At 73.1% G+C, this 56248-nt stretch carries 54 protein-coding genes and 1 pseudogene (1 of these 55 only partly in view); 40 read left to right on the top strand and 15 right to left on the bottom strand.

Going from position 1 to position 56248, the window contains the following annotated elements; translation table 11 throughout:
- Positions 1–439, bottom strand: partial view of a hypothetical protein gene (locus ACIQMJ_RS21195; protein WP_499762715.1) — the 5' portion only. It extends 131 nt beyond the left edge of the window; 439 of the gene's 570 nt are visible here — the first part of the coding sequence; its start codon is at positions 437–439; the stop codon falls past the left edge of the window.
- 113 nt (positions 440–552) lie between these two features.
- On the opposite strand from ACIQMJ_RS21195, the gene ACIQMJ_RS21190 reads away from it, so the two are divergent.
- The 7 genes and pseudogenes from ACIQMJ_RS21190 (at position 553) to ACIQMJ_RS21160 (ending at position 6354) form a co-directional block, all read left to right on the top strand.
- Positions 553–987, top strand: a complete 435-nt coding sequence (locus tag ACIQMJ_RS21190; protein ID WP_499762714.1) for an Hsp20/alpha crystallin family protein — start codon at positions 553–555, stop codon at positions 985–987.
- A 283-nt stretch (positions 988–1270) separates the two neighbouring features.
- A pseudogene (locus tag ACIQMJ_RS21185) lies at positions 1271–1579 on the top strand (DUF6886 family protein).
- An 81-nt stretch (positions 1580–1660) separates the two neighbouring features.
- A complete protein-coding gene (locus ACIQMJ_RS21180; protein ID WP_499762713.1) occupies positions 1661–2302 on the top strand; it encodes an HAD family hydrolase in 642 nt (213 codons plus the stop codon).
- A complete protein-coding gene (locus ACIQMJ_RS21175) occupies positions 2299–3306 on the top strand; it encodes a phosphotransferase family protein (protein WP_499762712.1) in 1008 nt (335 codons plus the stop codon). Before ACIQMJ_RS21180 ends, ACIQMJ_RS21175 begins: the two co-directional genes overlap by 4 nt.
- Entirely contained in the window at positions 3306–4517 is a 1212-nt protein-coding gene (locus ACIQMJ_RS21170; RefSeq protein WP_499762711.1) for an acyl-CoA dehydrogenase family protein, read from the top strand. The genes ACIQMJ_RS21175 and ACIQMJ_RS21170 overlap by 1 nt, the downstream gene beginning before the upstream one ends.
- A 4-nt stretch (positions 4518–4521) precedes the next feature.
- Positions 4522–4875 (top strand): winged helix-turn-helix transcriptional regulator, encoded by a 354-nt coding sequence (locus ACIQMJ_RS21165; RefSeq protein WP_499762710.1) that lies wholly within the window; start codon positions 4522–4524, stop codon positions 4873–4875.
- A 654-nt stretch (positions 4876–5529) separates the two neighbouring features.
- Positions 5530–6354, top strand: coding sequence for an SDR family NAD(P)-dependent oxidoreductase (locus ACIQMJ_RS21160; RefSeq protein ID WP_499762709.1), 825 nt, complete (start codon positions 5530–5532; stop codon positions 6352–6354).
- Here the strand turns inward: ACIQMJ_RS21160 and nikE are convergent.
- Genes nikE through ACIQMJ_RS21140 form a run of 4 tightly spaced genes read right to left on the bottom strand, consistent with a single transcriptional unit; the run spans position 6309 to position 11474 of the window.
- The gene (nikE, locus tag ACIQMJ_RS21155) at positions 6309–7898 is read right to left on the bottom strand and encodes a nickel ABC transporter ATP-binding protein NikE (protein ID WP_499762708.1); all 1590 of its coding nucleotides are present in this window, start codon (positions 7896–7898) and stop codon (positions 6309–6311) included. The genes ACIQMJ_RS21160 and nikE overlap by 46 nt on opposite strands.
- A complete protein-coding gene (locus ACIQMJ_RS21150; RefSeq protein ID WP_499762707.1) occupies positions 7895–8779 on the bottom strand; it encodes an ABC transporter permease in 885 nt (294 codons plus the stop codon). Before ACIQMJ_RS21150 ends, nikE begins: the two co-directional genes overlap by 4 nt.
- Entirely contained in the window at positions 8776–9732 is a 957-nt protein-coding gene (locus ACIQMJ_RS21145; protein ID WP_499762706.1) for an ABC transporter permease, read from the bottom strand. Before ACIQMJ_RS21145 ends, ACIQMJ_RS21150 begins: the two co-directional genes overlap by 4 nt.
- Entirely contained in the window at positions 9729–11474 is a 1746-nt protein-coding gene (locus ACIQMJ_RS21140; RefSeq protein WP_499763064.1) for an ABC transporter substrate-binding protein, read from the bottom strand. Before ACIQMJ_RS21140 ends, ACIQMJ_RS21145 begins: the two co-directional genes overlap by 4 nt.
- A gap of 130 nt (positions 11475–11604) precedes the next feature.
- Between ACIQMJ_RS21140 and ACIQMJ_RS21135 the strand changes: the two genes are divergently transcribed.
- The 4 genes from ACIQMJ_RS21135 (at position 11605) to ACIQMJ_RS21120 (ending at position 15322) form a co-directional block, all read left to right on the top strand.
- Entirely contained in the window at positions 11605–12432 is an 828-nt protein-coding gene (locus ACIQMJ_RS21135; RefSeq protein WP_499762705.1) for a M55 family metallopeptidase, read from the top strand.
- Positions 12425–13711, top strand: a complete 1287-nt coding sequence (locus tag ACIQMJ_RS21130; protein ID WP_499762704.1) for a M20/M25/M40 family metallo-hydrolase — start codon at positions 12425–12427, stop codon at positions 13709–13711. The genes ACIQMJ_RS21135 and ACIQMJ_RS21130 overlap by 8 nt, the downstream gene beginning before the upstream one ends.
- Positions 13712–13835: 124 nt before the next feature.
- The gene (locus tag ACIQMJ_RS21125) at positions 13836–14459 is read left to right on the top strand and encodes a hypothetical protein (RefSeq protein WP_499762703.1); all 624 of its coding nucleotides are present in this window, start codon (positions 13836–13838) and stop codon (positions 14457–14459) included.
- On the top strand, positions 14456–15322 hold the full coding sequence (locus ACIQMJ_RS21120; protein WP_499762702.1) for a hypothetical protein: 867 nt from the start codon (positions 14456–14458) through the stop codon (positions 15320–15322). Before ACIQMJ_RS21125 ends, ACIQMJ_RS21120 begins: the two co-directional genes overlap by 4 nt.
- Here the strand turns inward: ACIQMJ_RS21120 and ACIQMJ_RS21115 are convergent.
- The 4 genes from ACIQMJ_RS21115 to ACIQMJ_RS21100 form a co-directional block, all read right to left on the bottom strand.
- Positions 15303–15731, bottom strand: coding sequence for a MarR family winged helix-turn-helix transcriptional regulator (locus tag ACIQMJ_RS21115; protein ID WP_499762701.1), 429 nt, complete (start codon positions 15729–15731; stop codon positions 15303–15305). The two genes, ACIQMJ_RS21120 and ACIQMJ_RS21115, sit on opposite strands and share 20 nt — an antisense overlap.
- A 203-nt stretch (positions 15732–15934) precedes the next feature.
- A complete protein-coding gene (locus ACIQMJ_RS21110; RefSeq protein ID WP_499762700.1) occupies positions 15935–16288 on the bottom strand; it encodes a hypothetical protein in 354 nt (117 codons plus the stop codon).
- A gap of 80 nt (positions 16289–16368) precedes the next feature.
- The gene (locus tag ACIQMJ_RS21105) at positions 16369–16728 is read right to left on the bottom strand and encodes a hypothetical protein (protein ID WP_499762699.1); all 360 of its coding nucleotides are present in this window, start codon (positions 16726–16728) and stop codon (positions 16369–16371) included.
- Positions 16729–17016: 288 nt separating this feature from the next.
- Positions 17017–17859, bottom strand: coding sequence for a helix-turn-helix domain-containing protein (locus ACIQMJ_RS21100; RefSeq protein ID WP_499762698.1), 843 nt, complete (start codon positions 17857–17859; stop codon positions 17017–17019).
- Between the two features lie 75 nt (positions 17860–17934).
- On the opposite strand from ACIQMJ_RS21100, the gene glyA reads away from it, so the two are divergent.
- The 5 genes from glyA to ACIQMJ_RS21075 all read left to right on the top strand — a co-directional run bounded on the left by glyA (position 17935) and on the right by ACIQMJ_RS21075 (position 22607).
- Positions 17935–19254, top strand: a complete 1320-nt coding sequence (gene glyA / locus ACIQMJ_RS21095; protein ID WP_499762697.1) for a serine hydroxymethyltransferase — start codon at positions 17935–17937, stop codon at positions 19252–19254.
- A 106-nt stretch (positions 19255–19360) separates the two neighbouring features.
- The gene (locus ACIQMJ_RS21090) at positions 19361–20416 is read left to right on the top strand and encodes a winged helix DNA-binding domain-containing protein (RefSeq protein ID WP_499762696.1); all 1056 of its coding nucleotides are present in this window, start codon (positions 19361–19363) and stop codon (positions 20414–20416) included.
- A gap of 30 nt (positions 20417–20446) precedes the next feature.
- A complete protein-coding gene (locus ACIQMJ_RS21085) occupies positions 20447–20968 on the top strand; it encodes a TetR/AcrR family transcriptional regulator (protein WP_499762695.1) in 522 nt (173 codons plus the stop codon).
- Positions 20965–22092 carry an FAD-dependent monooxygenase gene (locus ACIQMJ_RS21080; RefSeq protein ID WP_499762694.1) on the top strand — a complete coding sequence of 376 codons (1128 nt, stop codon included), beginning with the start codon at positions 20965–20967 and terminating at the stop codon, positions 22090–22092. Before ACIQMJ_RS21085 ends, ACIQMJ_RS21080 begins: the two co-directional genes overlap by 4 nt.
- Before the next feature lie 41 nt (positions 22093–22133).
- Positions 22134–22607, top strand: coding sequence for a hypothetical protein (locus ACIQMJ_RS21075; RefSeq protein ID WP_499762693.1), 474 nt, complete (start codon positions 22134–22136; stop codon positions 22605–22607).
- Here the strand turns inward: ACIQMJ_RS21075 and ACIQMJ_RS21070 are convergent.
- Both ACIQMJ_RS21070 and ACIQMJ_RS21065 read right to left on the bottom strand, forming a co-directional pair.
- Positions 22597–23763, bottom strand: a complete 1167-nt coding sequence (locus tag ACIQMJ_RS21070) for a hypothetical protein (RefSeq protein ID WP_499762692.1) — start codon at positions 23761–23763, stop codon at positions 22597–22599. The two genes, ACIQMJ_RS21075 and ACIQMJ_RS21070, sit on opposite strands and share 11 nt — an antisense overlap.
- Before the next feature lie 467 nt (positions 23764–24230).
- A complete protein-coding gene (locus ACIQMJ_RS21065; RefSeq protein ID WP_499762691.1) occupies positions 24231–24866 on the bottom strand; it encodes a TetR/AcrR family transcriptional regulator in 636 nt (211 codons plus the stop codon).
- Between the two features lie 106 nt (positions 24867–24972).
- Here ACIQMJ_RS21065 and ACIQMJ_RS21060 point away from each other — a divergent pair, with 106 nt between their 5' ends.
- The 23 genes from ACIQMJ_RS21060 (at position 24973) to ACIQMJ_RS20950 (ending at position 48834) form a co-directional block, all read left to right on the top strand.
- Positions 24973–25755 carry an SDR family NAD(P)-dependent oxidoreductase gene (locus ACIQMJ_RS21060; RefSeq protein WP_499762690.1) on the top strand — a complete coding sequence of 261 codons (783 nt, stop codon included), beginning with the start codon at positions 24973–24975 and terminating at the stop codon, positions 25753–25755.
- A 216-nt stretch (positions 25756–25971) separates the two neighbouring features.
- On the top strand, positions 25972–26100 hold the full coding sequence (locus tag ACIQMJ_RS21055) for a hypothetical protein (protein ID WP_499762689.1): 129 nt from the start codon (positions 25972–25974) through the stop codon (positions 26098–26100).
- 33 nt (positions 26101–26133) lie between these two features.
- On the top strand, positions 26134–26790 hold the full coding sequence (locus tag ACIQMJ_RS21050) for a maleylpyruvate isomerase N-terminal domain-containing protein (RefSeq protein WP_499762688.1): 657 nt from the start codon (positions 26134–26136) through the stop codon (positions 26788–26790).
- A gap of 68 nt (positions 26791–26858) precedes the next feature.
- Positions 26859–27308, top strand: a complete 450-nt coding sequence (locus ACIQMJ_RS21045) for a GNAT family N-acetyltransferase (protein ID WP_499762687.1) — start codon at positions 26859–26861, stop codon at positions 27306–27308.
- A 95-nt stretch (positions 27309–27403) separates the two neighbouring features.
- On the top strand, positions 27404–30043 hold the full coding sequence (locus ACIQMJ_RS21040) for an ATP-binding protein (protein ID WP_499762686.1): 2640 nt from the start codon (positions 27404–27406) through the stop codon (positions 30041–30043).
- A 144-nt stretch (positions 30044–30187) separates the two neighbouring features.
- Positions 30188–30709: a hypothetical protein gene (locus ACIQMJ_RS21035; RefSeq protein WP_499762685.1), complete on the top strand. Its 522-nt coding sequence runs from the start codon at positions 30188–30190 to the stop codon at positions 30707–30709.
- Between the two features lie 106 nt (positions 30710–30815).
- On the top strand, positions 30816–31904 hold the full coding sequence (locus ACIQMJ_RS21030; RefSeq protein ID WP_499762684.1) for an epoxide hydrolase family protein: 1089 nt from the start codon (positions 30816–30818) through the stop codon (positions 31902–31904).
- Complete coding sequence (locus ACIQMJ_RS21025; RefSeq protein WP_499762683.1) at positions 31901–32989, top strand: winged helix DNA-binding domain-containing protein; 1089 nt, start codon at positions 31901–31903, stop codon at positions 32987–32989. Before ACIQMJ_RS21030 ends, ACIQMJ_RS21025 begins: the two co-directional genes overlap by 4 nt.
- A 46-nt stretch (positions 32990–33035) precedes the next feature.
- The gene (locus tag ACIQMJ_RS21020; RefSeq protein WP_499762682.1) at positions 33036–33476 is read left to right on the top strand and encodes a MarR family winged helix-turn-helix transcriptional regulator; all 441 of its coding nucleotides are present in this window, start codon (positions 33036–33038) and stop codon (positions 33474–33476) included.
- Between the two features lie 8 nt (positions 33477–33484).
- Complete coding sequence (locus tag ACIQMJ_RS21015) at positions 33485–34447, top strand: zinc-binding dehydrogenase (protein WP_499763063.1); 963 nt, start codon at positions 33485–33487, stop codon at positions 34445–34447.
- A gap of 95 nt (positions 34448–34542) precedes the next feature.
- Positions 34543–34899: a YciI family protein gene (locus ACIQMJ_RS21010; protein WP_499762681.1), complete on the top strand. Its 357-nt coding sequence runs from the start codon at positions 34543–34545 to the stop codon at positions 34897–34899.
- Between the two features lies 1 nt (position 34900).
- Positions 34901–36124 carry an RNA polymerase sigma factor gene (locus ACIQMJ_RS21005; protein ID WP_499762680.1) on the top strand — a complete coding sequence of 408 codons (1224 nt, stop codon included), beginning with the start codon at positions 34901–34903 and terminating at the stop codon, positions 36122–36124.
- A gap of 176 nt (positions 36125–36300) precedes the next feature.
- Positions 36301–37722, top strand: a complete 1422-nt coding sequence (gene rox / locus ACIQMJ_RS21000; protein WP_499762679.1) for a rifampin monooxygenase — start codon at positions 36301–36303, stop codon at positions 37720–37722.
- 471 nt (positions 37723–38193) lie between these two features.
- Positions 38194–38724, top strand: a complete 531-nt coding sequence (locus ACIQMJ_RS20995) for an antibiotic biosynthesis monooxygenase family protein (protein WP_499762678.1) — start codon at positions 38194–38196, stop codon at positions 38722–38724.
- Positions 38725–38734: 10 nt separating this feature from the next.
- Positions 38735–39310, top strand: a complete 576-nt coding sequence (locus ACIQMJ_RS20990; RefSeq protein WP_499762677.1) for a pyridoxamine 5'-phosphate oxidase family protein — start codon at positions 38735–38737, stop codon at positions 39308–39310.
- A gap of 108 nt (positions 39311–39418) precedes the next feature.
- On the top strand, positions 39419–39922 hold the full coding sequence (ybiA, locus tag ACIQMJ_RS20985) for a riboflavin biosynthesis intermediates N-glycosidase (protein ID WP_499762676.1): 504 nt from the start codon (positions 39419–39421) through the stop codon (positions 39920–39922).
- Positions 39923–40056: 134 nt separating this feature from the next.
- Entirely contained in the window at positions 40057–41340 is a 1284-nt protein-coding gene (locus tag ACIQMJ_RS20980) for a GlnX family signal transduction membrane protein (protein ID WP_499762675.1), read from the top strand.
- The gene (locus ACIQMJ_RS20975) at positions 41337–42299 is read left to right on the top strand and encodes a glutamate ABC transporter substrate-binding protein (RefSeq protein WP_499762674.1); all 963 of its coding nucleotides are present in this window, start codon (positions 41337–41339) and stop codon (positions 42297–42299) included. The genes ACIQMJ_RS20980 and ACIQMJ_RS20975 overlap by 4 nt, the downstream gene beginning before the upstream one ends.
- A gap of 1 nt (position 42300) precedes the next feature.
- Positions 42301–43359, top strand: coding sequence for a hypothetical protein (locus tag ACIQMJ_RS20970; RefSeq protein WP_499762673.1), 1059 nt, complete (start codon positions 42301–42303; stop codon positions 43357–43359).
- The gene (locus ACIQMJ_RS20965; protein ID WP_499762672.1) at positions 43356–45911 is read left to right on the top strand and encodes a serine/threonine-protein kinase; all 2556 of its coding nucleotides are present in this window, start codon (positions 43356–43358) and stop codon (positions 45909–45911) included. Before ACIQMJ_RS20970 ends, ACIQMJ_RS20965 begins: the two co-directional genes overlap by 4 nt.
- 3 nt (positions 45912–45914) lie before the next feature.
- Positions 45915–46883: a protein phosphatase 2C domain-containing protein gene (locus tag ACIQMJ_RS20960; protein ID WP_499762671.1), complete on the top strand. Its 969-nt coding sequence runs from the start codon at positions 45915–45917 to the stop codon at positions 46881–46883.
- The gene (locus tag ACIQMJ_RS20955; protein WP_499762670.1) at positions 46873–48165 is read left to right on the top strand and encodes a vWA domain-containing protein; all 1293 of its coding nucleotides are present in this window, start codon (positions 46873–46875) and stop codon (positions 48163–48165) included. Before ACIQMJ_RS20960 ends, ACIQMJ_RS20955 begins: the two co-directional genes overlap by 11 nt.
- Before the next feature lie 3 nt (positions 48166–48168).
- Positions 48169–48834 carry an FHA domain-containing protein gene (locus tag ACIQMJ_RS20950; protein ID WP_499762669.1) on the top strand — a complete coding sequence of 222 codons (666 nt, stop codon included), beginning with the start codon at positions 48169–48171 and terminating at the stop codon, positions 48832–48834.
- A gap of 51 nt (positions 48835–48885) precedes the next feature.
- Here ACIQMJ_RS20950 and ACIQMJ_RS20945 read toward each other — a convergent pair whose 3' ends face one another.
- Positions 48886–49617 carry an alpha/beta hydrolase gene (locus tag ACIQMJ_RS20945; protein ID WP_499762668.1) on the bottom strand — a complete coding sequence of 244 codons (732 nt, stop codon included), beginning with the start codon at positions 49615–49617 and terminating at the stop codon, positions 48886–48888.
- Positions 49618–50154: 537 nt separating this feature from the next.
- On the opposite strand from ACIQMJ_RS20945, the gene ACIQMJ_RS20940 reads away from it, so the two are divergent.
- Complete coding sequence (locus ACIQMJ_RS20940; protein WP_499762667.1) at positions 50155–50640, top strand: MarR family winged helix-turn-helix transcriptional regulator; 486 nt, start codon at positions 50155–50157, stop codon at positions 50638–50640.
- 28 nt (positions 50641–50668) lie between these two features.
- Here ACIQMJ_RS20940 and hrpA read toward each other — a convergent pair whose 3' ends face one another.
- Genes hrpA through ACIQMJ_RS20925 form a run of 3 tightly spaced genes read right to left on the bottom strand, consistent with a single transcriptional unit; the run spans position 50669 to position 56222 of the window.
- Entirely contained in the window at positions 50669–54571 is a 3903-nt protein-coding gene (gene hrpA, locus ACIQMJ_RS20935; protein WP_499762666.1) for an ATP-dependent RNA helicase HrpA, read from the bottom strand.
- A 41-nt stretch (positions 54572–54612) separates the two neighbouring features.
- Entirely contained in the window at positions 54613–55428 is an 816-nt protein-coding gene (locus tag ACIQMJ_RS20930; RefSeq protein ID WP_499762665.1) for a thioesterase family protein, read from the bottom strand.
- A gap of 35 nt (positions 55429–55463) precedes the next feature.
- Positions 55464–56222, bottom strand: coding sequence for an isocitrate lyase/PEP mutase family protein (locus tag ACIQMJ_RS20925; protein WP_499762664.1), 759 nt, complete (start codon positions 56220–56222; stop codon positions 55464–55466).
- Between the last annotated feature and the right edge of the window lie 26 nt (positions 56223–56248).

Genomic DNA, 56248 nt, shown 5'->3' with positions numbered 1-56248 from the left:
CCGCCGTCAACGGCTCCAGCAACGCCACCGCGTCGTCCTGCGCCAGCGCCTCGCGCACCACGACGTCCATCCGCCCCACCTGGCCCGCCAGGCTGCGCAACGACCCGGCGTTGTCGCGCGCCCACTGCGACACCGCGCGGTCGGCGGCCCGCCTGTCCCGTTCGGCCCGCACGCGACCCTCGGCCGTCGCGCCCAGTTCCGACGGGCGCAGCCGCAGGTACCGACGCTCCGCCGCCTGTCTGCTGGCCACACCCAGCGCGGGCGCCAACTCGGCCCAGCTCGTGCCCAGCTCCCGCGCTGCGGCGATCAGCTGCGGTTCCCACCCGGCCAGCTCGTCGCGCAACCGCCGGAGCAGGACCAGCGCGGACAGCACCTGACCCGGGCTGAGGTCTTCCCCCGTCGCCGCCGCTCGGACGGTCTCGTAATCTCCGATCGCCATGGCGTCAACCTACCGACGACATCGGGGGTTGTCAACGAAATGACGACGTGCTACAACTGTGTCGGCAGCGCAAACACCAGCGCATTGACCACACAGACCAGGAGGTGTTCCCGATGTTGATGCGCACGGACCCGTTCCGGGAGCTGGACCGGCTGGCGCAGCAGTTCTTCACCGGACCGGGCACCTGGTCGCGGCCCACGCCCATGCCGATGGACGCCTACCGCACCGGGGACGAGTTCGTGGTGGAGTTCGACCTGCCCGGCGTCACGCCAGACGCGATCGACCTCGACGTGGAGCGCAACGTGCTCACCGTGAAGGCCGAGCGGCGCCCCAACCGCACCGACGACGTCGAGATGCAGCTGTCCGAGCGGCCGCTGGGCGTGTTCTCGCGCCAGCTGTTCCTCGGCGACTCGCTCGACGCCGACCGGATCAAGGCCGACTACGACTCCGGCGTGCTGACGCTGCGCATCCCGATCGCGGAGAAGGCCAAGCCGCGCAAGATCACCATCGGCCAGACCGACGGCGCACGGAAGGAGATCAACGCCTGACCGTCCACCGCCGTCGGATACCGGATGTGCGCCGGGTCTACGGCAGGTAGGCCCGACGCACGTCATCCGACAACCACGACCACATCCGACCGGCAGCGCTCCTGCGGCGCGTCCGCCCGCACCGCGACCAGTGCCGGAGCAGTGCTGCACTTCTCCGAAGACCCGACGACCACCCGGTTCCGCCCGCACGTCGCCGCCACGCCCTCAACCCGGGGCCTGCGTGTGAGCCGTGGACCACGCACGTGCACCCGACTGCCGGTTCCCGCGCCAGTGCCCGCGTCCGATGGCCTGGGACGAACCCGCGATCACCGCCGAGGACCGCGCGTGACCGGGCGCGCACCGGGTGCACGCGATCGAGTTCGGCCCGCTGCGCCGGATGCAGACGGCGCGCCTGTACGCCACCGGTTCGACGCCGGGCCACCCGCTCGGCCCTCCCGAGCCTGTCGGCGACCTGCCGGCGTTGCACGAGGACGCCCGCATCGAACTGCGGCTGAGGGCCACCCTCCGGCCGTTCTGGCGGCGGGTCACCACGAGCACCCTGGGGTTCAGCGGACTCCGCCCGCGCAACGCCCTGGCCGCCGAACCGGCCTGACGAACCTGGACTGGCCCCTCCGACAGGCCGTCCCGAGCGGGAAGGGTTGCCTACATACCGACCGGTCGGTACCCTCGCGACGTGGACGAACGGCGCATCGAAGCGGTGGTGCTGGACTGGGGTGGCGTGCTGACGGTCTCCGTGCCCGCCTTCATCGACGACTGGCTGACCTCGGAGAACATCGACCGGGACCGCTACGGCCGGACCATGCGGACCTGGATGGGCCGGGACGCGGTCCCCGACAACCCGGTGGCCCGGCTCGAGACCGGCGAGCTCACGACCGACGAGTTCGAAGCGCTCCTGGCTGCCGAGTTGATCACCCTCGACGGCCGCGAGGTCGCCTCGAAAGGTCTGCTGCGCCGCATGTTCGGCAGCGCGCACCCCGACCCGAAGATGGTCGACCTGGTCCGCGAACTGCGCGCCGACGGCCTGCGGACCGTGCTGCTGTCCAACAGCTGGGGCGAGGGCTACCCCGAAGAGCTGCTGCTGGAGCTGTTCGACACGATCGTGATCAGCGGCCGGATCGGCCTGCGCAAACCCGACCCGCGCATCTTCGAGCACACCCTCGACCGGATCGGCCTGCCCGCCCACCGGTGCGTGTTCTTCGACGACGCGCCCGTCAACGTCGAAGCGGCGCAGGCGGTCGGCCTGCACGCCCACCGGCACACCGACGCCGACACGACCCGTGCGGTGATCGCCCAGCTCAGGGGAGTTGCCGCATGACCGAACTGCCCGGCCTGGACCTCGACCGGCTCGCCGCCCACCTGGGCACCGGGCCGTTGACCGGCGAACTCATCCCCGGCGGCCGGTCCAACCTGACCTACCGCGTCACCGACGGCGACCAGCGCTGGGTGCTGCGCCGCCCGCCGCTGGGCCACGTGCTGGCCACCGCGCACGACATGGCCCGCGAGCACCGCGTGATCAAAGCGCTGGCCGACACCGCCGTGCCCGTGCCGCGGGTCGAGCTGCTGTGCGAGGACACCGACGTCATCGGCGCGCCGTTCTACCTGATGGAAGAGGTTCCGGGCGTGGCGCTGCGGCACCGCGACCAGTGCCCGTGGCTGACCCCGGACAAGGCCCGAGCCCTGTCCGAACGGCTGGTCGACGTGCTCGCCGACCTGCACGCCGTCGACCCGAAGGACGTCGGACTGGCCGACTTCGGCCGACCGGACGGATTCCTCAAGCGCCAGGTCGCCCGCTGGGGCAAGCAGCTCGACGCCTCCCGCAGCCGCGACCTGCCCGGCATCGACGAGCTGCGCGACCGGCTCGCCGACAGCGTCCCCGACTCGGCCCGCGCCACGATCGTGCACGGCGACTACCGGCTGGACAACGTCCTGGTCACCGAGGACCCGCTGGACATCAGCGCGGTCCTGGACTGGGAGATGGCCACCCTGGGCGACCCGCTGGCCGACGTCGGCCTGCTGTGCGTGTACTGGAACGGCATCGGCGCGCGCGAGGACGACCCGATCACCGGCACCGTGCCCACGCTGCCCGGGTTCACCGGCACCGACGAGCTGGTGCGCCGCTACGCCGAGCGCAGCGGCGCCGACACCAGCGGCCTGGCCTGGTACACGGCGTTCGCGTACTTCAAGCTCGCCGTGATCCTCGAAGGCATCCACTTCCGCTTCACCCACGGCAAGACCGTGGGCGCGGGGTTCGACCAGATCGGCCACCTCACCCTGCCGCTGGTCCGGCAGGGACTCGCCGCGACCTCAGGGGAGCACTGATGGACTTCGCCTACGACGCCAAGATTGAGGAACTGCGCGAGAAGCTGCTGCGGTTCATGGACGAGTTCGTCTACCCCGCCGAACCGGTCGCCGAGCAGCAGCTGCGCGACGCCGAGGACCCTTGGGCCCGGCCCGCGGTGCTGGAGGAGCTCAAGGTCGAGGCCCGCAGGCAGGGCCTGTGGAACCTGTTCCTGCCCGACCCCGAGCACGGCGGCGGGTTGACGAACCTGCAGTACGCGCCGCTGGCCGAGATCACCGGCCGCAGCCCGCACCTGGCCCCCGAGGCGCTCAACTGCGCCGCGCCGGACACCGGGAACATGGAGGTGCTGGCGATGTTCGGCACCGAGCAGCAGAAGAAGCAGTGGCTGCGGCCCCTGCTGGACGGCGAGATCCGGTCCGCGTTCTGCATGACCGAACCCGACGTCGCGTCCTCCGACGCCACCAACATCGCCACCAGCATCGTCCGCGACGGCGACGAGTACGTCATCAACGGCACCAAGTGGTGGTCCTCGGGCGCGATGAACCCCAACTGCGCGATCTTCATCGTGATGGGCAAGACCGACCCCGACGCCGAACGCCACCGCCAGCAGGCCATGATCCTGGTGCCGCGCGACACGCCGGGCGTGCACGTCAAGCGCGGCATGCACGTCTTCGGCTACACCGACGCCTCGCACGGCGGGCACGCCGAGATCGTCTTCGACAACGTGCGCGTGCCCGCGGACAACCTCATCGCCGGCGAGGGCGAGGGCTTCGCGATCGCCCAAGCCCGCCTCGGCCCCGGCCGCATCCACCACTGCATGCGGCTGATCGGCATCGCCGAACGCGCCCTGGAGCTGATGTGCCGCCGTGCGATCTCGCGGGTCGCGTTCGGTCAGCCGATCGCGCGCCAGGGTGTCGTGCAGGAGTGGATCGCCGAGTCGCGGGTGCGCATCGAGCAGGCCCGACTGCTGGTGCTCAAGACCGCGTGGCTGATGGACACCGTCGGCAACAAGGGCGCGCACACCGAGATCCAGGCCATCAAGATCGGCACGCCGCTCATGGCGGAGTGGGTGCTGGACAAGGCGATCCAGGCGCACGGCGCCGGCGGCGTGAGCCAGGACTTCCCGCTGGCCGAGCTGTGGGCCTCGGCGCGCACCCTGCGCCTGGCCGACGGCCCCGACGAGGTCCACCGGATGTCGTTGGCGAAGCGGGAGCTCAAGCGGTATCTGTGACCGGGTGAGCGACTACGACGTGTTCCTCGCCGACTGCCCCGCCCGCACGACCCTGGAGGTCGTCGGGCACACCTGGTCGGTCGTGGTCGTCGTCGCCCTCGGCAACGGACCGCTGCGGTACGGGGAACTGCTGGACCGGATCGGCGGCATCAGCAACAAGATGCTCACCCAAACCCTGGCCAGACTGCGCACCAACGGCCTCCTGACCAGCGACGACGGCCGCCACACCCTGACCGACCTGGGCCACTCGCTCCTCACCCCGGTCCGCGCCCTGGCCGCGTGGGCCGAGGAGCACACGGGCGACCTCCTCGACGCCCGCCACGCCGCCGCCAACCCCACCTCAGGCCCCCGCACCTGACCCCGCCGAACTCGCCCCCACCCCGCAGCCCGACGCGCCCCAGCCAGCCACATCCCAGCCCACCCGCATCCCAACCCGCCGGCCCGGCTCACCACCTGACCCACCGCACCAGCCGCACCATCTCACCCAGGCCGACCCGCTCGACACCCCCCCGCACCGCACCGGGCTCGGATGGGCTGGTGGGGTGCCTATGCCTACCCAGCCCAGCCCGGCCTCGACGCAGCCCGCCGGGTCAGGCTCGCGTCGAGGGCAAGCCGGTGCTGGTTCAAGGCGATCCGGCGTCACGTCCAAGCGGCAGCGCTCGGCCGCATCGCGCGCTGTCCGCTGTCCGGACGGGCTGTACCGCGCGGGACGCGGGAGAGCCCAGTGCGCTGTGAGCCTGTGGACCCAGGGCGAGTGTCCTGCTTGGTCCGTCCGCGGCCAGTGGCCAGCGTTGCGCGACATGGGTGGGCCGGGAGTCGGCCTGCGAGGGGCGGGGGTTGGTTGCCGGCCTCGTTGTTTCAACCGACGTTCGGCCGCAATGATAACGGCGTGATCTTTGATTGCCGGAGGCAGGATCACCCGATCGGGGAGCCGAACGTCGGCAAAGGCGCAGCTCAACAGTGGAGTATACGAGGAACCGATCGGTTCCTGGGGGCGCACGATCATGTCCGCATGACCCGCATCTCCGTCGTCACCGGCGCGAACCAGGGCCTGGGTTTCGCCCTCGCCGAAGGTCTCGCGCACCGCGCCGCCCCCACCGACGTCGTCTACCTCACCGGCCGGGACGCCGGACGCGTGGCCGACGCCGCCGCCGCGATCGGGCACGACGCCATCCGCACCGCCGTGCTGGACGTCAGCGACGCGCGAGCCGTCACCGCCTTCGCCGACGACCTGCGCGAACGCCACGGCGGGGTGGACGTGGTGCTCTCCAACGCCGCCGCACGGCTCACCCCCGGCGCGTCGTGGGGCGAGCAGGTCGGCCCGTTCGTCGACACCAACAACCTCGGCACCTCCCACGTCCTCCGCGCCTTCACGCCCCTGCTGCGTCCCGGCGGCGCGCTGCTGGTCGTGGCCAGCTCCTTCGGCACCCTGCGCCAACTCCCCCGCCACCTGCACGAGCTCTTCGCGCCCGACGGCTCGCTGGACGACGTCGACGCCGCGGTGCTGGCCTGGCGCGACGCCGTGCTCGACGGCACCGCCGCCGACCGGGGCTGGCCGGACTGGATCAACATCCCGTCCAAGGTGGGCCAGGTCGCGGCCGTGCGCGCGGTGGCCGCGCGGCGCCGGGAGGCCGACGCGGCGACCGGCACGCTGATCGCCGCCGTCTGCCCCGGCCTGGTCGACACCGACGCCTCACGCCCGTGGTTCTCCGACATGAGCGGCGCGGCCAGTCCGGTGGAGGCGGCGGAGCCGCTGCTCGACCTGGCGCTGGGCGCGCGCCACCCCGAGCACTACGGCGAACTCGTCCAGTTCGGGCGGGTGCTGCGCTGGTCGTGAGGCACGGCCGCGAGCAGGGTGCGCGTGTAGTCGTGCCGCGGTGACAGCAGGACCTGTTCCACCGTGCCCTGCTCGACCAGCTCGCCCCGGTACATCACGGCGACCCGGTCGGCGATCGTCCACGCCAACCCCAGGTCGTGGGTGATCACCAGCGCGGCCAGGCCCAGTTCGCGGCGCAGCCGCAGCAGCAGCGCCAGGATCTCGCCGCGCACCGACGCGTCCAGCGACGCCACCGGCTCGTCCGCCACCAGCAGCCGCGGCCCCAGCGCCAACGCGCCCGCGATCACCACGCGTTGGCGCTGACCGCCGGACAGCTCGTGCGGCAACGACGGGAAGAACAGCTCCGGCGGGCGCAGCTCGGCCTGCGACAGCGCCTCGGCGACCCGCGCGGACTCGTCGCCCTCGACCCGGTGGATCCGCAGACCCTCCGCGACCGCCTCGTACACCGAGTGCCGCGGGTTCAGCGCGCTCGTCGGGTCCTGCAGCACCAGCTGCACCTGCCGCCGGTAGGCGCGCAGACCGGCCGCCGACCGGGGGAGCTCGACGCCCTCGAACAGCACCCGGCCCGCGTTCGGCTTCTGCAGGCCGAGCACGGTGCGCGCCAACGTGGTCTTGCCCGAGCCGGACTGCCCGACCAGGGCGACGATCTCCCCGGCCCGCACCTCCAGGTCCACCCCGGCCACGGCCTCCGTCGCGCCGAACGACACCCGCACGCCTTCCGCGCGCAGCAGCACCGGCCCGTCCGGGGCGACCTCCGACGGTGTCACGTGCCGTGACGCGGGATCGCCCACGATCGGGAACGCCGCCGCCAACGCCTGCGTGTGCGGGTGGGTCGGCGACGTGATCACCCCCCGCGCCGGGCCCTCCTCGACCACCTGCCCGTGCCGCATCACGGCCAGCCGGTCGCACGTCGAGGCCAGCACCGACAGGTCGTGGCTGATCATCACCAGCCCGATGTCCCGCTCGGACACCAGCCGCTTCAGCACGGCAAGCACCTGGGCCTGCACCACGACGTCCAGCGCCGTGGTCGGCTCGTCGGCGATCACCAGGCGCGGCTCGCACGCCAACGCCATCGCGATCATCACCCGCTGCTTCTGCCCGCCCGACAGCTCGTGCGGGTAGGCCCGGGCCGCGCGGGCGGGCAGCTCGACCTGCTCCAGCAGCTCCGACACCGACCCGGTGACGCCGTGCAGCCGCATCGGCTCGGCGATCTGCTCGCCCACCCGGTGCACCGGGTTCAACGCGTGCATCGCGCCCTGGAACACCACCGACGCCGCCGCCCACCGCACCGCCCGCAGCCGACCCCAGGTCATGCCCTGCACGTCCTCGCCGTCGAGCAGCACCTGGCCCTCGACGCGGGCGGTGCGGGGCAGCAGCCGCAGCACCGACATGGCCACGGTCGACTTGCCGCACCCCGACTCCCCGGCCAGCCCCAGCGTCTGCCCGGCCTCCAGGCCCAGCGACACCGATCGCACGGCCGTCACCTCGCCGCGCGCGGTCCGGTAGTGCACGCTCAGGTCACGCAGCTCCAGCAGGCCGCTCACCGCTCCCCCTTCAACCGCGGGTTGAGCACCGTCTCCAGGGCCCGCCCGCACAGCGTGAACGCCAGCACCACGCACACCACGCCCAACCCGGGCGGGATGAGGAACCACCAGGCCCGCTGCGACACCGCGCCGTGCATGTTCGCCGCGTGCAGCAGCGACCCCCACGACACGCGCGTCGGGTCGCCCAACCCCAGGAACGACAGGGTCGACTCCGACACGATCGCGCTGGCCACGGTCAACGTCGTGTTCACGAACACCAGCGGCAGCACCGCGGGCAGGACGTGCCTGCCGATCACGTGCCCGTGTCCGCCACCCAGCGCCCGCGCCCGCTCGATGAACGGGCGCGCCTCCACCGCGAGCGTCTGCGCGCGCACCAGCCGCGCCGTGGCGGGCCACGACGTCACCCCGATCGCCAGCACGATCGTGCCCAGCCCGCGCGGCAGCACGGTCGACAGCGCGATGGCCAGCACCAACGACGGCAGCACCAGGAAGAAGTCGGTGAACCGCATGAGCACCGCCGACACCCACCCGCCGAAGTGCGCCGCCGAGATCCCGACCACGGTACCGATCAGCACCGACAACACCGTGGCCGCGAGTCCCACCACCAGCGAGATCCGGGTGCCCCACCACGTCAGCAGCAGCACCGAGCGCCCGTTGTGGTCGGTGCCCAGCCAGTGCGACGCCGACGGCGGCTCCCACGGCCGCGCGGTCGCCCGCGTCACGTCCAGCCCGGACGCGTCGGTCACCCACGGCGCCAGCACGGCGAGCAGCGCGATCACCGCCAACCCGATCAGCCCTGCCAGTCCGCCGCGCTGGGAGGCGAACTCCCGCCACGTGGCCCGCGCCGCGGCCCGCCGCCGCTGCCACACGATCGCCGTCACGCCGCACGCACCCTCGGGTCCAGGACCCGGTACAGCAGGTCCGCGAACACGTTCATGGTGATCACCGCTCCCGCCAGCACGACGAACGTGCCCTGGAGCAGCGGCAGGTCCGGCCCGGTCAGCGCCTCGTAGGTCAGCAGCCCCAAGCCGGGCCAGGAGAACACCGTCTCCACCGTGATCGCGCCCGACACCACCAGCCCCAGGTGCAGGAACACCAGCGTCACGGTCGGCAGCAGCGCGTTGGGCACGGCGTGCCGCCGCCGCACCAGGTCGTCGCGCAGCCCCTTGGCCCGCGCGGTGGTCAGGTAGTCCGCGTGCATCTCCTCCAGCAGCGACGACCGCATCACCAGCAGGTACTGCGCGTAGACCACGGCGATCATGGTCAGGCACGGCAGCACCATGTGGTGCGCGACGTCCAGCGACTGCGACAGGAAGTCCGGTGGCGTGTCCGGGTAGCGCATGCCGCCGCTGGGGAACAGGTCGCCGGTGGCCAGCGACAGCAGCATGCCCAGCCAGAACGTCGGCATCGCCCACTGGGCCAGCGCCAGGCCGGTGGAGATCCGGTCCGACCGCGACCCGCGCCGCCAGGCGCCCCGGATGCCCAGCCACAGGCCGATCACCACGGCCAGCACCGTGGACGTGCCGGTGAGCAGCACGGTCGGCCACAGCCGTTCGCCGATCAGCTCCAGCACGGGCCTGCTGTAGACGTAGGACGTGCCGAAGTCGCCGCGCACGGCCGCGGCCAGGTAGTCCACGAACTGCTCGGTCAACGGCTTGTCCACGCCCAGCCGGGCGCGCAGCTCGGCGAGCTGGTCGCCGGTAACCGGGCGGCCCCGCGTCATCGCGACCACGGGGTCACCCGGGATGACCCGGAACAGCAGGAACCCCAGCGCCACCACGAACAGCAGGCTGACCAGCGCGCCGCCGACCTTGCCCGCCAGGTGCCGGATCACTCGCGGTCCTCCGCGCGCAGCCCGCGCCGCCGACCCAGCAGCCACACCGCGCCGACCAGCACGATCACCGCGCCGCCCACCACGCCGAGCACGAGCCCGGTGTTGGAACCGGCCGACTCGCCGGCCGACGCGACCGGCGTCGCGCCGTAGTACCCCCACACGCCGTTCTGCGCCATGATCACGCCGCCCGGGTCGGGCTGCACGGGGAACGAGGCGAACTTGTCGCTGCGGTAAGCCTCCAGGGCGTTGTCGTAGCCCAGGACCACGGCCGGTACCTGGTCGTAGAACCGCTGCTGCATCCTGCGCACGAGCTCGCGCCGCTTGGTCGGGTCGAACTCGGCGCGCTGCTGCGCGTAGAGGGCGTCGTACTCGGCGTCGCAGAAGAACGTGTCGGTGGTGCCGCCCTTGCCGTCGGCGTTGGGCCGCTGGCCGCAGGTGTGCAGCGACAGGATGAAGTCCGGGTCGGGGTTGGTGCCCCAGCCGGAGAACTGCAGGTCGAACGTGCCGGCCGTGCCGGACTCGTTGAGCTGGTTGTCCGACACGATCTGCACGTCCACCACGATGCCCAGGTCGGCCAGCGACCGCTTGACGAACTCGGCGGTCTGCTCGTCGTAGGCGCGGCTGGCGTGCCCGAGCAGCCGCAGCTCCATGCGCCTGCCCTCGGGCGAGACGCGGATGCCGTCCGCGCCGCGCGCGTAGCCCGCCCGGTCCAGCTCGGCGTTGGCCGCGGCCGGGTCGTAGGGGCGCACCGACTCGGGCTCGAGGTGGTAGTCGGCGAACACCGGCGGGATCGGGCCGGTGCCGCGCTGCGCGTAGCCGCCGTTGACCTTGGCGATGATCGCGTCCAGGTCCAGCGACTGGGCGATGGCCCGGCGCACCACGACGTCCTTCAACGCCGGGTGCCCGTCGCCGATCGGCTCGCCGGTGCGCGTCGCCGCACCCGAGTTGATCACGATCTCGTTGAAGCGGCGGCCCTGCGCCTGGTTGCGCGTGATGCCTTCCTTGTCCTTGAGGGAGTCGAACTGCGCCGGCCCCATCCGGTTGACCAGGTCGACCTCGCCCTTGCCCAGCGCCTGCACCGCGGCGTCGGAGGTCTTGTAGTAGGTGAACGTCAGCTCGTCGTACTTGGGCGCGCCCCGCCAGTAGTCCTTGTTGGCCTTGAACCGGATGAACTCGTTGGCCCGGTACTCGGTCAGGATGAACGGCCCGCTGCCGACCACGGGCGTCTGGTCGTTGCGGTACTCGCCGATGTCGGTGACCTTCGACCACACGTGCTCGGGCACGATCGGCACGTCCAGCGCGAGCATGGTCGCCTGCGGCTGCTTGGTCTTGATCACCAGCGTGCGGTCGTCGGTCGCGGTGACGGACTCGAAGTCGGCGGTGAAGCTGCCGTTGGCGGTGGCGGCGACCTCGTCGCGCATCATGAGGTCGTAGGTGAACGCCGCGTCCTTGGCGGTGATGGGCTGCCCGTCGGACCACTTCTTGCCCTCCGGCACGTGGAAGGTCCACGTCAGCCGGTCCTCGGAGGACTCCCAGCGGTCGGCCAGGCCCTCCACCGGGCGCTGGTCCTTGACGTCGTAGGCGGTCAGGTAGTCGTACATCAGCCTGCCGACCTCGGTGCCCGCCTGGAAGACCGACAGGAACGGGTTGAGCGAATCCACCTGCTGGGTGATCGCCACCCGCAGTGTCACCGCCTGTTGCGCCGGCGCCGGTGTGGGCGCGAGCAATACCACCAGTGCCATCGCCGCCGTGACCGCGCCGAATCGTGGGATACCCACAGTGACCGCCTCCCGCCCGTGAGTGGAAGTCAAGAAGTAACCACTACGTTGTGGCGCGCGTCAAGAACCGACATCGGCTCGGTACGGTGAACGCATGCGGATCTTGATCTCGGCGGACATGGAGGGGGCGACCGGCGTCACGTGGACCGCCGACGTCGTCCCGCAGACCGAGCAGTGGCAGCGGTTCCGACGGCTGTTCACCGTCGACGTCAACGCCTGCGTCGCGGGCCTGCGCGCGGGCGGCGCCACCGACGTGCTCGTCAACGAGGCGCACTCCTCCCAGCGCAACCTCCTGCTCGAAGACCTCGACCCGGGCGCGCGGCTGCTCACCGGGCGGCACAAGCCGCTGTCGATGATGCAGGGCGTCGACTCCGGTGTGGACGGCGTGGTGTTCCTCGGCTACCACGCGGGCGCGGGCCAGGAGGGCGTCCTCGCCCACACCTACCTGGAGAACTCCGTCACCGGCGTGTGGCTCGACGGCGTCCCCGCGAGCGAGGGCAGGCTCAACGCCGCGCTGGCCGCCGAGCACGGCGTGCCCGTGCTGCTGGTGACCGGCGACGACAAGGCGTGCGACGACGCCCGCGACTACGCGCCCGAGGCCGCGCTCGCCGTCGTCAAGGAGTGCGTGAGCCGCTACGCCGCCGTCTGCGCGCCACCGCAGGTGACCTCCGAGCTGATCACCGCGGCCGCCCGGACCGGCATGGGCCGCGCCGGGCGGGGGTCGGGCGCGGTCGCGCCGCACCGCGTCGAGGTGGAGTTCGACGCCACCCACCTGGCCGCCGCCGCGGCCGTGGTACCCACGGTGGAGCAGGTCGGCCCGCGCCGGGTCGGGTTCGACGCCGCGTCCATGACGCTGGCGATGCAGGCGTTCAAGGTCGTCACGGCGATCGCGGCGGGAGCGGTGGAGGGCATCTATGGCTGAGGACGTCGTCGACCTGTGCGCCGCGCTGCTGCGCTTCGACACCACCAACCACGGCGGCGGCGAGTCCGCGGGCGAACGCGAGGCCGCCGAGTTCGTCGCCGCGCACCTGGACGCCGTCGGCGTGCCGGCCACCCTGCTCGAACCCGCGCCCCGCCGCGGCAACGTCCTGGCCCGCGTGCCCGGCACCGAGCCCGACCTGCCCGCGCTGCTCGTGCAGGCGCACCTGGACGTGGTGCCCGCCGACGCCGCCGAGTGGAGCGTGCCGCCGTTCGCCGGGATCGAGCGCGACGGCTACCTGTGGGGCCGCGGCGCGGTCGACATGAAGGACATGATCGCCATGGTGCTTGCCGTGCTCGGCACCTGGTCCCGCGAGGGGCGACGACCGCGCCGCGACATCGTGCTGGCGTTCGTCGCCGACGAGGAGGACCGCGGCGAGCACGGCGCGCACTGGCTGGTCGACCACCACGCCGACTTCTTCACCGGCTGCGCCACCGCCATCGGCGAGTCCGGCGGCTACTCCTACCCCGTCGGCGACCGGCGCGTCTACCCCGTCGGCACCGCCGAGCGCGGCACCTCCCACCTTCGGCTCACCGCCACCGGCCGGGCCGGGCACGGCTCGCGCCGCAACGACGACAACGCCGTGGTGAAGCTGCTCGCCGCGCTGGGCCGCGTCAGCGCCGTCGAGCACCCCGTGCGGCTGACCCCGACCGTGCGGGCGTTCATCGAACGGGTCGGCGACGCGCTGCACGTGCCGGTCGACCTGGACGACGTTGACGCCACCATCGCCCGGTTCGGCCCGGCCGCCCGCCTGGTGGAGAACACGATCCGCAACAGCGCCACGCCCACCGTGCTCAAAGCCGGCTACAAGGTGAACGTGATCCCCGGCAGCGCCACCGCCGAGCTGGACGTGCGCACCCTGCCCGGCGCCGTGGACGAACTGCTGGCCTCGATCGACGCCGCGCTCGGCCCGGACGTGCGCCGCGAGTTCATCGCCGACGAGCCGCCCGTCCAGGCCCCGATCGACTCGCCCTGGTTCGACGCCATGGCCGCCGCGCTGCGCGCCGAGGACCCCGACGCCGTGGTCGTGCCCTACTGCATGGGCGGCGGCACGGACGCCAAGGCGTTCAGCCGGCTGGGCATCGACTGCTACGGCTTCGCGCCGCTGTCCCTGCCACCCGGCTACGACTACCGCGCCATGCCCCACGGCGTGGACGAGCGCGTGCCCGTGGACGGGCTCCGCTTCGGCGTCCGCGTGCTCGACCGCTTCCTCTCCTCGTGACGCCTCACCCGATCGGGTATTCCGGCCCGCGTATCCCCACCCCGCCCACCAGGCTCCTAGCTCGGGGAGTGATGGTGAAGGGAGCCGGCTCATGTGGGCGCACATCACCAGAGGAGCAGTCGCGGTGGCGGTCGTCGTGGGCGTCGCCTCGTGCGAGAGCGGGGCGTTCGACCACCCGGGCGGCGACGCCGACCCGACGACCACCAGCCGTCCGACCGGGACGGGCCACCACGACACCACCGGCGGGGGAACGGGCAACGGCGGGACTCGGTACGGCTGGTTCCTCCCCGAGGGACCGGATTCGCCGAGCTTCCCCGAGGACGACGTCTACCGGACGCTGAGGACCGGCGACTGCGACGGGGCCCAGTCGACCCTGGACGCCGAGTGGCGCTCGATGACGAGCCCGCGCAACGTCCTGCTCTACCAGGCCGCGGTGCACCTGTGCCGGGGCGGGGAGTCGGCCGGGCGCGCGGTGTCCGAGCGGGCCTCGCGGTACGGCTGGGAGGTCGACCGCGGCGCCGACGGCAGCGGCGAGGTCGACTGCGCGACCTACCAGGCCGTGCGCAGCTACCTGGAGCAACGGGCGCCCGACACCGTCACCTGCGTCGAGGGGCGGCCACCGGACTGGCCCGACGACACCCATCGGGCCGACCCGCGCACCGACACCACCGCAACGACCACCACCCGCACGACGACGGCGACAACCACCGGCAGGACAACCACCACGACCGCCGCGCCGGCGTCATGACCTGCCGGGACGCCCCCGACGAGGACCGACCGGACGCGGTGCAGCGGGTCGGCGAGGCGTTGGCCAACGTCACCGTGCTCACCGGCCTGCTGGTCTACTTCGGCTGGCGGCGCAGCGACGTGCAGGCCCGCGAGCTGGGCATCGACAGCGCCGTGCTGGGCATGTCCACCACGGACTACGTGCTGCGCAGCGTCGGACCGGTGTTCCTGCTGCTGGCCGTGGTGGTGGGGATCGCCCTGGTCTGCCGGTGGCTGGAACCCCGCGTGCGCGCGGCGAGCGCCGGGCCCGGCCGGTACGCACGGGTCCTGCCGGCGGCGTTGTCGCCGGCCTGGCTGATCCTGCCCGCCCTGACCGTGGCGCTCGGCCTGCTGTTCCCCGTCACCAGCTTCTACGCCTTCCCGCTCGCGGTCGGCGGCGGGATCGTGCTGTCCCTGTACGCGAGCCGCCTGCGCCGCCCCGACGTCCACCCGACGTGGACCAGGGTGCTCACCTTCGCGGTCGTGTCGCTGTCGCTGTTCTGGTCGGCGGGCAACTACGCCGAGGTCCGGGGCGTCGAACTGGCCCGCCGGTACGCCGCGGACGTGCACGGCCAGACCGCCGTCGTCGTCTACGCCCGCGAACGCCTGCACATCACCGCGCCCGGCGCCTGCGAGGAGCCCCTGGCCGCCGACGGCTCCCGCTACCGGTTCCGCTACCTGGGCCTGCGCCTGTTCGCCAAGGTCGGGGCCGAGTACTTCCTGATCTCCGACGGCTGGACCCGCGACCGCGGCACCGTGGTCGTGCTCGCCGACGACGACGACATCCGCGTCGAACTGGGCCGCCACCCGCCGACCTGCCCGGCCGCTACCGGCCCGGGTCGGTGATCTCGCGCAGCCTGGCCAGCGCGTCCAGCAGCGCAGCCATCCGCGGCCTGCCCAGGTGCGCGGTCCACTCGCGCTCCACCTCGGCGACCGCGGCCAGGCACACCGTGATCGCCGCGCGGCCCCGTCCGGCGACCCGGATCAGCCGGGCCCGCGCGTCGGTCGGGTCCGGGCCGCGCTCCACGTACCCGGCGCGTTCGAGCTGGTCGACCAGGAAACCGGCGGTCTGCTTGGTGATCCGCGCGGCCTCCGCCAGCTCCGTCAGCCGCGACCCGTCGCGGTCGATCCGGTGGAACACCCGGGCCTGTGCGGGCGTCACGTCGTCGAACCCCGCCGCCGCCAGGGCGGCGAACACCCGGTTCTCCAACTCGCGGTGCGGCAGGTACAGCAGCAGGCCGAGGTCGTCGGGCACGTCACTCCTTGACATCGGTCAGAGAAGTTGATCACCCTAGCGTGTTCAGCCTGCCGAGTGACTTCGGTGGCCGAAGCCGGTGTGCGTCACCGAAGTCCCCGGCCCGGGAGCTGCGGTCCCGGTGGGATCGGCACGGGTTCCGCGCGGGTGCCGACCCCACCAGGACCTCGTCACGCCTTCCGGCGCGTCACCCGGTCAGTGCCTCACACCTGCACGCACGGTCGGCCGAGCAGGTGGCCTCCGGACCAACCGTCCGCGCACACCCACGTGCCATTGTTGTACGCGCGGTTGATCTCCTGCCGGAATTCGCGCACATCGCCGGGGCTCCACCAGCTGTCACCCGCGACGTAGATGTTGAGGTGCGCCGGTGCGCCGTCGTTCGTCGACGCCGTGGCGTTCTTGACGGTGTACCCGACGATGTCGGCCGCGATGCAGATCGCACCGTCGCACGCGCTTCTGATGGAGGCTTGCGCGGGTGCGCTGCCGATGACGCTCAACGTGCCCGCGACCGCCAGCGCGGAGAACCCGGCGGCGGCGTTCTCGAGGAACTTGTCCATAAATACCTCTCAATGATTCGAATGGTGATGGAAATCCGACCGATCTTCACGGGGAAGGTTTCCGGTCGGTGACAGGTCGATCAGTTGCCGACCTTCACGCACGGCCGGCCGATGAGGTGCCCGTTGATCCAGCCGTCCGCGCAGACCCAGGTGCCGAAGTCGTAGGCGCGGTTGATCTCCTGGCGGAACTCGCGCACGTTGCCGGGGCTCCACCAGCTGTCACCCGCGACGTAGATGTTGAGGTGCGCCGGTGCGCCGTCGTTCGTCGACGCCGTGGCGTTCTTGACGGTGTTGCCGACGATGTCCGCGGCGAGGCATATCGCTCCGTCGCAGGCGCTCTTGACGTATGCCTGCGCGGGCGCGCTGCCGATGACCCCGAGCGTGCCCGAGACCGCCAGTGCGGCGAACACCGCGGAGATGGTCTTGAAGATTCTGCGCACGGTCCTGCCTCCTTCTCCGAAGTATGGTGTGTGAACAGATCCGGCCGGTTCGGCGACGAGTTCTCCGGCCGAACGGATCCACACGTTAGCGGCCGACGTGGACGCCGGCTACGGAATAGGCGGGAATCAATTGCGTCGGCGGGCACCCGGCGCCCGCCGACGCAATTCCCGCGTCGATGACCCGTCGACCGGAAACACCCGCGCCCTCGCGGACGACCTCATGCGCGAATGCTGTGCCGGCGTGTCCCGCCGCCAAGACGAATCACGCCTCGACCAGCGCCGTCGGCCTCAAGGACGCCGCGCCAGCCGGACGAGCTTGAGCGCCAGGTGCAGCTCCAGCCGCGCGCCGCCGTCCGACAGGTCCCGGCCGGTCAGCTCCGCGATCCGGCCCAGCCGGTAGTACAGGCTGGTGCGGTGCAGGTGCAGCCGTTGCGCGGCCACCCGCACCTCGCAGCCGCAGTCCAGGTACACCTCCAACGTGCGCAGCAGCACGTCGGACAACCCGGCCAGCACCTCGTCCGGCGCCGCGCCGAGCAGCAGCCGGTACGCGCCCAGGTCCGACCACCGCACCCGGTCGGGCAACCCCGGGTCCAGCCTCGCCAGCTCCGCCGCCGCCAACGCCTGCTGGTAGGCCGCGCCCGTCCGGTCCGGCGGGTGCGGGTCGCTCACCCCGACGTGCCCCGGCAGGTCCGGCAGGGCGTCACCGGCGGGCACCGTGCGCACCACCCGCGGCTCCAGCGCCACCACCACCCGCACCGGCGTCCGCTCACCCGCGGGCACCTGCGCCGCCAACGCCGCCAACCGCTCACCCAGGTCCAGCTCCGGCACGTCGCCGAGCACCCACAGGTAGCCGACCAGCGCCCCGTTGTGCCGCAACGGGAACCCGACCCGCTGCTGGAACCCCAGCGCCGCGTTCGCCGGCACCCGCACCGGGCCCGCCGCGGCCGCGATGCCATGCTGCTCCTGCCACGCGGCGACGTCCGCCGGCACCCGCCGGGTCAGGATCGCCCGCACCCGCGCCGGGTCCACGTCGTCGGTCTGGGCGCTGTGCGCGACCACCCGGCCCGCCACGTCGTCCACCGACACGCCGCGGCCCAGCACCCGGGACAGCTCGTCCAGCAGCTCCTGCATTCCGACAACTGTAGGAACAACTCCAGTCCCCGGACGGTCGCCCCGCCCTCCGCCCACGCCCTAGCGTGCTCGGTCGTGACCAACAGCAGGATCGCACCCTGGGCCTCGCCGCGAGCGCAACGCCGGCTCGCCGACGTCGAAGCCTCCGTCTCCGCCGACCTGACCGCCGCCGGCGTCGCGGCCACTGTCAGCAAGGCGCTCGATGCGCACGCCACCCAGGTCGACGACGACGGGATCGTGCTCTACGCGGGCACCAACGTGCTCAGCCCCGCCGCCGCGGCGGCCCTGCGGGCGTCGGTCTCGAGCCGGCCGAGCATGGGCTGGCCCGGCGAGAAGTACCAGGTCGGCCTCGACCACCTGGACACCCTCGAAGTCCTCGCGCCGATGCTCGTCGCCTCCCTCATGGAAGGCCGGTTCGCCGAGGTCCGGCTGCAGAGCGCCACCCTGGCCAACCTCGCCGTCTACACCGCGTTCGCCCGCGCCGGCGACAAGATCGCGGTGCTGCCCGAGTCCGCCGGCGGCCACGCCAGCCACCACGCCCAGGGCGTGCCCGCGATCCGCGGTCTCACCGTGGTGGACCTGCCGTACCTGCCCGACGAGCTCGACCTCGACTACGACAAGCTGCCCGGCTTCCTGAAGGTGCACCGGCCCCGGATCGTGGTGATCGGCGCGAGCCTCATGCTGTTCCCGCACGACGTCGCCGCCGTGCGCGCCGCGGCCGACGAGGTCGGCGCGATCCTCCTCTACGACGCCTCCCACATGGCCGGGCTCGTGGCCGGCAAGGAGTTCCAGCGGCCGCTGCACGAGGGCGCGCACCTGATGACGTTCTCCACCTACAAGTCGTTCGGCGGCCCGTCCGGCGGCTGCGTCGTCACCCGCGACCCCGAACTGGCCGAACGCGTCTCGACCGTCGCCTACCCCGGCATGCTCGCCAACTACGACGCCGGACGCCTGGGCGCGCTCGCCGTCACCGCCGCCGAACTGGCCGAACGCGGACCCGACTACGCGCGGGCGTGCATCGCCAACGCCCAGGCGCTCGGCAGCGCGCTGGCCGACAACGGGTTCGACGTCGCCCGCCACGACGGCGTGTTCACCCGCTCCCACCACCTCGCGGTCGACGCCCTCACCCTCGGCGGCGGCGACGCGGCGGCCGTGCTCCTCGGCGAGGCCGGCGTCTACCTCAGCGGCATCGGCCTGCCGTGGCAGCGCATCGACGAAGGGCTGCGCGGCCTGCGCATCGGCACCCAGGAGATCACCCGCCGCGGTTTCACGCCCGAGCACCAACCCGCCGTCGCCGCCCTCATGCGCCGCGCCCTCATCGACCGCGAACCACCCGAACGCGTCCGCGCCGACGCCGTCGCCCTGCGCCGGGAGGTCAACGCCACCGCCGGCTGAGACGTTCGACCGTGGATGCGGGACACCGGTGGACCCGGCGGTATCGCGGTGACGGCGACCGGCATAGAGGACAGGAGTTGTCCGCGATACCGCCTACGGTGACGGGGTGACCGAAACGCTGACCACCCGTGCGTTGAACCGGGCGACCCTGCACCGCCAGTTCCTGCTGCACCGGGTCGACCGGACCGCTTGCGACGTGGTGGAACACCTGGTCGGGATGCAGGCGCAGGAACCGTTCTCGCCCTACTACGGCCTGTGGTCGCGCATCCGGTCGTTCCGGCCCGACGAGCTGGCCTCGCTGCTGCTGGACCGGCGCGTGGTGCGGGCGTCGCTGCACCGCGCCACGATCCACCTGGTCACCGCCGCCGACCACGGCCGGTTCGAACCGCTGCTGCGACCGTTCCTGCACCGCCGGTTCGCGTCCTCGCCGTTCGGGTTCGTGATGGACGGCCTGGACGTCGACGAGGTCACCGAGGCCGTCACCGCGCTGCTGGACGAGCCCCGCACCCGGCGCGAGGTCGGCGACCTGCTCGCCGCGCGCCGGCCCGGCCGCGACCCCAACGCCCTGGGCTCCGCGGGCACCTTCCTGGTGCCGACCGTGCAGGTCACGCCCCGTGCGGTCTGGGGGCGGTCCGGGGCGGCGAAGTGGACGACCGCCGCCCGCTGGCTCGGCCCCGCCGGACCCGCCGCGTCGGCGGAGGAGTTCGTGCGCCGCTACCTGGCCGCGTTCGGTCCCGCGTCGGTCAAGGACGTGCAGACGTGGGCGGGCATGAGCCGGCTCAAGCCCGTGGTCGAGGCGATGGACCTGCGCGTGTTCACCGACGAACGCGGCCGGACGCTGTACGACCTGCCCGACGCGCCGCTGCCCGACCCCGACACGCCCGCCCCGGCGCGGTTCCTGCCCGAGTTCGACAACGTGCTGCTCGGCCACGACGACCGCACCCGCGTCATCTCCGACGAGGACTACCGGCGCGGGATCATCATCGGCGGTAAGCCGACGCTGCTGGTCGACGGCTTCGTGCACGGCACGTGGAAGATCGCCGACAACGGGCTCGACATCGACGTGTTCCGACCGCTGACCCGTGCGCAGCAGGCCGACGTGGAGGCCGAAGGCACCCGGTTGTTGCAGTTCGCGGGCGTCGAGGGAGAGGTCCGGCTCTAGATTTGGACGATCGTCCAGTACGATCGTCCAATGACGGTTCGCCACCGGCTGCTGCAGGCGGCCACGGAACTCATCGCGGAGAAGGGCTGGGGCGCGGTCAGCACCCGGATGCTCGCCGACCGCGCCGGCGTCGGCTCCGGCGTTGTGCACTACCACTTCGACTCCACCCAAGCCGTGCTGGTGCAGGCCGCAGTCGGCGCGCTGCGCACTGCGGTGGACGGCCTCGGCTCCGTGCTGGACCAGGCCGACACACCGGCGGACGCCTTGGCGCTGCTGCTCGGCGCGCTGGACGGGCACGGCGGGCAGGAGCTGTTCACCGAGACGTTCCTCGCCGCCACCCGCAACGACGAGCTGCGGCACGCCGTGGGCGAGGTGCTGGCCGAGTTCCGCCGCACGCTCGCGGAGTGGCTGGCGTCCCGGGGCGTGCCGACCCCGGTCGACACGGCCGCCGTGCTGGCCGCCGCCGTGGACGGCGTGCTGCTGCACCGCGCCCTGTCGCCCGACCTGTCCGCGGCCGTCGTCGTGCCCGTGCTGGGACGGGTGCTGCGGTGAAGGTGCTGATCAGCGGTGCGGGGATCGCCGGGCTGGCGCTGGCCCACCGGCTCGGGACGCTCGGGCACGAGGTCGTCGTGCTGGAGCGGGCCGACGGGCCGCGCACCAGCGGCTACATGATCGACTTCTTCGGGCCGGGCTACGACGCGGCCGAGCGGATGGGCGTGCTGCCGCGCCTGCTGGAGCTGGGCTACCGGGTCGACGAGGCCGCCTACGTCGACTCACGTGGACGGCGGGTCGCGGGGCTGCGGTTCGGCCGGCTGGCCCGCGCGGTGGGCGGGCGGCTGGTGAGCGTCATGCGGCCCGACATCGAGCGCGCGTTCCGCGAAGACCTGCCCGCCGGCGTGGAGCTGCGGTTCGGCGCTCGCGTCGTCGGCGTCGAGGACGGCCCGACCGCCGTTCACGTGCGGCTGGCCGACGGCACGACGGCGTCCGGTGACCTGCTCGTCGGCGCGGACGGCGTGCACTCCGCGGTGCGCCGGCTCGTGTTCGGCGAAGGGCACGTGCGGTACCTGGGTTTCCACACCGCGGCGTTCACGTTCGACGACCCGTCGGTCCACGCGCTGGTGGCCGACCGGTTCTGCGTCACCGACACCACCGGCCGCCAGGTCGGGTTCTACGGGTTGCGCGACGGGCGGGTGGCGGCGTTCACCGTGCACCGGACACCGTCACCGGACCTGCCCGCCGACCCGCGCGCGGAGGTCGTGCGGGCGTACGGGTCGCTGGGGTGGGTGGTGCCGCGGGCGTTGGCGCGGATCCCGGAGGAGATCTACTACGACCAGGTCGCCCAGGTGGAGCTGCCGCGGTGGTCGTCCGGGCGGGTGGTGCTGGTGGGTGACGCGTGCGGCGCGGTGTCGTTGCTGGCCGGGCAGGGCGCGTCGCTCGGCATCGGGGGCGCGTACGTGCTGGCCGGCCACCTGGACGACCTGGCCTCGTACGAACGCGCGTGGCGGCCCGTGGTGCTGGAGAAGCAGCGGGTGGCACGGTCGGGTGCGCGCTGGTTCCTGCCCGAGTCGCCGTGGCGGCTGCGAGCGCGGCGGGTGGCGATGAGGCTGTCGACCCTGCCCGGCGTCGACCGCGTGGTGGCCACGAGCCTGGTCGGCAAACCGGTCATGCTCGGCTGAATCCGCGGAAAAGCCCGCGGACCCGGCCCTACGATCACGACATGACGGACACGCCGCAGACCGCACGCGAGGTGTCGCGGACCAGTGGGCGGTCCGCGGTGGGGGCGAAGGTCGTCGGCGTGCTGTCCGCCTTGGCCGCAGCCGGTATCGCCCTGTACGGGGTCGTGGTGAGCGGCTCGTGGTGGCTGTCGGTGATCATCGGTGTGTGCGGTGCGGTGGCGGTTCTCGTCGTGGCGGGCATGACCGTCGCCATTGCCCACGACGCCGGGAAGACCGCCGCGCTGGAAACCGCGGGGACGCGTGTCGAAGCGGACGTCGTCGCGGCCGAACGGGTCGAGGGCGCGGACGAGGTGGTCTACGAGATCGTGCTGCGCATCCCGGTGCCCGACGGCGTCACCTTCGACGTCGAGCACCGGTGCACCCACTACGCCTGCGCCGCCGCCACCCGGCGGTCCGCGACCACACGACCGGTGATCGTGGACCCGACGACCCGAGCCTGGGCCGTCATCCACTGACCTCGGGACGCCGCGGGCCCGCCGCTCGCACCGCGTCCAACTCCGCTTGCAGCCGGTCGAGCTGGCTTTCCGCGCGTTCGGCGCGGACCTGGGTCTGGGCGCGGGCCTGCTCCAGGGCGTCGAGGCGTTCGCGGGCGGCGCGTTCGACCTGGTCGAGCTGGCCGCGGTGGGTGTCGCGCTGGTCGGTCAGCTCGGCTCGGGCACGGTCGAGTTCGGCGCGGGCGTCCTGGGCCGACTGCTCGGCGCGTTCGGCCTTGACCCGCGCCTCGTGCGCGGCGTTCGCTTCGGCGCGGACGGCGGCCTGTGCCTGCTCGACGCTCGCCTTGGCCTCGGCGACGGCCTGTTCGACTCGGGCCCGTGCTTCGGCCTGCGCGCGTTCGACCTGCGCCTGCGCGTCCTGCCGAGCCTGGTCGACCTGGGCCTGGGCGTCCGCGCGGACCTGCTCGACCTCGCGCACGGCCTGCCGCCGGGCTTGTTCGGCGTGGGCGACGGCATCGGTCTTCGCCTGCTCCACCTGGGCCTGCGCCTCGCGCCGGATCTGTTCCACGGCCGCCGCGGCCTCCACCCGGATGGCGGAGGTCTCCTGTTCGGCCCGCAGGACGGCGGCGTCGGCCTCGGCCCGTGCGGCGTCACGCTGTTCGTAGGCGGAGGCGGCGTCGAGCTCGGCCTGTTCGGCGGCACGCACCGCGTCCTCGGTCGTCGCTTCGGCGGCCTGCCTCGCCTGCTCGGCGTCCCGCCGCCGCCGTTCCGCCTTCGCGACCGCCGCCTCCGCCTCGGCGACCCGCCGCGCCGCCTCGGCCTCGACCGCCTGCACCTGGCTCTCGGCCACGCTCGGGTCGGCGATCGCGGACAGCTCCGCCACGGCCCCGGTCAGCGTGGTCGACAGCTGTTCCGCCAACACTCGGAACCGCTCCAACAACTCTTCAGCCCTGATCTTGCCCGCAGTCATCCCCTGCGGGCCTTTCGTCACGGTGACGACCTCCTGCTCTCCCTCCGCCGCCTGCGCCAACCGCTGCCGCTCCCGCCACGCCCGCCACCGGGTGTGTTCCGGCAGGTCGCAGTACTCGGCCGGCCGTCCCGGCCCGCCGCCTCGAATCACCGGTCGCGTGCAGCCGGGGTAGTTGCAGGTCAACGCGGAGGTCTCGCTCGTCGTCACGACAATATCGTAGCAGAATAGCGTTATCACAAACGTTATTGGGCACAACGCAACGCTACGAACCGGGGCGATCCTCACTTCCGATAAGTGAACCTTATCGGAAGTGAGCTTGGCGGTCGGTTCGCCGCGGGTATACGTGTGACGCGCAGCGGAACTGTCAGCGCTGAGCTGGGCATACGCAGCAACATGTCAAAGCGTGCGCACGCCGGATGTCAGTGACCGATCCGGTCGATGTGAGCGTGGCGCTACGTCGGCCGCAGTTCGACCCGCCCCCCTGGCCTGGACTGGGCACAGCGGTGCTGCGATCTGTAACGGCGTTGTGGTAGGTGAAGGTCGTTAGCCACGCCGTGCTGCGCCGCCGCCCGCCGAGCACGAGCGGCAGGAGGTCTTCCCCGAGGCTGCTTCACGCATTCCCGATGGGCGGCCGTTGGCCCGCTGGCCAACGTTCAAGCACGGCACCTGCCGCTTCAGCTGGTGGTGTTCGCGACGCCGTATCTGGCTTCCATCATCAGTACGGCCTCGTCCACGACGTGTGCCATCGACGCGTCGTCGGGAGACCAGTTCATGAGCAGCATCCGAGGCCAGAAGACGTAGTTGGAGATCATCCCGAGGAACTGGGTCGCTGCCAGCTCCGTGTCGTCCAGCTTCGCCGTTCCCAGGGCGTTCTCGGTGTCGAGATAGCGGCGCACCGAGTCGAAGTAGGGCATCTTGCCGCGCTCGAAGTGGGCCTCGCCCAACTCGGGGAAGCGCGGCAGCTCGGCGATGACGATGCGGAACAGAGCGGCCATGCCGGGCCGGGCGAGGAGGGCGACGTACCGGCGGCCGATAGCCGTCAGGCCCGTCCGCAGGTCGCCCGTCGGTGGGCGGAGGTCGCCTTCGTCCTCGAGCTTCCAGGACTCCGTCACGATCGCGTCGAACAGCGCCGCCTTGGTCGGGAACTGCTTGAACAGGGTCGCCTTCGACACCCCGGCCACCTCGGCGACCTTGGCCAGTGACGTGCCGGCGTACCCGGCATCGAGGAACAGGCGGGTGGCGGCGTCGATGATGGCTGCCCGCTTCTGCTCGGCGACGCGCCGGTGATAGGTCGAGGGCTCCGTCGTCATGGACGCCATCCTACACGAGACGAGTTACTTGACTCACCATCCGCCGTGACCGTAGTCTGATGGCGAGGTGAGTCACTCGACTCACCAAATCAGGGAGGACCGCGTCATGGGACGCTTCGACAAGCAGACCGTTCTCGTCACCGGCGGCACCGGCGGGCAGGGCGCCAGCCACGTCCGGGCCTATCACCAGGAGGGAGCGAACGTCGTCATCGCCGCGCTCTCCGACGGGCCGGGCGCAGAACTCGCCGCCGAACTCGGCGAGCGGGCGCTGTTCGTCCGCCTGGACGTCACCGACGAGGACGCCTGGGTCGCGGCGGTCACCGAGACCGAACGCCATTTCGGGCCGATCGCGGTGCTGGTCAACAACGCCGGCGTCCAGAACCCCGCGGCACCGATCGAGGCCGTCGAGCGGCTGGTCTGGGACCGCATTCTCGACGTCAACCTCACCGGCACGTTCCTCGGCATCAAGGCCGTGACCCCGTCACTGCGCCGCAACAGCGGCGGAGTGATCGTCAACATCGCCTCCACGATGGCCCACGTCGGCACCGCGCTCTACGCGCCCTACGTCGCCAGCAAGTGGGCGCTGCGCGGGCTCACCAGGACCGCCGCGCTCGAGCTGGGCCGGGACGGCATCCGGGTCAACTCCATCCACCCCGGCGTCATCTCCACCCCGTTGATCAACGAGCCGATCGCGGGCCGGCCGCCCATCGCCGACTTCTACTCGCCCGAGCCGTACGCCATCCCGCGGTTGGGAACCCCGGCCGACATCACCGCCCTGCTCCTCTACGTCACCTCGGCCGACGCCTCATTCGTCACGGGCTCGGAGTTCGTCGCGGACGGCGGACTCCTGCTCGGCCCCGCCCTGCAACCCGACACGACGGCGGCATGACTGCATCACCAGTCGCCCTGAGCGCCCGTCGCCTCGCCGACGCCAAGGTGAGTCGATACACCCGTCCGTCATCACCCTGAGCGCAGCGAGGGGCCGGGGAAGTTCGAATCATCTCCGGCGGTGTCGGGTCCTGTCCGCGCCCGTGCTGCGTCGAGTGCCCTATGTTCAGGACCTCCAGAATCCGCCTCCATCTGCCCGGCGAGGCAACCTCTGGACGTGGCCTTCCTGTACGTGCCCAGGATCGGTGATCCGCTGCGGTCGGCAGCACTGCAGTCGTTGCAGGCCGGTCGCGATAGCAGGATCACGCCGAATCGTTCACCGACACTCCTGATGCGCAACGGCTGACACTTTCGGTGCGAGTCGCACTACGGTGCCGATGTGGATCTCTTCTCACGCACGTGGACGGCGTTGCGGGAAGTGGTGGCCGGGTTGGCGGACGAGGACTTCGCGCGGCCGTCGGGGTGTGCCGGCTGGCTCGTGCGGGACCTGGTGTGCCACCTCGTCATCGACGCACAGGACGTGCTGATCACCTTGGTGACGCCGGCCGACGGCGAGCCGACCCGGGACGCGATCACCTACTGGACCGTCACCTCGACACCACCGACCGGTGAGGACCCGTTGGACGCGTTGACCGTCCGGCTGGCCGCCGCCTACGGGGAGCCGTGGCTGCTGAAGTTCCACCTCGACGACGTCGGTTCGGCGGCGGGTCGGGCCGCGGAGCTCGCCGACCGCGCGGCCCGCGTCGGCACGCGCGACGAGGTGCTCACCGCGGGCGACTACCTGTCCGCGTACGTCATCGAGTGGACGTTGCACCACCTCGACCTCGTCGCGCACCTCCCCCACGCGCCCCGGCCGCCCGCCGAAGGGCTCGCCGGAGCCCGCGCCATGCTGGAGCGGATCGCGGGCACGGCGTTCCCGGCGTCGTTCTCCGACGCGGACGCGTTGCTGGTCGGCACCGGGCGGCGCGCCCCCACGGACGCGGAGGTGGCCGAGTTGGGTGGGCTGGCCTCGCGTTTGCCGTTCGTGCTGGGCTGATCGGGCGAGTTCCGCCGGTGATCGGCCTGGGTAACCGGCGGATCACCCCGTGGGAAAGGATGGCCCGCATGATCGTTCCCCTGGACCTCTCCGACGACGAGACGGTGACGGCCGTGCACCGGATCGCGCGGTTGTCGTACGCGGTCGAGTCGGAGTTGATCGGCAGCACGGCGATGCCCGGGCTGCACGAGTCGGTCGACGACATCCGGGCGCTGCCGCTGCGGTGGCTCGGCGGGTACGTCGACAACGACCTCGTGGCGTTCGTCGGCTTCGCGAAGGTCGACGGCGTGCTGGACATCGACCGGCTGTGCGTGGCGCCGAGCCACTTCCGGCTCGGGTTCGCCAGACGCCTGGTGGAGCAGGTGCTGGCCGAGGGTGGGCCGGCGATCGTGTCGACGGGTGCGGCGAACGCGCCCGCCATCGCGTTGTACGAGGGCCTGGGGTTCCGGTTGGTGGACACGGTGGTGGTGGAGGGCGGGCTGCGGATCGCCCAGTTCGGCCATCCGGGGTTGATCTAGCGGAGTCGTCGCCCGCCGGGGTCCGGGTCCTGGCAGGTTGAGGGAATGCCTGTGTTCGGTGGCCTCGACGGGGGCGCGGTGGTACGGGTGGCCGCGTGACGGGGCGCGGTGAACCGCCGACGCCCGACGGGGCCACCACGGTGGAGCAGCTGACCGAGCGGTTGCGGTCGCTCCAGGCGTGGTCGGGGATGTCGTACCGGACGATCCACCGCGAGGTGACCCGCGACCGCGAGGCGCGTGGCGTGCCCGAACACCCCGTGCTGAACACGGTCTACCGCTGCTTCCAGCCCGGTCGGACGCGCCTGGACGTCGACTTGGTCGTGGACATCGCGCGGTTGCTGCTGGGCGGTGCGGACGATGTCGAGCCGTGGCGGCACGCGTGCCAACTCGTCGCCGGACTGGCGGGCGCGGCGGCGATCGTCAGCGTGGCGGATTCCTGGCCGGACGACCCTGGAGCCTTCACCGGCCGGCAGGAGGACCTGCGCCGGATCCTCGAACCCGACGACGCCCGCGGCTGGATCATTTCCGGGATGCCCGGCGTGGGGAAGACGTGCTTGGCCGTGCACGCGGGTCACCTGCTGGCGGCCGAGGGGCGTTTCGCCGAGGTGCGGCTGGCCGTCGACCTGCGGGGCTACGACCCCGCTCGCCCGCCCGCCGACCCGAACGCCGTGCTGGACGGCTTCCTGCGCAAGCTCGGCGTGCCCGGTGAGCAGATCCAGCACCTCGGCCTGACCGGTCGGGCCGGCAGGTTCCGCGAGCTGCTGGCGGGTCGCGGCGCGCTGGTCCTGCTCGACAACGCCGCCTCCGCCGAGCAGGTGCGTCCCCTGCTGCCCGCCGACCCCGGCTCGTTCGTGCTGATCACGAGCCGTCGACGGCTGCACGACCTGCCCTCGGTGCGTCCCCTGTTCGTCGACGTGCTGCCCGGCGACGAGGCGGTCGACCTGTTGCGGCGGGCGGTCGGGGACGTCGTGGACGCCGAGCCGGGTGTCGCGGCCGAGATCGCCGCGCTCGTGGGTCACCTGCCGCTGGCCTTGAGCCTGGTGGCGGGTCGGATGCGGGCCGAGCCGGACTGGGCGTTGACCGACCACCTCGAACGGCTGCGCCACTACCGGCGCAGCCTGCGCCTGGACTCGGGGGTGGAGCCGGCGATCAGCCTGTCCTACCGCGACCTCGTTCCCGCGCGGCAGCGCGCGTTCCGGCTCCTCGCCCTGCACCCCGGCGCCGACTTCGCCCTGCCTGCCGCCGCCGCGCTCACCGGCGTCGACCAGGCGCAGGCCGGGGACGACCTGGACCACCTCGTCGCCACGAGCCTGCTCCAGCAGCCCGAGCCGGACCGCTACCGCTTCCACGACCTCATCCGCACCTACGCGAGCGGTCGCGCGCACGACGACGACCCCGCCGGCGCGCGCCGTGCCGCATCGGCCCGGTTGGCCGAGCACTACCTGCACACCACGGCCCTGGCCGTGGACCTGATCTACCCCCACGAGCGGGAGCGACGGCCGCAGCTCCCCCGGCCGGGGACGCCCGAGCCGCTGGCCGACGCGGACGCCGCCCGCGCCTGGTTGGACGCCGAACGGGCCAACCTCCTCGCCGTGGCCACCCACCCGGACCTGGACGGCGCGCTGCTCGCCGGGATCCTGCACCGGTTCCTGGCGGTCACCGGCCGCCACGCCGACGCGCGGGTGCTGCACGAGCACGTCATCGCCCGCGCGCGGCAGCGCGGTGACGTCGCCGCCGAGGCGCACGCCCTGCTGGACCTGGGCGAGATCGACGTGCGGACCGCGCAGTACGACCTGGCGATCGACCACGTGCAGCACGCGGTGGCGCTGCCGGACGGGCTCGTCGGACCGATCCCCGCGGCACGGGCGTTGCGGTACCTCGCCATGGCCAACCAGTTCGCCGGCCGTTACGAGCGGGCGACCGACCACTTGGAGCACGCCGTCGAGGTGAGCCGGGAGGCCGGTGACCGGACGGGTGAGGCCAGCGCGTTGGGCAACCTCGGTGTCGTGCTCCAGCTCCGCGGCCGCTACGAGGAGGCCGCCGCGCACCACCGGCGGGCGATGGCGGTGTTCGAGGCGATCGGCGCGGTGGAGGACACGGCGCGGGCGGTGAACCACCTCGGCACCCTGCACCGGCTCGCGGGCCGGTACGAGGAGGCGGGCGAACACCACCGGCGGGCGTTGGCACTGTTCACCGAGGTGCGGGCGCTCGAAGGTCTGGCGTCCGCGCACGACCACCTGGGTGTCACCGAACGGCTCACCGGCCGGTACGGGCAGGCGCTGGAGCATCACCGGGAGGCTCTGGAGTTGTCCCGGCGGATCGGTGACCCGGACGACGAGGCCCGGGCGTTGGACAACCTCGGTGACCTGTACCTGGTGACGGGGCGGCACGACCTGGCCGTGGAGCACCACGACCTCGCCCTGCGCCGGTACCGCGATCTCGGTGATCCGGGCGGGCAGGCCAAGTCGCTCAACGGGTTGGGCGAGGTCGCCCGCGCCACCGGTGACCTCCGGGCCGCGTTGGCCGCGCACGCCGAGGCGCACACGCACGCGAGCAAGATCGGCCACCAGCACGAACAAGCCCGCGCGTGCGCCGGTCTTGCCCGTGCCCACCAGGACATGGGTGACGCCGAGCGTGCGCGTGAGCAGTGGCGGCAGGCGCTGGCGCGGTACGACGAGCTGGGTGTGCCGGAGGGCGACGAGGTCCGCGCCCGCCTGTCCGCGCTCGGGGGCTGACCCCCGTTCGACATCGTTCGGGAATCGCCGCGGGCCACCGCGCCGGGGCAGGCTCGGCAGCGGGCCGACCAGGCCCCGGTCGGCGCGGATCTGGCCGAAGGCGCGCGGTGTCCCGATCCGGGGACACCCGGAGAGGATGCAGGCATGGGGCGATCACAGGCACGTGCGGTGGTGGTGTCGCTGGCACTCGTCGGCGCACTGCTGGGGAGTTTGTTCAGCGCCGGGTCGGCGTCGGCGCAGGGCCGGTCGGCGGGGACGCAGTCGGGGGGAACCGGGTCGGGGCAGGTTCGGGCTTCGGCGACCCAGCCCGCGGACATCGACCGGGTGACCGCGGTTCCCTCCACCGGCAAGGTCAGCTGCTACGGCTACACCGGCACGTTCCTGGCCGGCACCAACGTGGTGGTCGTGAACTGGCTCAGCACCGATGACGAGTGCTTCGGCATCGCCACCGACCGGACGATCTGGCACGCCTGGCCCGGTTCGGGCGGCTGGCACAAGATGCCCGGCGGCGGCTACGCCGACTCGGTCGCCTACTCGCTGTTCCTGGAGAACCCGTCCACCGAGCAGCGGGAGGTCGTGTTCTGGACGCGGTCCAGCGACAAGTTCTGGTGCCAGGACTTCCGCCTGCCCGGCGGTTGGGACGCTTTCTGGTTCGAGTGCCACTGACGGTCGTGCACGGGGTGTGCCCTGGTTTCCGGAGGGGAGAAACCAGGGCACACCCCCGCGTCGATCTAGGACGGTACCTGTCCTACTCGCCTCTTACTGTCGACACGTGACCGAGATCCGAGAGTTCCGCATCGCCGTGCCGCAGACCGACCTGGACGACCTCGCCGACCGGCTCGCCCGCGCCCGCTGGGTGGAGCCGCTGCCCGGTGAGGGGTGGCAGCGGGGTGTGCCGGTGGACTACCTGCGCGAGTTGGCCGAGTACTGGCGCGGCGGGTTCGACTGGCGGGCGCACGAGGCGCGGCTGAACGCGTTCCCGCAGTTCGTCACGGAGGTCGACGGGCTGGACGTGCACTTCCTGCACGTGCGCGCCGAGAACACGGACGCGTTGCCGCTGCTGCTGGTGCACGGCTGGCCGAACACGTTCGTCGAGTTCGTGGACGCGCTGGAGCACCTGCGGGACTTCCACGTGGTGGTGCCGAGCATCCCGGGGTTCGGGTTCTCCGGGAAGCCGACCGGGCCGTTCGACGTGGCCCGCGCGGGCCGGGTGTTCGCCGGGCTGATGGCACGGCTGGGCTATGAGCGGTACGGGGTGCAGGGCGGCGACCTCGGCGCGTACATCGCGCCGGAGGTGGCGAAGGCCGCGCCCGAGCACGTGGTGGGCGTGTTCGTGAACGGCGGTCTGGGGTTCCCGACCGAGGAGGACCTGCCGACGTTGACCGAGGACGAGCGCGAGTTCTACTGGCAGATGCGGCAGTGGGCCGGCGCCGGGGTGGACCACCACGCGTTGCTGCGGGCCGCGCCGCAGACCTTCGCGCTGGGGTGGCACGACTCGCCGGTGGCGTTGCTGGCGTGGTTGATGCACAAGTTCCAGGAGTTCACCATCACGGTGGACTCGCCGGAGCAGGCCATCGACCGCGACCTGCTGCTGGTGAACGCCACGCTGTACTGGTTGACCGGCACGGCGGGGTCGTCGTCGTGGTTCATGTACGACACCGAGCGGTTCGCGTGGCCGGAGGGGCAGAAGCTGGTGCCGACGGGCGTCTACAGCGGTCCGCCCGCGATCCGGCGGCTGGCCGAGCGCACGAACGACATCGTGCACTGGCCGCAGGCCAAGCCGGGCGGGCACTTCGTGGCGCTGGAGGTGCCCGCGGTGTTCGCCGGTGAGCTGCGGGAGTTCTTCGGGAAGGTGCGGTGAACCCGGTGATCGGTCGACGGCTGCGGCGGCACTCGCTGCTGGGGCCGTCGACCGACCCGGTGGCGGTGGTGCGGGCGATGTGCGGCGCGCACGCGCAGGTGATGTCGGCGGCGGAGCTGTCGATCGGGCTGCGCACGACCCTGACCCGGCAGCAGGTGCGGGACGCGGTGTGGGTGGACCGGACGTTGGTGAAGACGCGGGGGCCGCGGGGCACGGTGCACCTGCTGCCCGCGGCGGACCTGCCGATGTGGACCGGTGCGCTGTCGCGGTTGCCGCACCGGTCGCAGCTGCTCACCGAAGAGCAGTCCGAGCAGGTCGTGGCGGCGATCGCGGAGGCGTTGCGGGACGCGGAGCTGACCGCCGACGAGTTGACCGAGGAGGTCGTCGCGCGCACGGGTCCGTGGGCGGGTGAGCGGGTGCTGGAGGCGTTCGGCGGGACGCCGTGGCCGCGGTGGGTGGAGGCGATGGGGGTCGCGTCGAACCGGGGTGCGATGTGCTTCGCGCCGAACAAGGGCCGCAAGACCGCCTACACCAGCCCGCAGCGGTGGTTGCCGGGGTTCGCGCCGGCCGCGGCCGGCGAGGTGGAGTTGCTGCACGCCTACCTGCGGTCGTACGGGCCGGCGACGCCGGCGCACTTCGCGAAGTGGTTGGCGGCGCCGAAGCGGTGGGTGGACGCGGTGTTCGCGCGGGCCGACGTGGAGCAGGTGGAGGGTGGCTGGGTGGTGCGGGGCGACACGGAGTGGCCGGACGAGCCGCCGGACGGGCTGCGGCTGCTCCCCTACTTCGACGCGTACGTGGTGGGCAGCCACCCGCGTGAGGTGGTGTTCCCGGGGCGGGCGTCCGAGCGGGCGCTGTCGGGTGGGCAGGCGGGGAACTTCCCGGTGGTGCTGGTGGACGGCGTGGTGGCCGGGGTGTGGCACCAGAAGCGGTCGGGTCGGCGGATCGTGGTCACGGTGGAGCCGTTCGAGGCGTTGTCGCGGGCGCGGGCGGCGGAGCTGGACCGGGAGGTGGCGCGGCTCGGTGAGTTCCTGGAGGGGCGGCCGGAGCTGACCGTCGGCGCGGTGTCGGTCGGCGGGCACGCCTGACCCGCTGATCGTTGGCCTGGCCAACGAGTGGGTAGACTGCGGTCGCATGGAGACCTCGGGCGCGCCCCAGCGGCTGCGCGGGACGACCAGCTGGCTGCTCGGCCAGACCACCACCCACGCGCAGCGGCTCGTGTCGGAGGCGTTGGGCGCGGTCGGGGCGCGGCGCTACCACTACTCGCTGCTGGCCGCGCTGGCCGAGTTCGGTCCGGCCAGCCAGGCCGACCTCGGCCGGCGCGGCGGGTTGGACCGCAGCGACGTGGTGGCCACGGTGAACGAGCTGGAGGGCAAGGGGTTCGTCGAGCGCCGCCCCGACCCCGGCGACAAGCGGCGCAACATCGTGACCGTCACCCCGTCGGGTGAGGCTCACCTGCGGCACCTGGACCGGGTCCTGGGTCAGGCGCAGGAGTCGTTGCTGGCGCCGCTGTCGACGGCCGAGCGGGAGGAGTTGGCGCGGATGCTCAACGCGGTCCTGGAGCACCACGGGTGACCGGGTCGATGCGGGCGGTCGTGCTGAGCGGGCCGGGTCCGGTGGAGAACCTGACCGTGGCGGAGCTGCCGGTGCCGCAGCCGCCGCCGGGGTGGGTGCGGGTGAAGGTGGGCGCGTTCGGCCTGAACCGGTCGGAGCTGCACACCCGGCTGGGGCTGGCGGAGGGCGTCATGTTCCCGCGCGTGCCGGGGATCGAGGCGGTGGGCGTGGTGGACAGCGAGTGCGACCTGCCGCTCGGGCAGCGGGTCGCGGCGATGATGGGCGGCATGGGGCGGGTGTTCGACGGCGGGTACGCCGAGTACACCGCGGTGCCGCGCGAGGTGCTGATCCCGTTCGACTCGGACCTGCCGTGGGAGGTGCTGGGTGCGGTGCCGGAGACGGTGCAGACCGCGTACGGGTCGTTGACCACGGGGTTGGACCTGCGGGCGGGGCAGTCGCTGCTGATCCGCGGCGGCACGTCGGCGCTGGGGTTCGCCGCGACCGCGCTGGCCAACGAGATCGGGGCGACGGTGCTGGCCACGACCCGCCGCGCGGACCGGCTCGACGTGCTGCGCGAGCACGGTGTGGCGCACCCGCTGGTGGACGACGGCGCGGTGGCGGGTCGGGTGCGGGAGCTGATCCCGGACGGGGTGGACGCGGCTTTGGAGCTGGTGGGCACGCCGACGCTGCCGGACACGCTGGCGGCGACGAGGGTGCACGGCACGGTGTGCTTCACCGGGATGCTGTCGAACGAGTGGGTGGTGCCCGACTTCTACCCGATCGGGTACCTGCCCAAGGGGGTGCGGCTCACCGCGTACGGCGGGGAGAGCTCGGACCTGCCCGCGGCGGTGTTGCAGCGGTTCCTGGACCGGGTCGCGGGCGGTGAGGTGTCGCTGGGTCCGACGACGGTCTACCGGTTGGACGACATCCGGCAGGCGCACGACGACCTGGAGCACGGGCGGCGGGTCGGCAAGCTGGTCGTGGTCGTCTGAGAATTGTCCGCGGCGATTTTCCGGCCGTGTGTCGATGTAGGGCTTCGCCGTTCGTGTAGGGGGTGCGGAGATACCCGACCTGCGAGGAGCACGAGATGACCCAGTACCTGATCAGCGTGATCGAGCCGACCGGTGACGGCGAGCCCGAGCCGGAGGTCCTGGAGAAGATCATGAAGGACGTCCAGGCGGTGGACGCCGACATGCGGGAGGCCGGTGTGTGGGTGTTCGCGGGCGGTCTGCACGCGCCGGAGACGGCGACCACGCTGCGCCCGCGGGAGGACGGCGGGATCGCGGTGACCGACGGCCCGTTCACCGAGAGCAAGGAGCACATCGGCGGGTTCACCATCATCGACGTGCCGGACCTGGACGCGGCGCTGGAGTGGGGCCGGCGGCTGAGCGTGGCGTGCACGCTGCCGGTGGAGGTGCGGCCGTTCCAGGACTTCGTCGGCTGACGTGACGGCGGTCGAGCAGGTCTTCCGGGCGGAGCACGGCCGGGCGGTGGCGGTCCTGGTCCGCGTCTTCGGTGACATCGACGTCGCCGAGGAGGCGGTCCAGGACGCGTTCGCCGAGGCCGTGCGGCGGTGGCCGGAGACCGGTGTGCCGCCGAGCCCGGCGGGCTGGATCATCACCACGGCCCGCAACCGGGCGATCGACCGGCTGCGCCGGGAGTCCACGCGGGACTCCCGGCAGGCGCAGGCGGCGTTGGTGCACGCCCGGGACGAGGTGGTCGACGTGGACGCGGTGGGTGACGAGCGGTTGCGGTTGATCTTCACGTGCTGCCACCCGGCGCTGCACCCGGCGGCGCGGGTGGCGTTGACGTTGCGGCTGCTGGGCGGGTTGTCCACGGCGGAGATCGCGCGGGCGTTCCTGGTGCCGGAGCCGACGATGGCGCAGCGGCTGGTGCGGGCGAAGGCGAAGATCCGGGACGCGCGGATCCCGTACCGGGTGCCGGGCGCGGCGGAGCTGCCCGAGCGGCTGCGCGCCGTGCTGGCGGTGGTGTACCTGGTGTTCAACGAGGGGTACTCGGCCAGTTCGGGTGGCGCGCTGGTGCGCGAGGAGCTGTGCGCGGAGGCGGTGCGGCTGGGGCGGGTGCTGGTGGAGCTGCTGCCCGACGAGCCGGAGGTCGTCGGGTTGTTGGCGTTGATGCTGTTGCTGCACGCGCGGGGTCCGGCGCGCACGGGCCCGGACGGTGGCCTGGTGCGGTTGGCCGAGCAGGACCGGTCGCGGTGGGACTGGGCGGTGGTGGCCGAGGGGCGGGAGCTGGTGCGGTGGTGCCTGCGCCGCGACCGGCCGGGCCCGTACCAGGTGCAGGCGGCGATCAACGCGGTGCACAGCGATCCGCCGCCGACGGACTGGGGGCAGGTCGTGCGGTTGTACGACCACCTGATGGTGCTGGCGCCGAGCCCGGTGGTGGCGTTGAACCGGGCGGTCGCGGTGGCCGAGGTGGACGGACCCGGTGCGGGGTTGGTGCTGGTGGACGGGCTGGGCGCGGGCAAGTCGCCGTTGGCGGGCTATCACCTGTTCCACGCCGTGCGCGCGGAGCTGCTGCGCCGCCTGGGGCGGGACGCGGAGGCGGCGGGGGCGTACCGGCGGGCGTTGGAGCTGGCGGGCAACGACGCGGAACGCGCGTTGCTGCGGCGTGGGCTGGAGTCGGTCACCGGGTCGGGGGACTCGTAGGCCACCGCCTGCGGACATGACGATGGCAAGGGAGGAATACCTCTCCTTGCCATGTTCAATTTATAGCGCACCGGGGGGCTTGCGGCAAGACCCGGGTGGTGCCGCAGAATCTGCGCCCTATGCCGAAATCCGAGGAAAACAGCATTCGTCCGGGTCGTTCTTCGACGGGGGATTCCATGTTCGACGTGATCGTGGCCGGGGCCGGGCCGACCGGGTTGATGCTGGCCGCGGAGCTGCGGCTGCACGGTGTGCGGGTGCTCGTGCTGGACAGGGAATCGGAGCCGACGAAGGTGGTCCGCTCCATGGGGCTGCACGTGCGCAGCATCGAGGTGATGGACCAGCGCGGTCTGCTGGAACGATTCCTGGCGCACGGCCGGCAGCACCCGCTCGGGGGATTCTTCGCCGGTATCGACAAGCCCGCGCCGGAACGGCTGGACACCGCGCACGGCTACGTCCTGGGCATCCCCCAGCCGATCACCGACCGGCTGCTGGGCGAGCGCGCCGTCGAGCTGGGCGCGGAGATCCGGTGGGGCCACGAGCTGGTCGGGGTGGACCAGGACGACGACGGCGTGACCGCCTCGCTGGCCGACGGGTCGCGGGTGCGGTCGCGCTACCTGGTCGGCTGCGACGGTGGTCGCAGCGCGGTGCGCAAGCTGCTCGGCATCGGCTTCCCCGGTGAGCCGGCCCGGGTGGAGACGCTGCTGGGCGAGATGCGGACGGACGTGCCGCCGGAGCAGGTCGCGGAGGTGGTGGCCGAGGTCCGCGCGGTTCACAAGCGGTTCGGCCTGGCGCCGCTCGGGGACGGGGTGTACCGGGTGATCGTGCCCGCCGAGGGCGTGGCCGAGGACCGCTCGGTCCCGCCGACGCTGGAGGAGTTCCGGCAGCGGCTGCGGGCGATCGCGGGCACCGACTTCGGCGTGCACTCGCCGCGATGGCTGTCCCGCTTCGGCGACGCCACGCGGCTGGCCGAGCGCTACCGGTCCGGGCGGGTGCTGCTGGCGGGCGACGCGGCGCACGTCCACCCGCCGACCGGCGGGCAAGGGCTCAACCTGGGTGTGCAGGACGCGTTCAACCTGGGCTGGAAGCTGGCGGCCGAGGTGGCGGGCTGGGCTCCGGAGGGGTTGCTGGACACCTACGAGGCCGAACGGCGTCCGGTGGCCGCCGCGGTGCTGGACAACACCCGGGCGCAGATGGAGCTGATGTCCACCGAGCCGGGGGCGCAGGCGGTGCGGCGGCTGCTGGCGGAGCTGATGGACTTCGAGGTGGTGAACCGGCACCTGATCGAGAAGATCACCGCGCTCGGGGTGCGCTACGACTTCGGCGAGGGGCACGAGCTGCTGGGCAGGCGCATGCGGGACGTGGGGTTGAAGCGGGGGCGGCTCTACGAGTTGACGCGCGCGGGCCGCGGGCTGCTGCTGGACCAGACCGGCCGGTTGTCGGTCGGGGGTTGGGTGGACCGGGTCGACCACGTGGTGGACGTCAGCGAGGAGCTCGACGTGCCCGCAGTGCTGCTGCGACCGGACGGGCACGTGGCGTGGGTCGGCGAGGAGCAGCGGGACCTGGTCGACGGGCTGTCCCGCTGGTTCGGCGCCGGCTGAGCGCGCCGGGAATTCAGCGCAGGCGGCGGATCAGGTCGGCGATCTCCGGCGCGGGGTGGAGTCGAGCGACACGACGCCGATGGTGAGCTCGATGCCGCACCGCGCGCCGGGTCGGTGGAGGACTTGGGGCGCTGGGGCAGTTCGACGCCGATCTCCTCGAGAATCCGCTCCGCGGCGGCGGCCGGCCAGGAGTCGGGGGTCGCGCCGCCGAGCCTGCGCCGCCAGACCGAGGCGGCGGCGATGCTGTCCCGGTCGCCCGCGAGGACCGCCCGCGCACGCCTTCCAGTCCCTTGCAGAGGGAGACGGAGACGGTGTCGAACAGGGCGGCGGGTTTGCCGAGCAGGTCGGCGATGCGCCGTTCGAGTTCCTCGGTGGGCCGGTCCGGGCGGCTTGTTGCCAACAGCGTGCAACGAGTTCCACCGGTCACGTGACGGATTCGGGCGCGGGCCGGACGCGCCTAGCCTCGCCTGCATGGAACTGACCAGGCCCGATGCCGACCTCGTCCTCCTCCACCGCGGCCGCGAGCCGTTCGACCCGCGCCCGGACGGGCTGCTGGACGTGCGGTGGCTGGCGGAGGTGGACGGTGACGGGGTCGTGACGTACTCGCAGTGGTCGGGCCCGGCGGAGCGGGACGACGCGGTGGCCTACCGGCGGTACCGGTCGGCCGGGCCCGACCGGGCCGACCGGCCGGTGGGGTGCGTGGTGCTGGTGTCGGTGCGGTTCGACCGGCCCGGGGTCGCCGAGGAGTGGGTGGACCTGGTGCTCGCCGCGTTGGCCGCCGAGGACGAGCCGGACCCGGGCGGGATCTCGGCGCACTTCCACGTGGGCGTGGACGGCACGCGGGTGCTGAACTACGCGGAGTGGACGTCGGCGCAGGCGCACGTGGACGCGCTGGCGCGGGGCGGCGGCGCGGTGGGCGAGTCGCCGCTCTGGCGGCGGGTGCGGTCGTTCCCCGGTCTGACGAGCAGCGATGTCCGCCGGTACCGGGTCGTCGGTGGGTGATACTTGCCGCATGGGAAAGACCTACGAACGGATCGAAGGACGCCTGCGCGAGTTCATCGAGGCGCAGCCGGTGTTCTTCACCGCCACCGCGCCCCTGGCCGGCGACGGGCACGTGAACCTGTCGCCGAAGGGCCGCCGCGGCACCTGGCGGGTGCTCGACGAGCAGCGGGTGGCGTACCTGGACTTCGGCGGCAGCCACGCCGAGACGATCGCCCACCTGCGGGAGAACGGGCGGATCACGTTGATGTGGTGCGCGTTCGACGGTCCGCCGAACATCGTGCGCGTGCACGGCACGGGCGAGCCGGTGTTCCGGGACGACCCGCGGTTCGCGGAGCTGGTGGCGGGGTTCGGTGACGCGGACGGTCCGGCGTTGCGGGCGGTCGTGGTGGTGACGGCGAAGCTGATCAGCGACACGTGCGGCTTCGCCGTGCCGTTCATGGACTACCGGGGCGAGCGGACGCTGCACGAGGAGTTCTTCGGCCGCAAGACCGACGAGGAGTTCTCCGCGTACTGCGAGAGCAAGACCTTCAACGCGGTGAGCATGGACGGCCTGCCCGCGCTGCCACTCCCCCTGCCGCCGCGCTGACCGTTCGCGGCGGTGGTGGTGGACGGGGCCGGGCGGGTCGGGGCCCCCGGGGATGCGCGGGGAAAACCGCGTCGTGCGGCGGGCGGTGGGTGTGGCACGGTCCGCGGCATGACGAAGTACCTGTTCTTCTGGGGGCACGAGGCGCGGCCCGGCGCGCCGGTCGGCAAGCAGTGCCTGAGCCAGTGGTGGGAGGCGCCGTTCACGGTGGACGGGCGGACCTTCCCGACCGCCGAGCACTTCATGATGCACGGCAAGGCGTTATTGTTCGGCGACGAGGGGACCGCGGGGCGGGTGCTCGCCGCGCGCACCCCCGGTGAGGCGAAGGCGCTGGGGCGGCAGGTGCGCGGCTTCACCGAGGACGTGTGGGTGGCCGAACGGCTCGACGTCGTGGTGCGCGGGAACCTGGCGAAGTTCGGCGCGCACCACGACCTGCGGGAGTTCCTGCTGGGCACCGGGGACCGGGTGCTGGTGGAGGCCAGCCCGCTGGACCGCGTGTGGGGCATCGGCCTGGCCGCCGACGACGAGCGCGCGGCCGACCCGGCCCGCTGGCAGGGGTTGAACCTGCTCGGCGAGGCCCTGATGGAGGTGCGCGCGCGGCTCCGCTCGGGGTGACCGCGTCACCCGATGAGCTCGACCCGGTGGGCGCCCACCGGCCGGACGGGTCCGTTTGCGTCCCGAATGGTGGATTCTCGATCTACGCTGTCTGAGCGGCGAGTGGCGCCGATCACCTCGGGAAGGGGGCGGTCGTGCTGGTCGATGCCCAGCGGAACCGCGGTGCCCTGCGCCGGGTGACGGGTCTGGCCCGCAGCACGCCGGGCCGGCTCAGCCTGCTGGCCCTGCTGCTGATCGTGGTGGCCCTGCTGGTCGGGGCGGTGACCGCGACCTCGGTGCAGCGCCGGTCGGACGCGCTGGAGGCGTTGGCCGACCGCAGCGAGCCGCTGGCGTTCGCCGCGCAGGAGGTCTACCGGGCGATGGCGGACGCGGACGCCACCGCGTCCAGCGCGTTCCTGTCCGGCGGGGTGGAGTCGGCGGCGCTGCGCGGCCGGTACGAGGCGGACGTGGCGAAGGCGGCGGCGGCGTTGTCGGCGGCGACCAGCGAGATCACCCGCTCCCCCGCGCTGGCCGAGGCGCTGTCGACGCTGTCGGGCCAGTTGCCGGTCTACACGGGGCTGGTCGAGACGGCCCGCGCGCACAACCGGCAGGGCAACCCGGTGGGTGCGGCGTACCTGCGCGAGGCGTCGGCGTTGATGCAGACGCGGCTGCTGCCGGCCGCGCGCGAGCTGTACGGGGTGGAGACCGGCAACGTGGTGCGCGACCTGGAGCACGCCGGGTCGTGGCCGTGGCTGGAGTTCCTGCTGGGCGCGGCGGCGCTGGCGGTGCTGGTGCTCGCGCAGCGCTACCTGACCCGGCGGACGAACCGGCTGCTCAACCCGGGGCTGGTGGTGGCGACCGCGTTGAGCCTGGTCTCGCTGCTGTGGGTGCTGGTGGCCAGCGTGCTGGTGGTCCACAACGCCTCGGACAGCAAGACCGGGGCCACGCTGGTCGACCTGCTGGCGCGGGCCCGGATCGCGACGCTGACCGCGCGCGGCGACGAGACGTTGACGCTGGTGGCGCGCGGCAGCGGCACGACCTACGAGGAGGAGTTCGTCGAGGCGGACGAGACCCTGGACGACCTGCTGGGCCGGGTGCGGGTGATGAACCCGACGCCGCCGGTGGTGGAGGCGGTGGAGCACCACGCGCGGTGGCAGCGGGCGCACCGCGAGGTCCGGCGGGCCGACGAGGCGGGCGACTTCACCGAGGCGGTGCGGTTGGCGCTGGGGCCGGACGCGGGCGGCGCGGCGACGGCGTTCGACGCGTTGGACGCGAAGCTGGTGGAGGCCATCGGCGCGGCGCGGGCGGAGCTGACCGACGCGATCGGGCGGGCCCGGGCCGCGTTGCGGGGCGTCGTTCCCGCGGTGGTGGTGCTGGCCCTGCTGGCGGCGGCAGCGTCGACGTTCGGGTTGTGGCAGCGGCTGAAGGAGTACCGATGAGACGGCTGCTCGCGGTCCTGGCGCTGGTGGTGACGGCGGCGTGCGCGCCGGTGCCCAGCGCCGCGCCGCCGATCGGGGGCGGCTCGCCCGAGCCGCCGCGGCCGGCCGACGCGGTGGAGCTGACCGAGCCGCCCAGCATGGCCGACGTGCCACCCGAGTCGTGCGACCCGACGGCGAGCCTGCGCCCGACCGGGCCGCTGCCGCCGCCGGGGCAGATGCCGGCCGGGTCGACCATGGCGCGCGTCCAGGCGCGCGGCCGGCTGATCGTGGGCGTGGACCAGAACACCTACCTGATGGGGTTCCGCAACCCGTTGACCGGCGAGCTGGAGGGTTTCGACGTCGACCTGGCGCGGGAGGTCGCGCGCGCGGTGCTCGGCGACCCCGACGCGATCCAGTTCACGGTGCTGACCTCGGAGCAGCGGATACCGGCGCTGGAACGGCGGGAGGTGGACATCGTGGTGCGGACCATGACGGCGACCTGCGAGCGCTGGCAGAAGGTGAACTTCTCCACCGTGTACCTCCAGGCCGGGCAGCGGGTGCTGGTGCCGTCCGGCTCCGACGTCACCGGTATCGAGTCGCTGGGCGGCAAGCGGGTGTGCGCGACGAAGGGGTCCAGCTCGCTGGCCAACGTGGCGACCGCGGCGTCCCGGCCGGTGCCGGTGTCGGTGCCGAACTGGACGGACTGCCTGGTGATGCTGCAACAGGGGCAGGTGGACGCGATCTCGACCGACGACACGATCCTGGCCGGGTTCGCGGCGCAGGACCCGTACACGAAGGTGGTGGGGCCGCAGTTCACCGCCGAGCCGTACGGGATGGCGTTCCCGAAGGCGGACGAGGACTTCGTGCGGCTGGTGAACGCGCTGCTGGAGCGGCTGCGGGCGGACGGCACGTGGGCGCGGATCCACCAGCGGTGGCTGGGCGAGCCGCCGGCCCCGCCCGCCGCGGTGTACCGGGACTGACGTGCGCACCCCGGGTGAGGAGCCGGCGGCGTCGCTGCGGGAGGGCGACCGGGTCGCCGAGGCGCTGCTGGCGATGGAGGACCACCCGGGGCACCGGCTGCTGCGCGGGGCGGAGCTGACGGGCGGGTCGGCGCGGCGGTGGGCCGTCGCGGACGCCGGGATGGTGCGGCTGTGGGAGTGGTTCGACGCGTACCGGGCGGTGCTGGGGCGGGTGGCGGACGCGCGTGACCCGGCGGAGGTGGCGCGGCTGCTGCACGAGCCGGTGATCACGGTGCCGGGCGCGGAGCGGACGTTGACCGGGCCGGTGCCGGAACGGATCACGCTGCGGGCGCTCGTGACGCGGATGAGAGCGGAGTACGCGCAGGTCACCGCGGTGCTGACGGAGGCGCACGAGGCGTGGTCGCGGCGGTTGGGCGTGCTGGTCCCGCTGGTCTCGCAGGTGGAAGCCCTCGACCCGCCTGTCGCGGCACGGCTGCGCGCGGAGGTGGCGGGGGCGCGGGCGCGCGCGATGGCCGACCCGTTGACGCCCGATCCCGCTGTGGCGGACCTGGTGGAGCGGGTGGCGTCGGCGAGCGCGCTGCACCGGACGTTCCCGGCGCGGGTGGCGGCGCTGTCGCGGCTGGTCGCCGAGGTGGAGTCGGTGAGGACGGGGGCCGCGCGGGTGCGGGCCGAGGTGGTGGCGACGATCGCGGGCGAGCACCCGGAGGTGCCGGGCGACGACGTGGCCGGGGCACTGGACGGGCTGCGGGGACGTTTTCCGGATGTGGCGGAATCGGACGTGGCGGCGGTGGAGTCGGCGGTGGGGTCGGCGTTGGCGCGGGCGCGCGGGGTGGTCGCGCACCTGACCGGGTCGCTGGACCGGCGCGTGGAGCTGCGCGGCCGGTTGGACGCCTACCGGGCGAAGGCGGCCGGGCGCGGGTTCGCCGAGGACGCGGAGCTGTCGGCGCTGCACCGGCGGGCCCGGGACGTGCTGTCCGGCGTGCCGTGCGACCTGAACGCGGGCACGGTGGCGGTGCGGCGGTACCAGCGGGCGGTGCCGGCCAGGACGGAGGGCCGATGAGGACGTGTCCACGTGCCGGCTGCGGCGGCGCGATCGACGACGACGGTTTCTGCGACGTGTGCGGTCTGGAGGCCCCGGTCCTCGCGGCCACCGTCGCGACCGGCGCGCCCGGGACGGGACGCGGGCCGTCCGACCAGCGCGGGAGTCGTGCCGCGGGCGACGCCGCGGGTCCTCCGGGCGGCCGGGCGGAGAACGCCGGTGGGCTCGGCGACGACGTGGCCGCGGGCGGGCCGGTCCGCGCCGCGGACGGGACCGGCGGTGGCGCGGACGATTCGCTCAGCGGCCCGGCGACCAGGCTGGACTCCGACCGCGGCGTCGTCGCCGGTGGGCGCGGTGTGCCGGAGAACGGGCCGCACGAGCCCGACGGGGGTGCCGCCACGGGTGCGTTCAGCGGGCCGGTGACCGGGCCGGACAGCGGGCCCGGGACGGCTCCGTGGTCGGGCGGGGCGTCGGTGGCGCGGTCGCGGCGGGCGTCGGCGTCCAGTCGCCCCTCGGGGCGCGGGCGGTTGGGGGCCGGGCTGGTGGAGGTGCCGCGGGTGCCCTACCGGGACCCGAAGACGGCCGTGCTCACCGACCCGGAGGTGCCGGAGGCGAAGCGGTTCTGCTCCAGTTGCGGCAAGGAGGTCGGGCGCGGGCGGGACGGCGGGCCGGGGCGGGTGGAGGGGTTCTGCGCGCACTGCGGGCACCACTACTCGTTCACGCCGAAGCTGGCGCCCGGCGAGGTGCTGCACGACCAGTACGAGGTGCTCGGCTGCCTGGCGCACGGCGGCCTGGGCTGGATCTACCTGGCGGCCGACCACGCGGTCAGCGACCGGTGGGTGGTGCTGAAGGGCCTGCTGGACTCCGGTGACGCGGACGCGATGGCGGCGGCGATGGCGGAGCGGCGTTTCCTGGCCGAGGTGGAGCACCCTACTATCGTCAAGATCCACAACTTCGTGCGGCACGAGGACCGGGCCAGCGGGGAGCTCGTGGACTACATCGTGATGGAGTACGTGGGCGGCACGTCGGTCAAGGACATGATCAAGCAGTTGCGGGCCGAGGGCACGGGAACGGAGTCGTTGCCGGTGGCGCAGGCGATCGCCTACGCGCTGGAGGTGCTGCCCGCGTTGGGCTACCTGCACGGCGTCGGGCTGCTGTACTGCGACTTCAAGCCGGACAACGTGATCCAGACCGAGGAGCAGCTCAAGCTGATCGACCTGGGCGCGGTGCGGCGGGTCGACGACCGCCACTCCCCCATCTACGGCACCATCGGCTACCAGGCGCCGGAGATCGGCACGGACGGCCCGTCGGTGGCCTCCGACCTGTACACGGTGGGTCGGGCGTTGGCGGTGATGAGCTTCCCGTTCGACTTCCGGGGTCGCCACAAGGAGTCGTTGCCGGACCCGGAGGAGCAGCCGCTGCTGCGCCGGCACGAGTCGTTCCACCGGTTCCTGCTGCGGGCCACGCACCGCGACCCGGAGCAGCGGTTCGCCTCGGCGGAGGAGATGGCCGAGCAGCTGACCGGTGTGCTGCGGGAGGTGCTGGCGCAGCAGGACGGCTCGCCGCGGCCGGGGGTGTCGCGGCAGTTCACGCCGGAGCGGCGGGCGTTCGGCACGGAGGGCGGGCTGGACGTGCGGGCGGCGGCGACGGGGCTGCCGGTGCCGCAGGTGGACACCTCCGACGCGGCGGCGGGGTTCCTCGCGACGGCGGCGACGACGGGTGACCCGGACCAGGTGGTGGCGGCGTTGCGGGTGGCTCCGGTGCAGACGGTCGAGGTGCGGTTGCAGGTGGTGCGGGCGTTGATCGAGGCGGGCCGGGTGGACGAGGCGGTGGGCGAGCTGGACGCGTTGGTGTCGCCGTTCGACGCCGACGACCCGTGGACGCCCGCGGCGGACGACTGGCGGCCCGGCTGGTACCGGGGTGTGGCGGCGCTGGTGAGCGGCCGGGCCGGGGCGGAACGGGCGCGGGCGGCGTTCGAGCAGGTGCGCGACGCGCTGCCGGGCGAGGCGGCGCCGAAGCTGGCGGTGGCGGTGTGCGCGGAGGCGCTGGGCGAGCCGGACGCGGCGGCCGCCGGGTACGAGGTGGTGTGGCGCACCGACCACGCGTACGTGTCGGCGGCGTTCGGGCTGGCCAGGGTGTTGCTGGCGCGGGGTGAGCGGGACGCGGCGGTGCGGGTGCTGCACTCGGTGCCGGACACGTCGATCCACCACGTGGCGGCGCAGGTGGCGGCGGTGCGGGCGCAGATCGGCGCGGCCAGGGAGTGCGCGGGCGGGGGCGGTGCGGAGGCGTTGGCGGAGGTGATGGCGGCCGGTGCGAGGCTGTCGGGGTTGGAGTTGGACGTGGCGAGGCGGGCCGGGTTGACCGTGGAGTTGTTGGGTGTGGCGTTGGAGTCGTTGCCGGGTGGCGGGGCGTCGCCCGCGGACCGGCTGCTGGACTGCGAGGTGAGCGAGTCGGGGCTGCGGTTGGGCCTGGAGCGCTGCTACCGGCAGTTGGCGCGGCTGGCCGACACCCCCGAGGAACGCATCGCTCTCGTCGACCGCGCGAACGCGGTCCGGCCCAGGACGTTGGTGTAGATCATGGAATCCTGTCCCGAGTGCGCGTCGCCGGTGGCGTCGCAGGACCGCTTCTGCGAGGCGTGCGGGCGCAACCTGCGGGTGCAGCGGACACCGGTGGGTGGTCCGGGCGCGCAGTGGCCGCCGATGTGCGCGTGCGGTGGTGAGGAGTTCGACGCGGACGGGTTCTGCGAGCAGTGCGGTCGGGCGCGGCCGTCGGCACGGGACCGGGTGGAGTTCGTGCTGCCGGGGGTGGCCGGGGTGAGCGACCGGGGCAAGCGGCGGCAGCGCAACGAGGACTCGATGGCGTTCGGCCGGGTGCGCGGGCGCGGTGTGGCGGCGGTGGTGTGCGACGGGGTGGCGTCGTCGGAGCGGGCCGAGCAGGCGTCGCAGCAGGCGGTGGACACGGCGGCGGACGTGCTGCTGACGGGGTTGCAGTCCGGGATGGACGCCGAGGCGCTGACCACGGACGCGGTGGTGGCGGCGAACGAGGCGGTGGGCCGGTTGGCGCGGCCGGAGGCGGCCGAGGTGGCGCCGTCGTGCACGTTCGTGTCGGCGGTGGTGACCGGCGGTTCGGCGACGGTGGGCTGGGTCGGCGACAGCCGCGCCTACCTGGTGGCGGAGACGGGCGCGGCGCGGTTGACCACGGACGACACGTGGGCGGCGCAGCTGGTCGCGGAGGGGGTGCTGACCGAGGAGGAGGCGCTGACCGACCGGCGGGCGCACGTGCTGTCGCGGTGGTTGGGCGCGGACTCCGGTGTCGACGCGCCGCAGACGGTGACGTTCAAGGTGGAGACGCCGGGGCTGCTGGTGCTGTGCAGCGACGGGCTGTGGAACTACGTGCCGGAGCCGGAGGACCTGCTGGAGGTGCTGCCGCGGGGCGTGCCGCCGATCGAGGTGGCGCGGGAGCTGGTGGAGGTGGCGCTGAAGGCGGGCGGGCACGACAACATCACGGTGGTGGTCGTCCAGCTGCGGGGTGCGCATGGCGCTTGACTTCGCGGTCGAGGTGTTCCAGAACGAGTACCTGCCGGAGGGTGCCGCGCAGGTCGACGCGATCGTCGCGGTGACCACGACCGGCGCGGCCGTCCCGGTGGTGGCGGGTGACGCGGCCGAGGTGGTCGTGGTGGACACGTCGGGGTCCATGGGCTACCCGCCGACGAAGCTGGCGGCGGCGAAGCGGACGACGGAGGTCGCGGTCGACGCGCTGCGCGACGGGGTGCGGTTCGCGGTGGTGGCGGGCACGGACTCGGCGCGCGTGGTGTACCCGCGGGAGCGGGAGCTGGTGGTGGCCGACGAGCGGACGCGGGCCGAGGCGAAGCAGGCGGTGCGGCGGTTGCGGGCCGACGGCGGCACGGCGATGGGCCGCTGGCTGGCACTGGCCGACGAGCTGTTCGCCGGGCACGGGGACGGGCCGCGGCACGCGATCCTGCTGACCGACGGGGTGAACCAGCACGAGTCGGCGGACCGGTTGGCCGAGGTGCTGGAGCGGGTGGCGGGCCGCTTCACGTGCGACTGCCGCGGTGTGGGCACGGACTGGCGGGTGGCGGAGCTGCGGCGGATCGCCGAGGCGCTGCTGGGGACGGTGGACATCGTGGCCGACCCGGAAGGGCTGGTCGAGGACTTCCGGTCGATGGCGGTGGCCGCGATGGGCAAGGTGGTGGCGGACGTGGCGCTGCGGTTGTGGACGCCGGAGGGCGCGCGGGTGCGGTTCCTCAAGCAGGTGGCGCCGGGGTTGCGGGACCTGACGGGGCGGCGGGTGGAGTCGGGGCCGCGCACGGGCGACTACCCGACGGGCGCGTGGGGTGGCGGGGAGAGCCGGGACTACCACCTGGCGGTGCGGGTGCGGCCGGCGGGCGTGGGCGACCGGATGCTGGCGTCGCGGGTGAGCCTGGTGGGCCGCTCGGGTGACGTGCTGGGGCAGGGCCGGGTGCTGGCGGAGTGGACGGAGGACTCGGCGCTGTCCACGCGGATCAGCGCGGAGGTGGCCCACTACACGGGGCAGGCGGAGCTGGCGGAGGCGATCCGGGACGGCTTGGAGGCGCGCAAGGCCGGTGACGTGGAGCGGGCGACGGCGAAGCTGGGCGCCGCGGTGCGGCTGGCGCACGAGTCGGGCAACACCGACACGGCGAAGCTGCTGGCGAAGCTGCTGGCCGGGGTGGTGGAGGTGGGTGATCCGGTGACGGGGACGGTGCGGTTGCGGGCGCGGGTGGCCGACGCGGACGAGATGGCGCTGGACACCCGGTCGACGGTGACCAAGCGGGTCCGGAGGGGTTAGGCGATGGCGACCTGCCCGGCGGGCCACGACTCCGCGACCGACGACTACTGCGACGTGTGCGGCGCGCCCGTGCCGGCCGGTTCGGTGCGTGGTGGCTCGGGGCAGGGCGGGTCCGGGCAGGGTGGGTCGGCACGGGAGGTCGAGGAGGCGTGCGCGGCGTGCGGGGCGGTGCGGGTGGGCCGGTTCTGCGAGGAGTGCGGGCAGGACTCGTTGAAGCCGGTGGGGCCGGCGCGGCGGGCTGTCCACCGGCGGCCGGGGTGGCACGTGACGGTCGCGGCGGACCGGGAGTACTTCGAGCGGGTGGTGGCGGCGGGCGGGCCGGACGCGGGCGTGGTGGCGTTCCCGGAGTTCTGCCCGCCGCGGCGGTTCGCGCTGGCGGGGCGGGAGGTGGCGATCGGGCGGCGGAGCCGGTCGCGGGGCACCTTCCCGGGGATCGACCTGGTCGGCCCGCCGGAGGACCCGGGGGTGTCGCACCACCACGCGGTGCTGGTGGCGTCGGGTGACGGGTGGTCGGTGGTGGACCTGGGTTCGACGAACGGGACGACGGTGAACGGCGGCGACACGCCGCTGCCGCCGCGCCGGCCGCACCCGTTGGAGCCGGGCGACCGGGTGCACGTGGGCGCTTGGACCACGATCACGCTGCACCGCTCGTCCGACGAGGACGCCTAGCGCTGGTGGGAGACCGACCGGGCCGGTCCCCCACCGGCGCGGCGCGCTACCTCACTTCAGGTGCCGGGCGAAGAACCGGTTCGCGTCGTCGCCCTCGAACCGGGGGACGCCGGTGTGGCCGCCCGTGTTGGCGTGCAGGGTCTTCTCCCGGGAGCCGAGGGCGTCGAACAGGTCCAGGGCCATCTGCCGGTCGTTGCCCTCGTCGTCCCACTGCAGCAGCACCAGCAGCGGGATGGTGACCCGGCGGGCCTCCTCGAACAGGGCGCGCGGCACGAAGCTCCCCGCGAACAGCACGGCGGCCTCGATCCGGGGCTCGACGGCGGCCAGCCGGACGCCGATGGAGATCACCCCGCCCGAGTACCCGACCGGGCCGCCGATGCCGGGCAGGGCGAGCAGGGCGTCCAGGGCGGCCCGCCACTCCGGGACGGCCTGGTCGACCAGCGGGAGGACGAGCCGGTCGACGATGTCGTCGGTGACCGGCTCGCCTGCTCCCAGTGCCCGGCGCAGGTCGGCCCGTGCCCGGTCGGCGGCGGCGTCGCGGGGTCGGTCGCCGGCGCCGGGCAGTTCGAGGGTGGCGGCGGCGAAGCCCCGCGCGGTGGCGTGGCGGGCCCGGTCGGCCAGCCGGGGGCGCATCCGGTCCAGTCCGCCGGGGTGGCCGAGCAGGATCAGCGGGGCCGGTCGGGCGGCGGGTGCGGGCGTCCACAGGATGCCGGGGACGTCGCCGAGGGTGAACTCGCGTTCGAGGACGTCGTCGGCGAGGGGGCGTTCGGAGGTGAATCGCACGGTCGTGCCTTTCGGGAGTGCTCGTGAACGGCGCTCCCGGACGACCTATCGCCCGACCGTGGCCCCGGAGGGGAGCACCCATGTCGATACGGTCACGGGTACCACCTCCTCGGTCTCTCGCACGGTCGCGGGAAAGCTAGCAGCGGGTGTCGTGGCCCGCCAACGGGATTTTCACGGCTTCCACGGCCGTGGCGCGGTGAACAGGTGGGTGTGGTCGGCGGCCCGGTCGGCGAAGGTGCGGATGGGAGCGGAGTTGTCGGCCGATTTCCCGCGGCGCACTGCGACGTTGGGCCGAACGGCGACCGACGGGGTGGCGCAGGGGCAGCCCGGCGACCGGACGCCGCGGCTGGGCCGGGTGCGCGGGTGCCGGTGGGCCGTCGCGCCGGTTTTCGCCGGGACGCCCGCGCGCGTTGTCGATCACGCATACGGTTGGGTCGTGCGGATCACAGGGGGGCCCGCGATTCCGGGTGCACGGCTGTCAGCTCACGGCGACCGCGATGTCGGCGCGCCGCCCGCGTCGACGCGTCGGGAGGCGTGATGGCGGACGCGGTCGACCTGGTGCTGGCGCAGTGGGCGGTGCAGCGCCCGGACGTGGACACCTCGCCGATGGCGGTGCTGGCCCGGGTGACGCGGTTGGCGCGGCTGCTGGAGCGGGAGCTGCGGGAGTTCGTGGGCCGGTTCGACCTGGAGCCGGGCGAGTTCGACGTGCTGACCACGTTGCGGAGGGCGGGGTCGGCGCAGGGCATGACGGCGGGCGCGTTCCTGTCGGCGTCGCTGGTCACGGCGGGCGCGATCACCAACCGGATCGACCGGATGGCGGCCAAGGGCCTGGTGCAGCGGGTGTCCGACGCGGCGGACCGGCGGGTGGTGCGGATCAAGCTGACCGACCGGGGCGCGCGGCTGGTGGACGGGATGCTGGCCGAGCACATGCGGCACTACGCGCGGCTGCTGGAGCCGTTGGACGGCGAGACGAAGACCGTGGTCGCCGACGCGTTGCGGATGTTGCTGGAGCAGTGCGAGTAGCGCCGCGCCCGCCGCGCCCCGGTCGGGGTCAGCGGGGCACGGCGTCGAGGGCTTTGAAGATGCGCTTGTCGGACACGGTGTAGCGGGTGCCGATGGTCTGGGCGAAGTAGCTCAGCCGCAGTTCCTCGATCATCCACCGCACCTCGTCGAGCTCCTCGTGCGGCTCGTCGGCGGGCAGGGCGGCGCGCAGTTCGCGGTACTCGGCGTGCACGGCGTGGACGCGGTCCATCCACTCCTGGTCGCGGCGGACGTTCTCGGGCAGCTTCTCCAGCCGGCGGGAGATGCCCTGCAGGTAGCGGTGCACGTCGCCGAGCCGGTCGGCGCCCGCCTCGGTGACGAAGCCCGCGTGCACCAGGCCGGTGAGCTGGGCGCGGACGTCGGCGAGGGATTCCTCGAACACCGGGCCGCGCACGCCGTTGAGGCGCAGTTCGACGTCCTGGGCGGCTTCCAGGACGCGGCGGACCTGGTGCACGACGTCGAACGTGGTCCCGCCGAGGCCGCGGCGGACGTGGTCGAGGAGCTTGGCGAACGCGGCCTCGGTCCACGCCGGGCCGCCGGCGTCGCGCAGGAGCTTGTCGACGGCGGCGGAGATGCAGTCGGCCAGCAGCGGGGCGACGCCGCCGTGCGGGTTGCGGGTCAGGGCGAGCTTCTCGGCGTTGTTCAGGCCGCGTTGCAGGGTCTTGACCGGGGAGGGCGCGTTGAGCAGGAGCAGCCGGCGGGTGCCGCGCCACATGGCCTGCCGCTGCCGGCCGGGGGTGTCGAGGATCTCGACCGCGACGGTGTCGCCCTTGTCGACCAGGGCGGGGTAGGCGGTGACGACGATGCCGGAGCGCTGCCGCTGCACGGTGCGGGGCAGGTCGCCGATGTCCCAGGTGGTCAGGCCGGTGCGGGCGAGGTTGCTCGCGGCGGCGGCCAGGGTCTGGCGCAGCTGTCCGCGCAGTTGGGCCTTGAGCGCGGCGAGGTCCTTGCCCTGGGCCAGGGCGCGGTCGTTCTCGTCGACGACGGTGAAGGTGAGCTTGAGGTGTTCGGGCACCTGGTCGAGCTGCCACTGCTCGCGGGGCACGACGACGCCGGTGAGCTTGCGCAGCTCGCGTTCCAGCGCGGGCAGCAGGGGTTCGTCGGGGTCGATGCCGGTCAGGGCGGCGGCGGCGACGTCGGGCACGGGCACGAAGTTGCGGCGCACGGGTTTGGGCAGCGACCGGATCAGGGCGATGACCAGGTCGGTGCGCATGCCGGGGACCTGCCAGGACAGCGAGTCGTCGGGCAGGGTGGTCAGCGCGGGCAGGGGCAGGGTGACGGTGACGCCGTCGACCGCGGCGCCGGGTTCGAACCGGTAGGTCAGCGGCAGGGTGAGGTCGCCGCGGCGCAGTTGGTCGGGGTAGGCGTCGGGGGTGACCGCGGCGCGGTCGTTGACCAGCATCGCCTTGTCGAAGGTGAGCAGGTCGGCCTGGGTGTGGCGGGTCTTCTTCCACCAGGTGTCGAAGTGCCGGGCGGAGACGACGTCGGCGGGGACGCGCTGGTCGTAGAAGTCGAAGAGGGTGTCGTCGTCCACGACGATGTCGCGGCGGCGGGCCCGGTTCTCCAGTTCCTCGACCTCGGCGAGCAGGTCCCGGTTGTGGTGGAAGAACTTGTGGTGGGTGGTCCACTCCCCCTGCACCAGGGCGTGGCGGATGAACAGCTCGCGGGACAGCTCGGGGTCGATGCGCCCGTAGTCGACCTTGCGGGAGGCGACGATCGGCACGCCGTAGAGGGTGACCTTCTCCAGGGCGACGACGGAGCCGCGCCTGGCTTCCCAGTGCGGTTCGCTGTAGGTGCGCTTGACCAGGTGCCCGGCGAGCTTCTCGGCCCACTCGGGTTCGATCTTCGCGACCGTGCGGCCCCACAGTCGCGACGTCTCGACCAGTTCGGCGGCCATCACCCACTGGGGTGGTTTGCGGAAGAGGCTGGAGCCGGGGAAGATCGCGAACTTCGCGTTGCGGGCGCCGAGGTACTCGGTGGCCGCCCGCTTGCCCGGGTCCCGTTTGGGGACGTCCTTGACGCCGATGTGGGACAGCAGGCCCGACAGCAGCGAGACGTGGACGTTGCGCGGGTCGGCGGGCTGGTCGTTGACGTGCACGCCGAGGGTCTTCGCGACCTGCCGCAGCTGCTGGTAGATGTCCTGCCACTCGCGCACGCGCAGGTAGTTGAGGAACTCGGTGCGGCACAGCCGGCGGAACTGGTTGCTGGACAGCTCCTTCTGCTTCTCGCGCAGGTACTGCCACAGGTTGAGGAACGCGGTGAAGTCGGAGTCGGGGTCCTTGAAGCGGGCGTGGAACTCGTCGGCGGCCTGCTGCTTGTCGGAGGGTCGTTCGCGGGGGTCCTGGATGGACAGGGCGGAGGCGATGACCATGACCTCGCGGACGCAGCCGTTGCGGTCGGCCTCGATGACCATGCGGGCCAGGCGGGGGTCGACGGGCAGTTGGGCGAGCTTGCGGCCCAGCGGGGTGAGCTTCTGCTCGGCGGGCAGGATCGCGCCGAGTTCCTGCAGCAGCTGCACGCCGTCGGCGATGTTGCGGGCCTCGGGCGGGTCGATGAACGGGAACGCGGCGATGTCGCCCAGGCCGATGGAGGTCATCTGGAGGATGACCGAGGCGAGGTTGGTGCGCAGGATCTCCGGGTCGGTGAACTCGGGGCGGGCGTCGAAGTCGTCCTCGCTGTAGAGGCGGACGCAGATGCCTTCGGAGACGCGGCCGCAGCGGCCCTTGCGCTGGTTGGCCGAAGCCTGGGAGACCGGTTCGATGGGCAGCCGCTGCACCTTGAGCCGGTGGCTGTAGCGGGAGACGCGGGCGGTGCCGGGGTCCACGACGTACTTGATGCCGGGCACGGTCAGGGAGGTCTCGGCGACGTTGGTGGCGAGCACGACGCGCCGTCCGCGGTGGGGTTGGAACACGCGGTGCTGCTCGCCGAACGACAGCCGCGCGTACAGCGGCAGGATCTCGGTGTCGCGCAGTTCCAGGACGGCCAGGGCGTCGGCGGTGTCGCGGATCTCGCGTTCGCCGGACAGGAACACCAGCACGTCGCCGGGTCCTTCGGCCTGGAGTTCGCGCACGGCGTCGCAGATGGCCTGCGTCTGGTCGCGGTCGGGGTCGGCGTCGGGGTCCTCGGGGTCGACGATCGGGCGGTAGCGGACCTCGACGGGGTAGGTGCGGCCGGAGACCTCGATGATCGGGGCGTCGCCGAAGTGCCGGGAGAACCGCTGGGGGTCGATGGTCGCGGAGGTGATGACGACCTTGAGGTCGGGGCGGCGGGGCAGCAGCTGCTTGAGGTAGCCGAGCAGGAAGTCGACGTTGAGGCTGCGTTCGTGGGCCTCGTCGATGATGATCGTGTCGTAGCGCGACAGCATCCGGTCGGTCTGGATCTCGGCGAGCAGGATGCCGTCGGTCATGAGCTTGACCAGGGTGTCGTCGCCGGACTGGTCGGTGAAGCGGACCTTGTAGCCGACGGCGCTGCCCAGCGGGGTGTCCAGTTCCTGGGCGACGCGCTCGGCGACGGTGCGGGCGGCGAGGCGGCGGGGCTGGGTGTGGCCGATCTGGCCGAGCACGCCGCGGCCGAGTTCGAGGCAGATCTTGGGCAGCTGGGTGGTCTTGCCCGAGCCGGTCTCGCCGGCGACGATCACGACCTGGTGGTCGCGGATGAGCGCGGCGATGTCGTCCTTGCGGGCGCTGACGGGCAGCTCGGGCGGGTAGGTGATCTTCGGCACGGCCTCGCGGCGCAGGGCGACGCGCAGCTCGGCGGCCTCGAGGTCGGCCTCGATTTCGGCGAGGACGGCGGCGCGGGCGCTGTCGTCGCGGACCTTGCGGGCGCCGTCGAGCCTGCGTGCCAGCCTCCGCTGGTCCCGCGACATCAGGTCGGACAGGCGTTGGCGCAGGTCAGCGTGCGACATCTGGTTCATTTGGGTCAAGGATATCGAGGGTGGGCCGGCGGGGCTGCCGATTATCGGCCGGCGGACACGGCGAGTTGGCGTGACTGGGCCACCAGCCGCCCGGTCGTGTCCCACAGCTCGACGTCCTCCTCGTGGTAGCCGCCGGCGAGGTGGCGGGTGGCGACGCGGGCGGCGAGCCAGGTCGGGGTGGTGCCGGCCGAGGTGGGACGGGCGCGGACGTGGACGGTGAGCTCGACGGTGGCGGAGTCGGTGACGCCGAGGTCGAGGACGGCGGGCGCGGCGGTGTCGACCAGGGTCGCCAGGCCGGCGGTGTCGGCGGGGCGGCCGTCGGCGAAGCGGAGCCAGAACTCGGCGCGCGGGACGCCGGTGGGCCGGCCCCTCGCCCAGCCGAACGGCTCGGGCGCGCGCACGTCGACGCGGTCGGCGACGGTGACGCCGGGCAGGCGCAGGTCGCCGTAGGCGTCGACGCACTCGTCGGGCGGCGGCAGGTCGGGCGCTTGGCCGAGCTGGAGGTCCGGTCCGGTGGCGCCGGCGGTGTCGGCGAGGTCGGCGTAGGAGGCGACGACGCGCAGCACTTCGCGGTCGCCGCAGGTCAGGCGGGCTTCGCCGGTGGACAGCCGGCGTCCGGCGCGGATGAGCTCGGTGTCGACGCGGGCGGGTCCGACGACGCCGGGCCGCAGGTAGTGGGCGCCGACGACGAGCGGGTCGGGGTGCGGCAGCACCTGGCCGAGCGCACGCAGGCAGAACGCGACGAGGTACCCGCCGTTGGGCCGCCCGCCGGCACTGGCCCACCGGTCGGTGAGCTGCGCGGCGAACCGCCCGTCCCCCGTCGCGTCCACCCGCGTGTCGGTGTCCCACTCGTACATGGGACTCACCCTAATGGGCGTTACCGGCGGGTAGTTCAGCCGCGGTAGGGGCTGCCGCCGTCGAGCATGTCGGTGGCCATCTTCTTGAGCTGCTTCATCATCAGCACGTTGTGCAGGCCGGGCCCGAAGCTGACCCGGGCCACGCCCAGCGGCGCCAGGTCGTTCGGGGTGGGCGCGCCGGGGCCGTGCGCGATGTTCACCGGCCGACGCCCGACGGCCTCGACGAACTCGGCGACCCGGTCGCCGGGCAGCCGCATCGGGTAGACGCAGTCCGCGCCCGCCTCGAAGTAGACCTGCGCCCGCCGCACGGCGTCGTCGAAGGACTTGCCGCCGTTGAGGAACTCGTCGATCCGGGCGTTGATCACCAGGTCCGGGTTGGCGGCGCGCACGGCGGCCAGGAAATCGGCCTGCTCGGCCACGTCGACCATGGCCTTGGTGCGCGGGTCGGAGTCCTCGAGGTTGCAGCCGGCCGCGCCGACCTCGGCCAGCCTCTCTCCGACCCGGGCGGGCGGCAGGTCGTAGCCACGTTCGATGTCGGTGGTCACCGGCACCTCGACGGCGGCGGCGATCCGGCGCACGGCGTCGAACGCGACGTCGGCGGGCATGTCGTGCCCGTCCTGGAAGCCTAAGACGGCGGCCACGGCGACGCTGGTGGTCGCCACGACCGGGTGGCCCGCCTCGGCGAAGACGCGGGCGGACGAGACGTCCCACGCGTTGGGCACCACCAGCGGGCTGCCCGGCACGTGCAGCGCGCGCAGCGCGTTGGCCGCCTCGGTCACATCGGTCCTGGTCACATCGACTCCCGTCACGACTGGGGTCG

This window comes from Actinosynnema sp. NPDC091369, from assembly GCF_044757065.1.
Classification (GTDB): domain Bacteria; phylum Actinomycetota; class Actinomycetes; order Mycobacteriales; family Pseudonocardiaceae; genus Actinosynnema.
The sequence above is the reverse complement of the archived record's forward strand: the minus strand, read 5'-3'. Positions and strand labels throughout refer to the sequence as shown.

Coding starts and splice junctions, on each gene's coding strand:
- ACIQMJ_RS21190 (WP_499762714.1), top strand. CDS start 553: ATGTTGATGCGCACGGACCCGTTCCGGGAGCTGGACCGGCTGGCGCAG.
- ACIQMJ_RS21175 (WP_499762712.1), top strand. CDS start 2,299: ATGACCGAACTGCCCGGCCTGGACCTCGACCGGCTCGCCGCCCACCTG.
- ACIQMJ_RS21170 (WP_499762711.1), top strand. CDS start 3,306: ATGGACTTCGCCTACGACGCCAAGATTGAGGAACTGCGCGAGAAGCTG.
- ACIQMJ_RS21160 (WP_499762709.1), top strand. CDS start 5,530: ATGACCCGCATCTCCGTCGTCACCGGCGCGAACCAGGGCCTGGGTTTC.
- ACIQMJ_RS21140 (WP_499763064.1), bottom strand. CDS start 11,474: ATGGCACTGGTGGTATTGCTCGCGCCCACACCGGCGCCGGCGCAACAG.
- ACIQMJ_RS21135 (WP_499762705.1), top strand. CDS start 11,605: ATGCGGATCTTGATCTCGGCGGACATGGAGGGGGCGACCGGCGTCACG.
- ACIQMJ_RS21130 (WP_499762704.1), top strand. CDS start 12,425: ATGGCTGAGGACGTCGTCGACCTGTGCGCCGCGCTGCTGCGCTTCGAC.
- ACIQMJ_RS21120 (WP_499762702.1), top strand. CDS start 14,456: ATGACCTGCCGGGACGCCCCCGACGAGGACCGACCGGACGCGGTGCAG.
- ACIQMJ_RS21110 (WP_499762700.1), bottom strand. CDS start 16,288: ATGGACAAGTTCCTCGAGAACGCCGCCGCCGGGTTCTCCGCGCTGGCG.
- ACIQMJ_RS21100 (WP_499762698.1), bottom strand. CDS start 17,859: ATGCAGGAGCTGCTGGACGAGCTGTCCCGGGTGCTGGGCCGCGGCGTG.
- ACIQMJ_RS21085 (WP_499762695.1), top strand. CDS start 20,447: ATGACGGTTCGCCACCGGCTGCTGCAGGCGGCCACGGAACTCATCGCG.
- ACIQMJ_RS21075 (WP_499762693.1), top strand. CDS start 22,134: ATGACGGACACGCCGCAGACCGCACGCGAGGTGTCGCGGACCAGTGGG.
- ACIQMJ_RS21065 (WP_499762691.1), bottom strand. CDS start 24,866: ATGACGACGGAGCCCTCGACCTATCACCGGCGCGTCGCCGAGCAGAAG.
- ACIQMJ_RS21060 (WP_499762690.1), top strand. CDS start 24,973: ATGGGACGCTTCGACAAGCAGACCGTTCTCGTCACCGGCGGCACCGGC.
- ACIQMJ_RS21045 (WP_499762687.1), top strand. CDS start 26,859: ATGATCGTTCCCCTGGACCTCTCCGACGACGAGACGGTGACGGCCGTG.
- ACIQMJ_RS21035 (WP_499762685.1), top strand. CDS start 30,188: ATGGGGCGATCACAGGCACGTGCGGTGGTGGTGTCGCTGGCACTCGTC.
- ACIQMJ_RS21020 (WP_499762682.1), top strand. CDS start 33,036: ATGGAGACCTCGGGCGCGCCCCAGCGGCTGCGCGGGACGACCAGCTGG.
- ACIQMJ_RS21015 (WP_499763063.1), top strand. CDS start 33,485: ATGCGGGCGGTCGTGCTGAGCGGGCCGGGTCCGGTGGAGAACCTGACC.
- ACIQMJ_RS21010 (WP_499762681.1), top strand. CDS start 34,543: ATGACCCAGTACCTGATCAGCGTGATCGAGCCGACCGGTGACGGCGAG.
- rox (WP_499762679.1), top strand. CDS start 36,301: ATGTTCGACGTGATCGTGGCCGGGGCCGGGCCGACCGGGTTGATGCTG.
- ACIQMJ_RS20995 (WP_499762678.1), top strand. CDS start 38,194: ATGGAACTGACCAGGCCCGATGCCGACCTCGTCCTCCTCCACCGCGGC.
- ACIQMJ_RS20990 (WP_499762677.1), top strand. CDS start 38,735: ATGGGAAAGACCTACGAACGGATCGAAGGACGCCTGCGCGAGTTCATC.
- ybiA (WP_499762676.1), top strand. CDS start 39,419: ATGACGAAGTACCTGTTCTTCTGGGGGCACGAGGCGCGGCCCGGCGCG.
- ACIQMJ_RS20975 (WP_499762674.1), top strand. CDS start 41,337: ATGAGACGGCTGCTCGCGGTCCTGGCGCTGGTGGTGACGGCGGCGTGC.
- ACIQMJ_RS20965 (WP_499762672.1), top strand. CDS start 43,356: ATGAGGACGTGTCCACGTGCCGGCTGCGGCGGCGCGATCGACGACGAC.
- ACIQMJ_RS20960 (WP_499762671.1), top strand. CDS start 45,915: ATGGAATCCTGTCCCGAGTGCGCGTCGCCGGTGGCGTCGCAGGACCGC.
- ACIQMJ_RS20955 (WP_499762670.1), top strand. CDS start 46,873: ATGGCGCTTGACTTCGCGGTCGAGGTGTTCCAGAACGAGTACCTGCCG.
- ACIQMJ_RS20950 (WP_499762669.1), top strand. CDS start 48,169: ATGGCGACCTGCCCGGCGGGCCACGACTCCGCGACCGACGACTACTGC.
- ACIQMJ_RS20940 (WP_499762667.1), top strand. CDS start 50,155: ATGGCGGACGCGGTCGACCTGGTGCTGGCGCAGTGGGCGGTGCAGCGC.
- hrpA (WP_499762666.1), bottom strand. CDS start 54,571: ATGAACCAGATGTCGCACGCTGACCTGCGCCAACGCCTGTCCGACCTG.
- ACIQMJ_RS20930 (WP_499762665.1), bottom strand. CDS start 55,428: ATGTACGAGTGGGACACCGACACGCGGGTGGACGCGACGGGGGACGGG.